The sequence below is a fragment of the Aquimarina sp. KJ22-3 genome (genome assembly GCF_055808215.1).
Genome location: NZ_CM147859.1, coordinates 4,570,515 through 4,628,185, shown reverse-complemented (window position 1 = coordinate 4,628,185; position 57,671 = coordinate 4,570,515). Strand labels below are relative to the sequence as shown.

At 37.1% G+C, this 57,671-nt stretch carries 45 protein-coding genes (2 of these 45 cut by a window edge); 44 read left to right on the top strand and 1 reads right to left on the bottom strand.

The window, feature by feature from the left end:
* The 30 genes from AC0L3Q_RS21185 to AC0L3Q_RS21040 all read left to right on the top strand — a co-directional run.
* Nucleotides 1–2,054: the 3' portion of a helix-turn-helix and ligand-binding sensor domain-containing protein gene (locus tag AC0L3Q_RS21185; RefSeq protein ID WP_473282688.1), read on the top strand. 724 nt of this gene lie to the left of the window's left edge; only the last 2,054 of its 2,778 coding nucleotides appear in the window; its start codon lies beyond the left edge, outside the window; it ends in the stop codon at nt 2,052–2,054.
* 356 nt (nt 2,055–2,410) lie between these two features.
* Nucleotides 2,411–5,596: a glycoside hydrolase family 2 TIM barrel-domain containing protein gene (locus AC0L3Q_RS21180; RefSeq protein WP_473282686.1), complete on the top strand. Its 3,186-nt coding sequence runs from the start codon at nt 2,411–2,413 to the stop codon at nt 5,594–5,596.
* A 34-nt stretch (nt 5,597–5,630) separates the two neighbouring features.
* Nucleotides 5,631–7,061 carry a glycosyl hydrolase family 16 gene (locus AC0L3Q_RS21175; RefSeq protein WP_473282684.1) on the top strand — a complete coding sequence of 477 codons (1,431 nt, stop codon included), beginning with the start codon at nt 5,631–5,633 and terminating at the stop codon, nt 7,059–7,061.
* An 11-nt stretch (nt 7,062–7,072) separates the two neighbouring features.
* Nucleotides 7,073–7,930, top strand: coding sequence for a glycoside hydrolase family 16 protein (locus AC0L3Q_RS21170; RefSeq protein ID WP_473282682.1), 858 nt, complete (start codon nt 7,073–7,075; stop codon nt 7,928–7,930).
* A 107-nt stretch (nt 7,931–8,037) separates the two neighbouring features.
* Nucleotides 8,038–10,317 (top strand): PKD domain-containing protein, encoded by a 2,280-nt coding sequence (locus tag AC0L3Q_RS21165; RefSeq protein WP_473282680.1) that lies wholly within the window; start codon nt 8,038–8,040, stop codon nt 10,315–10,317.
* A gap of 89 nt (nt 10,318–10,406) precedes the next feature.
* The gene (locus tag AC0L3Q_RS21160) at nt 10,407–13,868 is read left to right on the top strand and encodes a hypothetical protein (RefSeq protein ID WP_473282679.1); all 3,462 of its coding nucleotides are present in this window, start codon (nt 10,407–10,409) and stop codon (nt 13,866–13,868) included.
* Nucleotides 13,869–13,874: 6 nt separating this feature from the next.
* Nucleotides 13,875–15,161, top strand: a complete 1,287-nt coding sequence (locus AC0L3Q_RS21155) for a glycosyl hydrolase family 17 protein (RefSeq protein WP_473282677.1) — start codon at nt 13,875–13,877, stop codon at nt 15,159–15,161.
* Nucleotides 15,162–15,206: 45 nt separating this feature from the next.
* Nucleotides 15,207–16,646, top strand: coding sequence for a glycoside hydrolase family 30 protein (locus AC0L3Q_RS21150; RefSeq protein ID WP_473286994.1), 1,440 nt, complete (start codon nt 15,207–15,209; stop codon nt 16,644–16,646).
* Between the two features lie 4 nt (nt 16,647–16,650).
* Nucleotides 16,651–17,526: an MFS transporter gene (locus tag AC0L3Q_RS21145; RefSeq protein ID WP_473282676.1), complete on the top strand. Its 876-nt coding sequence runs from the start codon at nt 16,651–16,653 to the stop codon at nt 17,524–17,526.
* Nucleotides 17,502–18,086, top strand: coding sequence for an MFS transporter (locus AC0L3Q_RS21140; RefSeq protein ID WP_473282674.1), 585 nt, complete (start codon nt 17,502–17,504; stop codon nt 18,084–18,086). The genes AC0L3Q_RS21145 and AC0L3Q_RS21140 overlap by 25 nt, the downstream gene beginning before the upstream one ends.
* A gap of 24 nt (nt 18,087–18,110) precedes the next feature.
* The gene (locus tag AC0L3Q_RS21135) at nt 18,111–18,995 is read left to right on the top strand and encodes a glycoside hydrolase family 17 protein (protein WP_473282672.1); all 885 of its coding nucleotides are present in this window, start codon (nt 18,111–18,113) and stop codon (nt 18,993–18,995) included.
* A 153-nt stretch (nt 18,996–19,148) separates the two neighbouring features.
* Nucleotides 19,149–19,559 (top strand): Rrf2 family transcriptional regulator, encoded by a 411-nt coding sequence (locus AC0L3Q_RS21130; RefSeq protein WP_473282670.1) that lies wholly within the window; start codon nt 19,149–19,151, stop codon nt 19,557–19,559.
* Between the two features lie 41 nt (nt 19,560–19,600).
* Nucleotides 19,601–20,452 carry an alpha/beta fold hydrolase gene (locus AC0L3Q_RS21125; protein WP_473282669.1) on the top strand — a complete coding sequence of 284 codons (852 nt, stop codon included), beginning with the start codon at nt 19,601–19,603 and terminating at the stop codon, nt 20,450–20,452.
* 25 nt (nt 20,453–20,477) lie between these two features.
* Nucleotides 20,478–21,119 carry an NAD(P)-dependent oxidoreductase gene (locus AC0L3Q_RS21120; protein WP_473282667.1) on the top strand — a complete coding sequence of 214 codons (642 nt, stop codon included), beginning with the start codon at nt 20,478–20,480 and terminating at the stop codon, nt 21,117–21,119.
* An 81-nt stretch (nt 21,120–21,200) separates the two neighbouring features.
* The gene (locus AC0L3Q_RS21115; RefSeq protein ID WP_473282665.1) at nt 21,201–21,956 is read left to right on the top strand and encodes an MOSC domain-containing protein; all 756 of its coding nucleotides are present in this window, start codon (nt 21,201–21,203) and stop codon (nt 21,954–21,956) included.
* 284 nt (nt 21,957–22,240) lie between these two features.
* Entirely contained in the window at nt 22,241–23,494 is a 1,254-nt protein-coding gene (locus tag AC0L3Q_RS21110; RefSeq protein ID WP_473282663.1) for a hypothetical protein, read from the top strand.
* Nucleotides 23,495–23,703: 209 nt separating this feature from the next.
* Entirely contained in the window at nt 23,704–25,446 is a 1,743-nt protein-coding gene (locus tag AC0L3Q_RS21105) for a tetratricopeptide repeat protein (RefSeq protein ID WP_473282661.1), read from the top strand.
* Nucleotides 25,447–25,635: 189 nt separating this feature from the next.
* A complete protein-coding gene (locus AC0L3Q_RS21100) occupies nt 25,636–25,815 on the top strand; it encodes a hypothetical protein (protein WP_473282659.1) in 180 nt (59 codons plus the stop codon).
* Entirely contained in the window at nt 25,764–27,293 is a 1,530-nt protein-coding gene (locus AC0L3Q_RS21095) for an alpha/beta fold hydrolase (protein WP_473282657.1), read from the top strand. Before AC0L3Q_RS21100 ends, AC0L3Q_RS21095 begins: the two co-directional genes overlap by 52 nt.
* A gap of 548 nt (nt 27,294–27,841) precedes the next feature.
* Nucleotides 27,842–29,818 (top strand): beta strand repeat-containing protein, encoded by a 1,977-nt coding sequence (locus tag AC0L3Q_RS21090; protein ID WP_473282655.1) that lies wholly within the window; start codon nt 27,842–27,844, stop codon nt 29,816–29,818.
* A 116-nt stretch (nt 29,819–29,934) separates the two neighbouring features.
* Entirely contained in the window at nt 29,935–30,861 is a 927-nt protein-coding gene (locus AC0L3Q_RS21085; RefSeq protein ID WP_473282653.1) for a T9SS type A sorting domain-containing protein, read from the top strand.
* A gap of 207 nt (nt 30,862–31,068) precedes the next feature.
* On the top strand, nt 31,069–32,739 hold the full coding sequence (locus AC0L3Q_RS21080) for a 7TM diverse intracellular signaling domain-containing protein (protein ID WP_473282651.1): 1,671 nt from the start codon (nt 31,069–31,071) through the stop codon (nt 32,737–32,739).
* 163 nt (nt 32,740–32,902) lie between these two features.
* On the top strand, nt 32,903–33,151 hold the full coding sequence (locus AC0L3Q_RS21075; protein ID WP_073319185.1) for a hypothetical protein: 249 nt from the start codon (nt 32,903–32,905) through the stop codon (nt 33,149–33,151).
* A 244-nt stretch (nt 33,152–33,395) separates the two neighbouring features.
* On the top strand, nt 33,396–34,571 hold the full coding sequence (locus AC0L3Q_RS21070; protein ID WP_473282649.1) for a cytochrome-c peroxidase: 1,176 nt from the start codon (nt 33,396–33,398) through the stop codon (nt 34,569–34,571).
* Nucleotides 34,572–34,824: 253 nt separating this feature from the next.
* Nucleotides 34,825–36,318 carry a pyridoxal phosphate-dependent decarboxylase family protein gene (locus AC0L3Q_RS21065; protein ID WP_473282647.1) on the top strand — a complete coding sequence of 498 codons (1,494 nt, stop codon included), beginning with the start codon at nt 34,825–34,827 and terminating at the stop codon, nt 36,316–36,318.
* 1 nt (nt 36,319) lies between these two features.
* The gene (locus AC0L3Q_RS21060) at nt 36,320–37,660 is read left to right on the top strand and encodes a lysine N(6)-hydroxylase/L-ornithine N(5)-oxygenase family protein (protein ID WP_473282645.1); all 1,341 of its coding nucleotides are present in this window, start codon (nt 36,320–36,322) and stop codon (nt 37,658–37,660) included.
* Nucleotides 37,657–38,409 carry an MFS transporter gene (locus tag AC0L3Q_RS21055; RefSeq protein ID WP_473282643.1) on the top strand — a complete coding sequence of 251 codons (753 nt, stop codon included), beginning with the start codon at nt 37,657–37,659 and terminating at the stop codon, nt 38,407–38,409. The genes AC0L3Q_RS21060 and AC0L3Q_RS21055 overlap by 4 nt, the downstream gene beginning before the upstream one ends.
* Before the next feature lie 19 nt (nt 38,410–38,428).
* Nucleotides 38,429–38,824, top strand: a complete 396-nt coding sequence (locus AC0L3Q_RS21050; protein WP_473282641.1) for a hypothetical protein — start codon at nt 38,429–38,431, stop codon at nt 38,822–38,824.
* 1 nt (nt 38,825) lies between these two features.
* Nucleotides 38,826–41,255: a GNAT family N-acetyltransferase gene (locus AC0L3Q_RS21045; protein ID WP_473282639.1), complete on the top strand. Its 2,430-nt coding sequence runs from the start codon at nt 38,826–38,828 to the stop codon at nt 41,253–41,255.
* On the top strand, nt 41,248–42,342 hold the full coding sequence (locus AC0L3Q_RS21040) for a heparan-alpha-glucosaminide N-acetyltransferase domain-containing protein (protein ID WP_473282637.1): 1,095 nt from the start codon (nt 41,248–41,250) through the stop codon (nt 42,340–42,342). The genes AC0L3Q_RS21045 and AC0L3Q_RS21040 overlap by 8 nt, the downstream gene beginning before the upstream one ends.
* 5 nt (nt 42,343–42,347) lie before the next feature.
* Here the strand turns inward: AC0L3Q_RS21040 and AC0L3Q_RS21035 are convergent, their stop codons facing one another.
* Complete coding sequence (locus AC0L3Q_RS21035) at nt 42,348–43,361, bottom strand: helix-turn-helix transcriptional regulator (protein ID WP_473282635.1); 1,014 nt, start codon at nt 43,359–43,361, stop codon at nt 42,348–42,350.
* A gap of 113 nt (nt 43,362–43,474) precedes the next feature.
* On the opposite strand from AC0L3Q_RS21035, the gene AC0L3Q_RS21030 reads away from it, so the two are divergent.
* The 14 genes from AC0L3Q_RS21030 to pdeM form a co-directional block, all read left to right on the top strand.
* Nucleotides 43,475–45,571, top strand: coding sequence for a TonB-dependent receptor (locus AC0L3Q_RS21030; RefSeq protein ID WP_473282633.1), 2,097 nt, complete (start codon nt 43,475–43,477; stop codon nt 45,569–45,571).
* Complete coding sequence (locus tag AC0L3Q_RS21025; RefSeq protein WP_473282631.1) at nt 45,568–45,846, top strand: hypothetical protein; 279 nt, start codon at nt 45,568–45,570, stop codon at nt 45,844–45,846. The genes AC0L3Q_RS21030 and AC0L3Q_RS21025 overlap by 4 nt, the downstream gene beginning before the upstream one ends.
* A gap of 32 nt (nt 45,847–45,878) precedes the next feature.
* Nucleotides 45,879–47,153, top strand: coding sequence for a DUF4374 domain-containing protein (locus AC0L3Q_RS21020; protein ID WP_473282629.1), 1,275 nt, complete (start codon nt 45,879–45,881; stop codon nt 47,151–47,153).
* A 70-nt stretch (nt 47,154–47,223) separates the two neighbouring features.
* Nucleotides 47,224–48,387: a PepSY-associated TM helix domain-containing protein gene (locus AC0L3Q_RS21015; RefSeq protein ID WP_473282627.1), complete on the top strand. Its 1,164-nt coding sequence runs from the start codon at nt 47,224–47,226 to the stop codon at nt 48,385–48,387.
* Between the two features lie 326 nt (nt 48,388–48,713).
* Entirely contained in the window at nt 48,714–49,136 is a 423-nt protein-coding gene (locus tag AC0L3Q_RS21010; protein ID WP_073319154.1) for a response regulator, read from the top strand.
* Between the two features lie 29 nt (nt 49,137–49,165).
* Complete coding sequence (locus AC0L3Q_RS21005) at nt 49,166–49,606, top strand: response regulator (RefSeq protein ID WP_473282625.1); 441 nt, start codon at nt 49,166–49,168, stop codon at nt 49,604–49,606.
* 279 nt (nt 49,607–49,885) lie between these two features.
* The gene (gene folE / locus AC0L3Q_RS21000) at nt 49,886–50,584 is read left to right on the top strand and encodes a GTP cyclohydrolase I FolE (RefSeq protein ID WP_473282623.1); all 699 of its coding nucleotides are present in this window, start codon (nt 49,886–49,888) and stop codon (nt 50,582–50,584) included.
* A 28-nt stretch (nt 50,585–50,612) separates the two neighbouring features.
* Entirely contained in the window at nt 50,613–50,792 is a 180-nt protein-coding gene (locus AC0L3Q_RS20995) for a Lacal_2735 family protein (protein ID WP_473282621.1), read from the top strand.
* Between the two features lie 13 nt (nt 50,793–50,805).
* Nucleotides 50,806–51,603, top strand: coding sequence for an SGNH/GDSL hydrolase family protein (locus AC0L3Q_RS20990; protein ID WP_473282619.1), 798 nt, complete (start codon nt 50,806–50,808; stop codon nt 51,601–51,603).
* A 1-nt stretch (nt 51,604) separates the two neighbouring features.
* Nucleotides 51,605–52,018 carry a hypothetical protein gene (locus AC0L3Q_RS20985; protein WP_473282617.1) on the top strand — a complete coding sequence of 138 codons (414 nt, stop codon included), beginning with the start codon at nt 51,605–51,607 and terminating at the stop codon, nt 52,016–52,018.
* A gap of 39 nt (nt 52,019–52,057) precedes the next feature.
* Nucleotides 52,058–53,083, top strand: a complete 1,026-nt coding sequence (locus tag AC0L3Q_RS20980) for a ligase-associated DNA damage response exonuclease (RefSeq protein WP_473282615.1) — start codon at nt 52,058–52,060, stop codon at nt 53,081–53,083.
* The gene (locus tag AC0L3Q_RS20975; protein WP_473282613.1) at nt 53,080–54,696 is read left to right on the top strand and encodes an ATP-dependent DNA ligase; all 1,617 of its coding nucleotides are present in this window, start codon (nt 53,080–53,082) and stop codon (nt 54,694–54,696) included. Before AC0L3Q_RS20980 ends, AC0L3Q_RS20975 begins: the two co-directional genes overlap by 4 nt.
* A gap of 3 nt (nt 54,697–54,699) precedes the next feature.
* The gene (locus AC0L3Q_RS20970) at nt 54,700–57,159 is read left to right on the top strand and encodes a ligase-associated DNA damage response DEXH box helicase (RefSeq protein ID WP_473282611.1); all 2,460 of its coding nucleotides are present in this window, start codon (nt 54,700–54,702) and stop codon (nt 57,157–57,159) included.
* Between the two features lie 16 nt (nt 57,160–57,175).
* Nucleotides 57,176–57,671 carry the 5' portion of a ligase-associated DNA damage response endonuclease PdeM gene (gene pdeM / locus AC0L3Q_RS20965; protein ID WP_473282609.1) on the top strand. It continues 143 nt past the right edge of the window, so the window shows 496 of its 639 coding nt (coding positions 1–496); its start codon is at nt 57,176–57,178; its stop codon lies beyond the right edge, outside the window.

Here is a 57,671-nt window from a genome sequence, read left to right as displayed (position 1 = left end):
GATTATCGGATAAAAGTTTTGTTTTAGGAACGATTTCTCATGGGCTTATTTATCTAGATAGTAAAGGAGAGCTAGTATATCAAATCGATCAGAATAAAGGCTTGATAAATAATACCGTCTTATCTGTTTTTGAGGATACGGATAACAATATTTGGTTGGGACTCGACAGCGGTATCAGTTATATCAATATCAATTCACCTTTTAGAATTTATAGCAATAAAAGGGGTATCTTGGGAAGTGTTTATGCAGCCGCTATACAGAACAATAACTTATATCTAGGTACCAATCAAGGATTGTTTTATAAAAGCCTTGAAAGCAAGGAGGATTTTGAATTTGTAAAAGGAACTCAAGGACAAGTCTGGTGTTTGCAAAAGATTAATGATGTGCTTTTTTGTGGGCATAATGCGGGAACATTTTTGGTTGAAAATGATGAGGTAACCAAAGTATCTAATGTGCCAGGAACATGGAAAATCAGCGCTCTCGAAAAATATCCCAATACAATCTTGCAAGGAAATTATGACGGTTTGTATGTTTTGGAAAACGTGAATGGAAATTGGCAGTTTAAGAACAAAATTGAAGGTTTTAATAACTCTTCACGGTATTTTGAAGTTGTTGAAAAGGATATTTATGTGAATCACGAATATAAAGGAGTATTTAGGATCGCCGTGAATCCGGACTTTTCAGAAATAGAGAACATCACAATTGATACCACTATAATAGGATCTAATTCTGGACTGGTAAATTACAAGGGAGATCTGCTGTATGCTTACAAGGATGGAATCTTTAAATATGATTCCCAAAATACAAGATTTGATAGAGATAGCCTTTTAAGTTCTATATATACAGAGCAAGACTATACTTCTGGGAAGTTGGTTCTGGATCAACAAGATAATCTATGGGTTTTTACCAAATCCAATATTAGTTTTGTTACTCAGGGGACTTTGAGCAAAACCCCAAAGATTGGTAATATCCCTTTTACCACAGAAGAAAGAAATAGTGTTACCGGATACGAAAGTGCGATGAGTTTGGGTGACAAAAACACTTATTTGTTTGGTACCAGTTCTGGGTATATAACTGTTGATATCGATAAATTAAGTGTTAGAGATTTTAAGGTCTATTTAGAAAGTGTTATTCAAACATCCAACAAAAAACAGCAGGAAGGGATAACTAGGGTGGATCATACTTTAGAAGGAGATTTCAAGAGTTCAGAGAATAACTTCAGGATTTCCTTTTATGCTCCAGAGTACAATCGATATTTGAAACCGAGATATCAGTTTCAATTACAGGGGATTTATGATGATTGGAGCGAATGGTCAGAAACCTCCTCGGTATCTTTTCAAAACTTACCACCTGGTGGATATACATTTAATGTGAGGTCCAGAATAGGGAATAAAGTATCTGCCAATGTAGATAGTTATTCGTTTACAATAGCTAAACCCTGGTATGTTACAAATCTTGTGTTAGGTTTTTATGTGTTAGCAGTTCTTTTGTTTTCTGTGTTTATGCATATCATGTACAAGCGATACTATAAAAGAAAACAAACCGAATTAATTGAAAACAACCAGCGAGAAATAGAGCTAACCAATATCCAAAACGAAAAGGAAATCATTCGCATCAAGAATGAACAACTCAAAAAAGAGTTTGAGGGTAAGAGCAAAGAACTAGCGGCGTCCACTATCGATGTAGCCAAAAAGAATGAACTACTTACCCAAATTAAGAATCATCTCGTTGCGATTTCAGATCAGAGATCAGTGAAACCTGTTGTAGATATTATTGATGAAAATCTAAATCATCACGATAATTGGGAATTTTTCAAAGAGGCATTTAACAATGTAGATCGAAAGTTTTTGAAAAAACTCAAAAAAAACCATCCAGACCTAACCCCAAACGATCTCAAACTTTGTGCGTATTTACGTCTTAATCTTTCTTCAAAGGAAATCGCACCCCTATTTAATATCTCTGCGCGAAGTGTAGAAATTAAACGCTACAGGCTTCGGAAAAAACTAAATCTTCAGCATGAAGAAAACCTGGTTAACTACATTCTAGGGTTGTAGACCACCTATACAGATCAAATAATCACCTATACATTACCTATACAACAAGAGTTGAGAGATAATTTTTAACGCTTGTTTAATCACCGTTGCGAGATCCTTTAAACAATAGCCTTAAGAATGAGAATAACGCAATGAAATGCCTTTTTTATTGCGGTGTATGTTTTTTGTTGAGGTAGATTTTGTGGGTCTTCTATCTTTTTAGGATAAATTTACTCTATCGGGGAAATTTTTAACAAAAAAACAAATAATAACGAAATTGATATGCTGAACATCACTTGAAGCATGATTTGAGTTACCATCACTAAACAAAATTTCTTCACATTTTTTTAAAGTCATTCTTAAAGTCAATAAACTCTATGAGAACTAATTTTCTACAAATCATACTGTTTTTGGGTACCATAATTGTAAGCGCACAAGCTGATCGGGTATCAGTGGTTACCGATAATAGTGGGATCAAGTTGGTAGTCAACGGAAAGGATTTCATGGTCAACGGGGTAAACTGGGATTATGTTCCCATTGGTACCACCATTACTGATCCAGGAATATGGGCAAAATCCGACGACATTATTAAAGCTGCGATCGATGGCGAAATGACCCTTTTGAAGAATATGGGGGTTAATGCTATACGTACGTACAATCTTAAGCCCAAATGGATCAAGTATATCTATGAAAATTATGGGATTTATACCATGCTCAATATCACCTTTGGAGCGTATGGACTTACCATAAACGGTGCTTGGGTACCACAAACAGACTATGCCGATCCCGATACAAGAAAGGTGTTAATGGAAGAAGCCAGAACTATGGCGAATACTTACAAAAACACGCCAGGGTTGTTACTCTATATGATAGGAAACGAAAATAATTATCACTTATCTTGGACTGGGGCAGAAACCGAAGACATACCTATCAATGATACGAGTGCAGGAATCAAATTGGCGGCTCGCGCATTATACAAAGCATTTAATGATGCAGCAAAAGAAGTAAAAGCAATAGACCAATCACATCCCATCGCAATTTGTAATGGAGATCTATTATACGCGGATATTGTAAAAGAAGAATGCACCGATATTGATATTTATGGTACGAATATGTACCGTGGGATATCTTTTGGAGATGCTTTTCAACGGGTAAAAGACGAACTTGGATTACCTATTCTTTTTGCAGAGTTTGGAGGAGATGCTTTCAATGCTAGGGATAACCAAGAAGATCAATACTCTCAGGCATACTATAATCTAGGAAATTGGAAAGAAATTTATGAAAACGCCGCCGGACTCGGAAGAGCTGAAAACTCCATAGGAGGGTTCACCTTTCAATTTAGTGATGGATGGTGGAAATATAAGCAAACCGAAAATTTGGATGTGCATGACAATGCCGCTTCTTGGTCTAATGGGGGATATAGCAGAGACCAGGAAAAAAGCGATGATAATAATATGAATGAAGAATGGTTTGGGATCTGTGCCAAAGGACCAACCAACGAAAGAGGACTTTACGAATTATATCCGCGTGCAGCATATTACGCACTAAAAGAGGCGCATCGATTGAATCCATACGATGATGGAATGACATTGGATTTTGTAATTAATTATTTCAATAATATTCAAATTACTGATGCTGTGCTTAGGGCTCGTGGCGATAAAGCCGCCCTCGAATCCAAAAGAGGTGGGAAAATAAGGTTGAGCCAGCTTCGAGCCGAATTCACAACGTTTAATACCGGGGGATCATTAATCACAACTCCAGAAAATGAAGATCCAAATGCAAATGTATTTCCAAATCAATTGGGTTTTGATCATATGGAATCCTATTACATAGGTGTAGAAGGAAGACCTTCTCCTAGTATGCGAGCCAATGTTAATTTTAATATCCTGGGGAATGTTGCCGAGAACCCTATCAATGAATTGTTTTATGAAAGTGTAGGTAGACCAGTTGTCGTACAAGGTGTAGAAGGAGGGAATGACCTGGATGTTGAAATAGAAGATTTTAACAGGCTACGAGTGTATAATGCGGAATACGAATGGAACACAAAAATTGCCGATATAAAGGGATTCTACAGAACAGGGCATTATCATTGGGGATATGAAGGTGATTTTTTTGGCTTATATCCCGAGGCTAACTATGGTCCTAATCTAGATATCTATAATGGTGAAATTTTGGGAATGGAGATCGATGGTAAAGGAGATCTAAACGGGTTAAAAGCCGCATTTGGACCTCAAATATGGTGGGGGGCTAATCCTACAGCACTACTTAAGTATACTACCAAGATCAAAGACTTCGATATTACAGGTATTTACCACAGAGATTTTGAAACGGATGTAGAATTAGATGAAAATGGTCGCCGTATCCTTGATGCTAATCAGGTACGAAGTGGTGTAATTCCGCCTTGGCCTACAGAGAGAGCTACATTAGTGGTAGAGAAAGACTTTGGTGCATTTGGAGTGACACTGGGAGGAATATGGGCAGGTAGCCCACTAAATGATATTACATATCAAGATGTAAGAGGCGAACCAGGGAATTATGTAGTATATCAGGATAAGGTAAATAGTGACGACAATTGGGGAGCTAAAGCGAGAGTCACCTATTCAAAAGGAAAATTTAATTGGTACGCGCTAGGAGGTGTCACAGGATTGGTCGCCAATGGGGGAGTCGATCAAACACAATCATTTGCCGGATGGAAACTGAAAGATAATGGGAGCGGAAATCAAAATAGTTTTTTAACAGGGTTTACCTATACCATTGGAGACTGGCAAATAGCGCCTAACTTTTTATGGCAAGAACCATTAGTAGATGCTATACCCAATGATGTTGGCGGAGCAGGAAGATTAAGAAACATACTTGTCGATCCTTTCGTAGTTAGAGCCAACAGAAAAACAACAGCGGGAGAAATATTATTTACCTACGACCCAACCCCTGGTTCATGGTTTTATCAATGGGATAGTGATAGGTCCGAAGATGCCAAACTAGCATTTAATTTAGGATTTGTGTACTGGCATCTGCCAACAACAATGGATGCACATATCGGTTTTTTAGCAGATCGTACCATATTTGCGTTTCCTAATTCTGTGCCTGCTAAGGATTTATGGGAAGTAAATTCCTGTATTGTCTCTAAAATGAATCCAGACTTGGCGTTAGTAGCCAACTTGTTTGCTGGTAAGGGGCAATCTAACGGAAGTGATCCAAGAGCCATTGATAGAATTGGGGGAGATATTCGAGTGATCTACAAAAAATGGAAGTTTCAACATACGTTTCAAATAAACGATTGGGGACCTTATGATTATCATCGTGATTTCAATTTAACGTATCCTGTGCAATTAATGTTGGATATATCTACATCTATAGGAAAGCCGGACTGGTTTATTTTACCAAACACCAGAATAGGAGTTCGAGGTACATGGCGTTCATTAGATGAATTTTCTCCTAGATATTCACCAACAGCGGTTCCACCAGGCACTTTTCCACCAGTACCCGTATTAAGTCCAGTCGGATTTGATGATGGTAATGAATGGGAGATAAGAACGTATTTACACATTAACATAGGAAAATAATACAATGAAAATGAAGAATAGAAAACATATAAACGTGAAAACCATATTCTCTTTGACATTGGTTTTAATACTACTATCGAGCTGCGAGAGGGGACTCTCAGACGAAGCAGTCTTTGCGACTTTTCCAAATACCGCCGAAATTTACACAGATAGCCCAGTAGGTTTAACAGACGAATTTTTTAGATCATTTGATCCCGCACTTGGCGCTAATCCTGAAGCCTTTGGTACAGATGATGATGTGGCCTTTGAAGGGAATTCTTCTATAAGAATTGATGTACCAGCTCCAAATGATCCTAATGGGAATTTTGTGGGAGGCATATTCCTGGATAGAGGAGAAGGAAGGAATTTAACAGAATACACGGCCTTAACCTTTTGGGCTCGGGCTTCTATCACCGCTAGTATAGGTTTGGTAGGCTTTGGGACAGATTTTGAAGAAAACAAATTTGCAGTCGAACGACGAAACATTCCACTATCAACAGATTGGCGAAAATACATTGTACCAATTCCAGATCCTTCAAAATTGGTGCAAGAGAAAGGAATGTTTGTTTTTTCTGCAGGAGGCTTAGATATCATCGATTCAGAACCTAACGGGAATGAGATTGGTTTTACCTTTTGGATGGATGAATTGCGGTTTGAAAACTTAAGTACGATAGCCCAATTAAGGCCTGCTATATTTTCTGGAGAAGATTTGACAGAGCAGGGCTTTACGGGAACCATCTTACCAGTCGTTGGTTTAGAAGCCACATTTAATGCACCTAGTGGTGAAAATATTACCGTTATACCAGCACCTCGTTACTTTGATTTTTCGTCATCCAATACAAACGTAGCGTTTGTGAATGAACTCGGGTTGATTGAAATTGTTGGCGAAGGTACCACAACCATCACAGGACAACTCGACGGGGTTTTGGCCCAAGGATCTTTGAACTTAGAAGTACTTGGTAGTTTTGTAGGTGCAGAAACACCTCCGGTTAGGGATCCGGGAGATGTAATATCCATATTTAGTGATGCCTACACTAGTGTTACTAATTTGAACTTCGCAATATTCAATGATCCAAATGTACAGGTCCAAACCCAAAGCTTAAATGGAGATCAGATTGTCAATTATGACAATTTAACTTTTGTAGGATTAGGTTGGGATGGTACAAATGATGTATCAGGGATGACACATCTTCATGTAGATGTACAACTTAGCAGTTCGACAAATCCAGCCCTTACAGTTCAACTAATTGACTTTGGAGCAGATAACGCTGATGGCGGTGGAGATGACACCGGAGGTGGGTTTACTATACCTAGTTCTGAATTGGTAGAAGGTACTTGGATTGGTATAGACATACCTATAAATGACTTTACGGAAGCAACGGCAGTTTTTCCTGGTTCTCCTAATTTAAATAACATAGCAAGAGTTGCCTTTGTATCCAATGGGAGTTCTTTTATAATCGATAATATATACTTCTATAGAGAATAAAAAATTGAAAAATGAATAAGAGTTTAAATAAAATAATTGGATTTCTATTTGTTTCCAGTCTTTGTATTACAGGCTGTGGGACCGATGATACTCAAACAGTTGCTACATTCACTAGTTTGGTAGCAGAAGATAATTTTGATGTAGATGGGCAAATCGATACTTCTTTTTGGAATTTTGACATTGGCGATGGCTCAGAACAAGGAATTCCAGGATGGGGAAATAATGAGTTACAATTCTATACAGATAGAACCGAAAACGTCACTGTAGAGAATGGTTTTTTATTAATCACTGCTCGCCAGGAAGATTTTAATGGAGCGCAATACACTTCTGCAAGATTACAGACCCAAGGAAAAATTCAACAGCAGTATGGTCGTTTTGAGGCGCGGATACGCCTGCCTTTTGGTAAAGGCATGTGGCCAGCTTTTTGGTTGTTAGGTGATGATAGTGATGGCAACATCTGGCCTCAGATAGGCGAGATAGATATCATGGAAAATACGGGGGATGCCCCGACAGAAATATTCGGTACTGTTCACGGACCCGGGTACTCTGGCGCAAGTTCTATATCTAAGACGTATACCTTCCAGGATAGCCGAGTGGATACCGACTTTCATATTTATGGGATAGAATGGGGACCAGACTATATCAATTATTATGTAGATGATGTGTTGTATTACCAAATGACTCCCGAAGTTTTGGCAGAAGAGACTAATGGGGAAGGAGAATGGGTATTCAACGATAGACCGTTTTACATCATTTTAAACCTGGCTGTTGGGGGCAACTTGCCAGGTCCACCCAATGCAGAAACTGTATTCCCTCAAACCATGGTCGTAGACTATGTTCGCGTATATGAAAATATAGAAACTAATTAAACCAATTAAGAAGAAATGATGAAGCGAGCCGTAGCGTATCGTGTTGACTCACAAAGAAATGAGTATGCGGTAAGTTTCATATAACCTCTAAAACAATAATATCACTCATGAAACAATTAATAACAAGAACCGGGATAATTTGTCTTTTGGTAATAACAGTTGCCTTTTTAGGGTGTGAAGATGATGATGATAACAATTTACCGCAAGTTGTAGCAAGCTTTGCGCAAACTATAAATGGAGATACAGGAAGAGTATCTTTTATCAACCTCTCAGAAAATGCAGATAGTTATACTTGGGATTTTGGAGATGGTACGACTTCTACAGAGATCAATCCCGTAAAAACATATCCTACGGGGAATTACACCGTAATATTAACTGCAAAAAATGGAGCAGGAGCAGAAGGTACTTTTGAAGATGAAATTCGTATTAACATTCCTCTTCCAATTACGTTTCCGGTTAATTTTGATGATGCTAATGTAAATTATGAAGTAAGTGTATTTAATGGAGCTACATTTGCGATTGTAGAAAACCCGGATCCTACGGGAGCTAATGCCAGTACTTCAAATGTGGGGCAAATCACGAATAACGGAGCTGCTTTTGAAGGTTTCTTCTTTAATTTGGGTGATCCGTTAGACCTGGCAGAACAAAAATCGGTACGGGTGCTTTTTTGGTCAGATACTCCTGTAGATATTTTACTAAAACTAGAGGAAGGTACTGGAGCAGATGTAGAGGTTACTGCTAGTCACGGAGGAACAGGTTGGGAAGTAATCTACTTTACTTTCGATTCTCCAGATGCTTTTTCAAGATTCACCTTATTTGTGGATGGTCCGGGTACCACAGCAGGCACGTTTTATATAGATGATATTTCACAAATTAATACCGCAGATATCCCTTGTACAGACACTTTATTAGAAATACCAATAGATTTTGATTGTGAAGGGATTGATTATGCAACCAAGATCATAGGTAATGTATCATTTACAGTAGTAGACAATCCACAGTTATCAGGAATAAACAGCGATCCTACTATGGTAGGGCAAATTACAAATGCAGGAGTAAACTGGGAGAATGCTTTCTTTAATTTGGATACGGCTATCGACTTTACCATGGATAAAGGGGTAAGACTGAAATTATACTCAGATCAGGCCTTACCTATTTTATTGAAATTTGAAGATGGTACCGAGGCTCCCGTTGAAAATGTACAAAACCATAGTGGTTCTGGATGGGAAGAATTGACTTTTACTCTTAATTCTTCGGGATCGTATAATGACATGGTGATTTTTGTAGATGGTCCGGGTACGGCAGCAGGAACATTCTTTGTAGACGATATCGAGCAGGTTTCGGTAATGGTTCCAGATCCATGTACTCCAGAGACCACTCAATCTTTGGATGCTGCAGATTTTAATTTAACCTTCCAAACAGATCCAACAGCTAGCATAGCTTCTTTTGATGCAGGTCTGTCCTTTGTCGATAATCCAGATTTTGACAATGCAGTGAATACTTCTTGTAAAGTAGGGCAAATCGATAGATCGGGAGCAGCACTATTTGCCAACAATCAAATTGATTTTGATGCCAAGTTTGATTTTAATGCGAATGGAGGATTTAAGATGAAAGTATGGTCTCCCAATGCAGGAACCAATGTACTGGTCAAACTAGAGGATAAAACCAATGCTGCAATAAATGTAGAGGTAGCAGCTGCCACGAGTGTAGCTAGTGCCTGGGAGGAGTTGACTTTTAATTTTGATAGTGGAGAAAGCGGTAAATACGATAAAATCATATTGTTCTTTGAGTTGAATACCAACACCGAGGAAACCTATTTTATAGATGATTTCAGACTCTTTAACGCTGGCGGAACAGGAGTTGGATGCACAGGAGGACCAACAATGGACGTGACTTCTTTCCCTGTTGATTTTGAGAACTGCGAAGGGTTTAATGTTTCTTTTGGGTCTAATCAATCCAGAGAAATTGTAGATAATCCAGTTTCGGAAGGGATCAATACTTCTGATAAGGTGTATCAGTTTATTAAATTAACAGGTGCAGATGGGTTTGGAGGTTTTCAAAATATTTTCAACACTGGGAGTTTTACAAACAATTCGACGATTACCTTCAAGATTTATTCTACACAACCTAATCAAGAAGTACGTTTAGAGATTGTGGCTATTCCTAATCCTGGAGGTATCGGTAATCCGGCACCTTATACTCAGACGCTAGCAACGGCAAATGATTGGGTAGAAATGTCTTTTGATTTGTCTGCTAATCCCTTTCCTAACTCATCAGACGAAACGGTATATACGATGTTGGTCGTAAAACCAGGAAACGTTGATCCCGGTACCACACCGGCAGATGTTACCTTTTATTTAGACGATTTCAATATCACACCAAACTAATATTCTAACCAATCAAATCTACGGGGTCGAGGATTAGGTTACTTGGCCCTGTTTGAACCAAAATAACAACCTTCTAACTTTAATTAAAAATGGTAAAAGATTCCGTATTAACACCGGGAACAAGGCAAGATAAAGAGATAAAGCTCGAATCGGTCACTATACAAAACGAACAATTTTATAGAATTTCGAATAGTGATCTTATGCGCCCCTTTTTTATGAGTATCGTTAGTGATGCCAATCACTGGATGTTTATATCCAGCAATGGGGGATTATCTGCGGGGAGAAAAAATTCAGACCATGCTATTTTTCCATACTATACTGATGATAAGATTACCGAGTCGTATGATATGACAGGTAGTAAAAGCATTTTTAGAATTAAAAAAGAAGGGAAATTATCAATATGGGAACCATTTTCTGAGCGCTATTCAGGGACCTATCAATATTCTAGAAATATCTATAAAAATACCTATGGAAACAAGATTCTATTCGAAGAAATAAATCACGATTTAAAACTGACTTATAGGTATATGTGGAATTCTAGTAATACCTATGGATTTGTTAGAAAAAGCAGCATCATCAACAATTCGGATTCTGAAATTCAAATAGAAATATTAGATGGCTTGCAAAATATTATGCCACATGGTGTGAATACCGATATACAGGCGATACGAAGTAATTTGGTAGATGCTTACAAAAGGCATCAACTCTTAGATCAAAGCGGATTAGGAATTTATACGCTTAGTGCAATCATTGTAGATCGTGCTGAACCTAGCGAAGCTTTAAAAGCAAATATCGTCTGGTCAAAAGGTCTTGAGAATTGCAAATATCTACTTTCGTCACTTCAGCTCGATCGCTATAGAAATGGATTGAACATAGATCAAGAGGTCGATATTAAAGCTGAAAAAGGAGCTTATTTTGTAAACGCTGAAATTACCACAGCGTCTGGAGGTAGCAAAGATTGGATGGTAGTTGCTAATGTAAATCAAGGGCCATCACAGGTCGTCGAAATTTCGGAAACTATTGCCGCTGATAGTGAGATCATCCAAAAAGTAAATGATGATATAGCATTGGGCACATCGCGATTAATACAACTTACCTCGGCTTCAGATGGATTTCAATTAACTGCAGATAAAAAAGGAAATGCCAGGCACTATGCTAATACCTTATTTAATATTATGAGGGGTGGCATTTTTGATGCGAATTATGTCATCGAAAAATGGGATTTTACCAATTATCTCACTCAAGCAAACAAAAAGGCTTATCAAAACAATGAGGACCTGTTGAAAAATTTCCCGGATACGTTTACACTTTTTGATCTCAGGGAAGCTGCTTATCAGAATGAAGATAAAAATTTCAGAAGACTTGCTTTAGAGTATATGCCACTTAAGTTTAGTAGGCGACATGGAGACCCAAGCCGGCCTTGGAACAAGTTTTCAATAAATACCCAAAGCGAGATAGATGGATCCAAAATTTTGGATTACGAAGGGAATTGGAGAGATATTTTCCAAAACTGGGAAGCCTTGGCGCACTCCTATCCAGAATTTGTAGAAAGTATGATTCACAAATTTCTAAACGCTAGCACGTTTGATGGCTATAATCCTTATAGAATTACCAAAGGAGGGATCGATTGGGAGGTGATCGAAGAGCATGATCCGTGGTCGTATATCGGATATTGGGGAGATCATCAAATCATCTATTTACTGAAGTTTTTAGAATTTTTTCAGGACCATTATCCAGAACGATTACAACCGTTTCTCAACAAGGATAGATTTGTGTATGCCAACGTACCTTATAAAATTAAACCGTACGATGACCTCTTAGTACATCCAAAGGATACTATTGTTTTTGACTATGATCTTGATAAAAAAATACGCGAGGAAAGAGACCTGCTAGGAGCCGATGGAGCGTTGTTAAAAGATCAAAGTGGTACAATTTATCAGGTGAATTTTGTAGAAAAACTATTGGCTACTATTTTGGCTAAGCTGTCTAATTTTATTCCGGAGGCAGGAATCTGGTTAAATACACAACGACCAGAATGGAATGATGCTAATAATGCTTTGGTAGGAAATGGAGTTTCGATGGTTACACTGTGTTATTTACGACGTTTCCTGGTCTTTTTCAAAAAGCTATTATCCAATTCAAAAATTGAGGGGACAGCCGTTTCTGAAGAGCTGATGATTTTCTTTGTTCAGGTTACTCGAACATTAGAAGATCACCAACATGTGCTTTCAGGAAAAATAAGTGACAAAGACCGAAAACTCATTTTAGATGGTCTTGGCGTAGCTGCAAGTGATTACAGATTGTGTATTTATGAGCAATCATTTTCAGGTCGAAAAGAGAATATTTTACGGGATGATTTAGAGGGTTTTGTCAATATAAGTCTTTTGTATATAGAGCATTCTATCGTGGCAAACAAGAGAGACGATAATATGTATCATGCTTACAATTTGATGACCGTAAAAAATAATGAAGAAATATCCATTTCTTATTTGAGCGAAATGTTAGAAGGGCAGGTAGCAGTATTAAGTTCGGGATATTTATCTTCAGTAGAAGCACTTCAACTATTGGACGGTTTAAAGCATAGTCAATTGTTTAGATCAGACCAGTACAGTTATTTGTTATATCCTGATAAAGAACTACCAACATTTACCGAAAAGAATATCATTCCAAAAGAGAAAGCAGAAAGCTCGTCTTTACTTCAGCGTTTGCTTGCTGACGGTAATACGCAAATTATTGAACAAGATATGCTGGGGAACTATCACTTCAATGGAAATTTTAATAATGCAGATAGTTTAAAAAATGAATTGAATAGTCTTTCAACAACATATAAAGAGCTGGCTCAAAACGATCGAGAATTAGTTCTGGAGATTTTTGAAGAAGTGTTTAATCACAAAGCGTTTACAGGTCGATCCGGAACTTTTTATGGATATGAAGGATTAGGATCAATTTATTGGCATATGGTTTCGAAACTGTTATTAGCAGTACAAGAATGTTGCTTAAAAGCGATACGTAATCAAGAATCTGATGAAGTTATCGGGAGATTACTAGAGCATTATTACGAAATTAATGAAGGGATTGGTGTTCATAAATCCCCAGAGTTGTATGGAGCTTTTCCAACAGATCCATACTCACATACCCCTGCAGGCAAAGGAGCACAACAACCGGGAATGACTGGCCAGGTAAAAGAGGATATTTTAAGTCGTTTAGGAGAACTAGGTGTGTTTGTTGAAAACGGGAGGCTACGATTTAATCCATGTTTGTTACGAGCAGAAGAATTTCTAAAACACCCAAAATCATTTCATTATGTCGATGTAACCCAAAAAGAAAAAACATTGCAATTGTATCGGCATGAACTGGTATTCACTTATTGTCAGGTACCGATTGTGTATTCGTTAGCTGCAGAAAATTGCTTGGATATCACCTATCGCGATGGTTCCATCTCTTCTACTCCGGGTCTAAAATTGGACACCACAACAACACAAAAATTGTTTAAGAGAACCGGAGAAATTGAAAGCGTAAAAGTAAATCTTGAGAAAACGATTTTAAAATAATAATACATGATACAAAGACATTACATAGTACAATCACTGGTATTGCTGTTACTGATGTTGTCTTGTAACCAAGAACAAAAAACAAAACAATCTATGCATTCCCCAAAAGGCATTACCGCAAAAGACATTTTAGGCAATCCAGATTACCTGGCAATATCCTATGGAGGGTATCGCAAATCATCGAGAGCTTTTCAACCCACCATACTGCAGTTGAAAGAAGATTTGAGGATCCTACATGCGATGAATATAAAAGTATTAAGAACCTATAATGTGCAATTGGCGCAGGCTTCAAATTTGTTGAAAGCAATACAGCAGTTAAAGCAAGAAGACAAAACTTTTGAAATGTATGTGATGCTAGGAGCATGGATCGATTGCAAAAATGCCTGGACAGATCAAAAACCTAATCATACTGTAGAGAGCATACATAACGAAGGTGAAATACAAAGAGCAGTAGCCTTGGCTAATCAATATCCAGATATTGTAAAGGTAATTGCTGTGGGTAATGAGGCTATGATTAGATGGGCGACCAGCTACTATGTGCCACCAAAAGTGATTTTAAAATGGGTAAACTATTTACAAAACTTGAAAAAGGAAGGTAAGCTACATAGAGACCTTTGGATTACCTCTTCAGATGATTTTGCCTCCTGGGGAGGAGGTGAAGAAAGCTATCATGTAAAAGATTTAGAAGACCTGATCAAAGCCGTGGATTATATATCCATGCATACATATCCTTATCATAATACACATTATAACCCAGATTTTTGGGGAGTTGATGTAGCGGAGGAAGGCCTTTCTTCTGAAGAAAAATTAGAAGCTAGCATGCAAAGAGCCTTAAAATTTGCGCAAAAGCAATATCAAGCAGTTTCAGATTACGTAGCTAGTCTAGGAGTAGAAAAACCGATCCACATTGGAGAGACCGGATGGGCAACAGTGTCTAACGGTCACTACGGGCCCAATGGTTCCAAAGCCACCGACGAGTTTAAAGAAGCCTTGTACTATAGGTATATGAGAGAATGGACTAATAAAGCAGGAATCTCATGTTTTTACTTCGAAGCTTTTGATGAACCCTGGAAAGATGCTCAAAATCATAAAGGTTCTGAAAATCATTTCGGATTAATTACTGTAGATGGCAAAGCAAAATACGCCCTTTGGGAACAGGTAGACAAGGGCGTTTTTGATGGGTTAACTAGAGGCGGAAACCCAATCACTAAAACCTATGATGGAGATATTGAAGAAATGATGAAAGATGTAGAATTACCTGCGGTAAAAGAGATAATGACTGTTGGTTTTTAAAAAATGAGAAAAGAGATTTATAGCATACTAGCAATTGTTTTGATCATGAGTGCATGTACAGATAAAGACATTCTTGAGGTAGCAGTGTACGAAACTTCTGCAAGCGGTAATCAACTGAAGAAAATAGAGGAGTTTCCATCTTCTGTATCCAAAGACCGTATCCTATTAAATCCTGAAAAAAGTTATCAGACGATTACAGGGTTTGGAGGTGCTTTTACAGAAGCTTCGGCATATTTACTCAATAAGTTAAGTAAAGAAAACAGGACCAAAATTATTGAAGCATATTTTGGAAAGGAGGGAGCAAACTATTCGCTTACGCGAACACATATGAACTCTTGTGATTTTTCGCTTAGCCAATATTCATATGCGCCAACAGAAGATAAAGAACTCAAAGATTTTTCGGTAGATGAAGATTTGGAAGATTTGATTCCCATGATAAAAGAGGCAATGACCGTTTCTGAAGAGGGTTTCAAAATTTTTGCCTCACCCTGGACAGCACCTCCCTGGATGAAAGACAACAAACATTGGGTAGGAGGAAAATTATTACCAGAATACTATGATACTTGGGCATTGTTTTTTTCAAAATATATAGATGCGTATCACCAACAAGGAATTCCTATTTGGGGACTTACCGTAGAAAATGAACCTCATGGTAATGGAGACAATTGGGAAAGCATGCATTTTACTCCGGAAGAGATGACGGATTTTGTACAAAATCACTTAGGACCAAAATTAGAAAAAGAAGGTAAAGGGGAAATCAAAATCCTGGGATATGATCAAAATAGAGAAGGGTTAAAAGAATGGGTTGATGTAATGTATAAGAACCAAGCCTCCTCTAAATACTATCATGGGACTGCGATTCATTGGTACGAAAGCACCTATGATTATTTCCCAGAAGCGCTGCAATATGCACATAAAAAAGCACCAAATAAATATTTGATCCAAACCGAGGCTTGTGTAGATGCCGAAGTGCCCCACTGGCGAGATGATGCATGGTACTGGTCCAAAGAAGCTACCGATTGGGGTTGGGATTGGGCTCCCGAAGATAAGAAGCATCTGCACCCCAAATATGTACCCGTATATCGGTATGCAAGAGACATTATTGGCTGTTTAAACAATTGGGTAGATGGATGGGTAGATTGGAATATGGTTCTGGACCGACAAGGGGGTCCTAATTGGTTCAAAAATTGGTGTGTTGCTCCGGTAATTGTAGACCCGGATACCGACGAGGTATACTTTACGCCTTTGTACTATACGATGGTGCATTTTAGCAAATACATTCGCCCTGAAGCCAAAATCATTGAAGTGAACCACTCAGACTCAGAAATCATGGTAACCGCTGCCAAGAATCTTAATGGATCTATTACTGTAATAGTGTTCAATCCTACAGCAAAATCAAAACAGTTTTCATTGATTCTCGATGAAAAATCAAAAGATATTTCTATTAACGCACAGGCTATTCAAACAATAGTAATTAAAACTTAGAACGATGTCAAATATTAAAACTGCCGCAAAAGATAAAGTACCTGTAGGTCAAAAAGCCGCTTTTGGCGCGGGCCATCTCATCAATAATTTAATTCCAGGAATACTTGGGGTTTTTGTCGTTATTCTCAAATCTCCCGAGGGTTTTGCAATGAACACGATTTTGGCGGGTTTAATTGTAGGAATTCCTCGTTTGTTTGATGCGATTACCGATCCGGTGATGGGGTATATTTCGGATAATACCAGTTCAAAATATGGTAGAAGAAGGCCCTATATTTTCTTGGGGGCGATATTTACAGGTTTAATTTTTGCGGTTTTGTGGCAAGTACATGATGTAAATCCTGAAATGTACAACTTTTGGTATTTACTGTGTTTTTCTATCCTTTTGATTTTTGGAAATACTATTTTCTCCACTCCATTGATAGCATTAGGATATGAAATGACATCAGATTACAATGAGCGAACCCGACTCATGAGTTTTGCCAATACTATTGGTCAAATTGCCTGGATGTTGGTTCCCTTTTTGTATGTGTTGATTCCCGATAAAAACCTGTTCGATTCGCAACCAGAAGGGGTACGAAAAATAGCATTGATATCTGGAATTGTTATCGTGGCTCTTGGGATTTTGCCAGCGCTGTTTTGTAGAGGAATTGATGCCAGCAAAATGAAGGGACGAGAAGAAATAACACTAAAAAGTATATGGAGCAGTATGGGGAAAATATTTAAAGGGATCAAACTGGTATTCAAAAATGCTCCTTTTGTAAAATTGTGTTTGGCTACCTTTTTAGTGTTTAATGGTTTTCAAATTGTAGCAGAGTTTGGAGTGTTTATTATCAATTTCTACATGTTTGACGGAGATTGGGGGCTTCAAAATGGTGGGTAGCACTTTTCCCGGCGGTAACTGCAGCATATACTGCCTTTATTGCCATCCCTATAATTAATTGGATGGCAAATAAATATGGTAAGCGCAAAGCATTTATAATTGCTACAACCATTTCCATTATTGGATACCTATTAAAATGGTGGGGCTTCAACCCCGAAAACCCTTATATGATTTTCTTACCGATCCCATTGATGGCATTTGGGATGGGGTGCTTGTTTACGTTAATGATGTCCATGACAGCTGATGTTTGTGATTTGGATGAGTTAGAAAATGGAATGCCGAGAAAAGAGGGAACCTTTGGAGCTATCTACTGGTGGATGATAAAAGTTGGACAAGGACTGGCATTGGTATTTTCAGGGATTATCCTTAGTCTATTAGGATATGATCCAACGGCATCTACACAAACTGCGGAAGCGTTAACAGGAATGCGAATTACAGATATCGCATTACCCGCCATTACTGCAGGGTTAGCGATTTGGGTAATGTGGAAATATAGTTTGACCGAAGATAGAGCAAGAGCAATTAAGGCAGAATTGGTAGAGCGTAGAGGAGAGTTATAATTTTTAAATAGAAAATGTACAATCATGTCAATTAGAACTGAGAAATTTTTAGCATTAGCATCGATAGATTATGCAGGGAAGAGTGTAGAAGACCTGCAAGAGATGTTCAGAGAGTTTTTGGCAGAAGGCATGTATGGATTGTGTTTTAGTCCTTATGTAGAAGGCCAGCAACCAGGAGATCAGTTGTCTGAAGCACAGATAAGACGACGTATGGAAATCATTGCTCCACATACCAAATGGGTACGATCTTTTTCTACTACAGAAGGAAATGAGCTGATTCCAAAAATTGCGAAAGAATATGGAATTAAAACCCTGGTGGGAGCATGGTTAGGAGACGATGATGCTATCAACCAAAAAGAAGTAGCCAATCTTATTGCATTGCATGAAGAAGGATGTATTGATATAGCCGCAGTGGGAAATGAAGTATTATATCGAGGGGATTTAACAGAACAGCAGTTATTGGACTTTATTCATCAGGCCAAATCAAAAATAAAAGATATCCCGGTTGGGTATGTGGATGCCTATTATGAGTTTGTAGATCATCCTAGAATTAGTGAAGCTTGTGATGTTATTTTGGCCAATTGTTACCCATTTTGGGAAGGCTGTGATCTGGATTATTCATTATTGTATATGAAAGATATGTACCAAAGAGCGCTACGAGCAGGAAATGGAAAAAAAGTAATCATTTCTGAAACAGGTTGGCCAAGTAAAGGAACAAATCTGGAGGGAGCCTTCCCATCATACGAAAATGCAATTAAGTATTTTATCAATACCCAAAAATGGGCGAATGAAGAAGGAATCGAATTGTTTTATTTTTCATCTTTTGACGAGTCCTGGAAAGTAGGTGCAGAAGGCGATGTAGGCGCGTACTGGGGGATTTGGGATAAAAATGAAAAGATGAAGTTTTAAGCTTAAACCGAGTAATAAATCAAGATTTCCACTGGAGCAAGTGTATATTTTACTCATTAAGTTGTCTGTACCATAATTCTACTTTTTTTAAAAAAACTTGTAAGGTTTACTTTTTTTACCTACTTTTATACTGTAATTAAAAAAATTACAGTAATGATTAAAACCAAATTTTCCATAGCAGTACATATCATGACCCTATTAGCCATGTATAAGGAAGATTGGATGAACTCTACATTGATTGCTGAAAGTTTGAATATTAATCCAGTGTTAGTGCGAAAAGAAATAGCATCTCTAAAAGCAGGTGGATTGGTAGAAAGTAAAGAAGGAAAGAACGGAGGAGTTAAATTGTTGATCGATGCCAATAAGATACGACTATCTGATATTTTCAAAATCGCTAAAGGTACCGATACGGTATTATCCCCTTTAAAAAATAAACCGAACCCAAACTGTAGAGTAGGAAAACAGATTAATTCGAAAATGGATACGATCTTGGAAGATATCGATACGGCAATTAGTAAAGAACTAGAGAAGCAAACTTTGGAAGAGTTTATGAATCAATTCTAAAAAAATTTACTTTAAACTGTAATAAAAAAAGTTACAATATAATGAAAACAAGAAACAACACCATCATTATTGACGGGATAGCACTGTTTTACCGAGAAGCAGGTAATCCAAATAACGAAACCATTCTGTTATTGCATGGTTTTCCTTCTTCTTCACATATGTATAGAGAAGTTATAGATTTACTAACAGAAGATTATCATCTGATTGCTCCTGACTATCCAGGGTTTGGGTTAAGTGAAGCTCCATCCATAAAGAATTATGAGTATACTTTTGATAATATCACTAGTACGATGGAGCGGTTTATTGAAGCACTTGAGCTATCTTCTTTTTATCTAATGATGCAAGATTATGGTGGGCCTATAGGCTTACGGATCGCTTCAAAAAGACCTGATCGGATCAAAGGATTGATCATTCAAAACGCAAATGCCTATCTGGAAGGTTTGGGAGAATGGGCCCAGAAGATTGGGAAATTTCAGCAGGAAAATGACCTAGTGGGACTTACCAACTTCAAAGATTATTTGATGTCACCAGAAGGTATAAAAGAACAATACCTTCACGAACATATCGAAGAGGATAAGATAGATCCAACGTCTTATCTTACAGATATTGCCTTTATGCAACGTAGCGGGATTCATGAAAAACAAACGGCATTGTTTACCAATTATGGAACCAACTTTCCAAAATATGCAGATTGGCAATCGTATTTCAAGACACATCAACCCAAAACACTGATCGTTTGGGGAATCTATGACAAATTTTTTAGTAAAGAAGGTGCAGAAGCATATACCAAAGATCTGGAAAATGCTCAGATCCATCTTTTCGAAGGAGGGCATTTTATGCTGGAAGAATACCCGCAAGAAGTAGCAAAGCTTATCAAGAATTTTATCAAATAATATATAAACTTAAAATTATTTTACAATGAAAATTACAATCGTTGGAGCCGGAGGGAACATCGGCCAAAGAATCACCAGAGAAGCAGCAAATAGAGCACACGAGTTGAATTTGATCACATCAAAACAAGTATCGGATTTTCAACTAGAGAATACCAAAAACGTACAAACAAGTCGAGTAGATATTTTTAATACAGACGATTTGGCACAAGCCTTTAGTGGTAGTGATGTTGTGATTAGTTCCTACGCACCTCCGCATGATAATAATGATCAACTTATCGAGGCCTCAAAATCTCTGGTTCAAGCTGCAAAGAAAGCAGGAACACGATTGATTGTCGTAGGAGGAGCGGGAAGCTTGAATGTGGCGGATGATCTATTGCTGATCGATGCTCCCAATTTTCCATCAGAATATAAATCAATAGCGCAGGCACATCTTACTACTTTGCAAGAAGTTTATCGACCAGAAACTGAGCTGAATTGGACCAATGTATCTCCATCTGCATATATTTTTGAAGGAGAGCGTACGGGAAACTTTAGAATAGCCGAAGATACTTTGATTAGTAATGAAAAAGGGGAAAGCGCCATTTCGATGGAGGATTTTGCCGTGGCAATATTGGATGAGGTGAATGCGTCTAAATTTCTAAAGAAAAGATTCACAGTCGGATATTAAGAACATATTAATGTAAAATAAACGCTTACGACTAATCTGGTCAAGCGTTGATGTCTTTCAAATAAACATAATCTAGATGGTATGAATCAACCAATTATTTCAAAACTAAGGATATATCCTATCAAGTCTTTGGGGTTTTTAGAAGTAGAAGAAGCCGAAATCGGTATGCATTCGTTAAAAAATGATAGAATTTTTGCCATGGTTGACGAAGATGGGCGATATGTTAACGGCAAAAGAACCAGCCTTGTGAATCAGCTAAAAACTACCTACGACCTTGAAGAAGGAATGGTGTATTTTACCGAAAAAACAGCTAAAGATCCTATTGGATTCGAGCTAAGAGAAGAGAATACCGATTTGAACAACTATCTAAGCGATTTCTTTGATATCAAGCTTCGATTGATACAAGACGAGCAAGGGAGGTTGATGGACATTCCTTTTGAGAGTAGCGTAACAGTAGTAAGCGAAGCTTCGTTACAGTATTTGCAAGAGGATTTGGATCGATACTCTCTGGAAAATATGCGTCTTAGATTTCGTTCTAATATCGAACTCTCAGGAGTCGAAGCATTTTGGGAAGAACAGCTGTATGTACAACCAGGAGTTGGGGTTAGATTTCAGATGGGAGACGTAGAAATGATTGGGATCAGTCCAAGAGCGAGATGTAATGTACCTCCTCAATCTCCTGTCGATGGAGAAATGGATTTCCGATTTGCCAAAAACATGATGGAGAGCCGAAATAAACATGTGGACTCTCTTGGTAATGTACTTCAATATGGTAAAAGTCCTTACTTTTTAACGATCAACGTGTTTGTTCCAAAAACAGAGCAAGGAAAAAAATAAACCTTAACGATCCGATTAAAAACCTGGAATCGGTGCAATTGAGAGCTTGATTTCGTTTTTTACTTATAGTGCTATCGAACCCATAGCATCATAACAAGAACCCGACAGAGATGTCGGGTTTTTTATAGTTGTAAAAAGGAATAGTAAAAGAGCCCTAAAGAGAAAGAATTGTGGTCGTAAATCTTTATGGATTTGTCGGTTTTGTAGTAGTAGAATAGCGGGTGTTGATCTAATTTTATAGATAAGTATAACATACTACAACCAACAGCAGAAAGAGATTACACATGAAACATCTTTATAACAGTATTATTCTGGTTTTTGCCATAGTTTTCATACACAGTTGTGCGAGTTATGCCCCAAAAACCAATGATCTAACGCTAATTTTAGCAAAGACAAATGAAGCGATTACTCAACTAGAAGAGAAGATATCAACTTCAACAGACCAGGAATTGATCAACGCCTATAATCAATTAAATGAAAAACATCGGGAATTATTTCCATTATTAGAAAAATGCAATGAAAAATATGCGCTTACTACAGAATACCTATCCACACTACGAGAAACACAAAAGATTTTGGCGAATATGGATCAAAATTTTGATCAGATAACTGACAAAATATTTATGCTGAATGCTATTTTTCAGGATTATGAAGCCAAACTGCAAACCATTAAGAATACTGCCCAGAATGACGCAACTACCAAAATTAAGGTAGTGATCAACTCAGGACAAGAAGAAGGTTTTTTTGTATTTGGAAAGTTATCTTTTGAAAAAGAACAGGAAATTAAGCGTTTTCGGTTTAATCAACCCACTCAGAATGCATCCCAGGATTTTGTTCCCGGATATTATTTGTTTTGGTTAGAGAAAGAGAACCGTGTTAGTGAACCAGAATTACATTTAATCATGAGTAATAATGGTGAAGAAGAAAAAACATTAGTCTTAGCAATCCCAAAAAATAAGTTGATGTTAGTTTCAAAATTAAAAGAGGTTTGGAAAGAAATTACTTTACTTAGTACCTGGATAGTTTCGATAACAGGAGCTTTTATCATACCATTACCCTCTTGGTATGCGGCCGACGAGAATACTTCGTTTTTTGTGAAGTTTGGAGTGTTCATTGCTACAGTTCTTGCAGGATTTTTGATTTTATATTCCTTAAGAAATAAGGTGATAAGAACCTGGATGCGCCTTTCTATAGAGTTTATAGTTCTTTTTGTTGGTGTATATGCAACCTATCATTATGCTAGAGAGACCAAAACACTGCCATATCTGGAGAAAGATATTGTTATAGGGAATGAGTTTGTAAATAATAATCCTTTTGATGCATTTGAAGTAGCTCATGGATTTTTACCCGCCAGAAACGAACGAATGATGATTGTTTTGGGGGATCCCGAAAAAGCCTGGACCAAAGAAAGTATCACATCCAATAGGTTACAACTTGTTATTCTTTTATTTCTGTGTTATCTGTTTTCTGCAGGTTTTATCATTTCCTTCTGCAATCTGATCATCTTGTACAAGGAAAAATACCAAACAGAAGAATGAAATTATTAGCGGTTGACTTCCTATGAAAAGTGATAACATTCTGTTGAATTTTTAATAAATAAATCGAGTCTTTGTTATAAGGTGTTTAAAATGATACAACTTCTCTCGGATTTAACATTTATTACAGATTGGATTAAAAAAATGATAAGTAGTTTTATGGGAATTTAAAAAAACCTAAAGCCACTAATTCCTGTAACCGTCATTTTTGGATGAATTTTTGTCTATTTGAAAAACTGATACCTGCAAAAAAAACTAGTATTTACCTAGTTCTTGGATTCCTTTTTGGTTTGTGGTCTACATCATCTTTTGCAAAACTTCAAAAAATAGATAGTCTTTTGCATCAATTAAATGTGCATGAAAAAGAAGATATCCCAAAAGTAGATTTATTAAATACAATTGGCTACGAGTATTGGATTATGGATGCTAATGAGTCCATCAATTTTGGTACAAAAGCATTACAATTATCTCAGCAACTCAAGTATAGAAACGGCGAAGCCCGAGCGAATCGGGTTGTAGGTGTTGCCTTTTGGGCGCAAGGAGATCTCAACATGGCGCTACAATATTTGAATGCATCTCACAAGATATATCAGGAAATTGAGGATAAGACAGGTCTTGCCAATACAAGACTCAATATAGGGATGGTATACGCAGATCTCAAAGAGTATAAAAAAGCTAAGTATTATTACAAGCAAGCGATTAATGAGTTTACGGCGTTGGGATTAAAAAGCAGAATTGCAACTACGTTTACAAAAATCGGAACGATGCTCATAGAGCAAGGACAAGATACAGAGGCCTTACGATATCTTACCGATGCGCTGCAAATGCATACCGATTCTAATTTTACCTATGGTATTGCAGAAGCACATAGTAAATTAGGGATGTTGTATCTTCATAAAAATGAAATTGAACAGGCGTACTATCATGTAAAAAGATCAATGGAGTTGGGAAGCATAGTGAGTGATATTGATGGTTTGACCAATAACCTGATTCTTCATGGCAAAATTTTGAGGTTATCTGGTCGATTAGAAGAATCGGCGATAGAATTAAACAAAGGACTACAACTGGCCAAAGAAAATGGTTTAAAAAAGTATGAACTATTGGCTTACGAAGAACTAAAAGAACTTAAAAAACAACAAGGCAATCCCGAAGAAGTCTATGAATTTTATGAACAATATATCATTCTTAGGGATTCTCTCTTTAATTTGGAGAAATCGAAACAAATAGCCTATATGGAGTTCGAAAATGAACTGGAGAAAAGAGATAAAGCTCTGGAAAGTTTGAAGGCACAAGAAAAGAAAGATCGGTTGATTCAATATTTATTGTTAATGGGGACCATTATATTAGCAATAGGAGGGAGTTTTATTTTTGTAATCTATAAACAACGGGCTCAAAAAAGTAAACAACTTGTTGCAAAAAATCAGGAACTTCTGGAATCTGCTTTTGAATTGAGTCAGAAAAAACTGGAAAATGCAGAGTTAAAACAGCAAGAGCTCAAACAACAACTGGATTTCAAAAACAAAGAATTGAGTTCGTATACGCTTAACTTCATCAAAAAGAATGAAATTGTACAGCAAATTCAAAAGACTATACAGCAAATTCAAAAAACGTCTTCGGTAGAAAAAAACAAGTTAATTGCAGATCTTAATAAGATCGTTAGGAAGAATATGAGTATCGATAAGGATTGGGAAGATTTTAGCCGATTTTTTGAAGATGCACATCAAGGATTTTACACCCAGTTAAAATCAACCCACCCTGACTTAAGTACCAATGATTTAAAAATTTGTTCGCTGATACGATTAAACCTTAATGTAAAGGAAATGGCTAGTATTTTGGGGATCTCTCCAGACAGTGCACGAACTGCAAGATATCGACTTCGGAAGAAGATGAAACTGACTCCAGAACAAGAAATCCTATCGTATTTGATTCAATTAGAAAACGAAAAAGCAGTATAATCACAAACTTTTGAGGTATGTATTTTGATTTAAAAAACTGATTTGCAGTGTTTTATTTTTTTGATGTCTACATAATGTACCCCACTTTTTAACAACTTTTAGGAGTACGTATACATATTGTGCATACCACTAATCAGGTTCCAGGGGTTACTTTCTCTAGTTTTACGATGCATGAATTAACGATATACGATGATGAAACCTAAAACAGCATATGCCAAGAGTGGAGATATTAATATAGCCTATCAGGTTTTTGGTTCCGGATCGGTGGATCTGGTTTATATTCCTGGATGGGTATCCAATATCGATTTGATGTGGTCTTGTCCAGAATTGGTGAATTTTTTGAAGAACTCGGCAAGTTTGCAAGAGTAATCTTGTTTGACAAAAGAGGAACTGGGCTTTCGGATAGAGTGGTAGATTTTGCAACACTCGAAGAACGAATGGAGGATGTCACAGTGGTAATGGATGCTGTAGGATCAGAACAAGCGATACTTTTTGGTCATTCTGAAGGAGGTAGCGTCTCGGCATTGTTTAGTGCGACTTATCCAGAACGTGTGATTTCGTTGATCACTTTCGGGATTTTTGCAAAACGGAGATATGCTGAGGATTATCCCTGGGCGCCTACAGATCAAGAACGGCAGCAGGTTTATGATATGATCGAGAGCAATTGGGGAAGCGGAGAAATGAATCTGGAGTCTCTAGCGCCTTCAAAAACCGATGACCCCGTTTTTATGGAGTGGCTAGCAAATTATTTTCGTTCGGGGGCAAGTCCTAGAGCAGCCATGGTGTTGACAAAAATGAATACTCAGGTAGATATTGTAGATATTTTAAGTTCTATAAAAGTACCTACTTTGTTATTACAAAGAACCGATGATATTGATGTAAAAATTGAAGAAGGAGCGTTTATTTCAAAACACATTCCAGGGGCAAAGTTTGTGGAACTCGAAGGAAATGATCATTTGTTTTGGGTAGGAAACACAGATATTGTTTTGGCAGAGATGAAGAGCTTTATCCTGAATATCGAACCAGAACCAGTATATGAAAAAAAGTTGTATACCGTGATGATTGGTCATCTGGAGGTTTCTGAAGATAATAAGTTACATCAGCAACTCATCCGTAAATGTGTTAATCAACACCAGGGACAAATAGCTTCCTACACATCACAAACATTTACCGCTACTTTTGAAGGCCCGAGCAAAGCAGTGCATTGTAGTACCGATCTGGTACATCTAATGCAAGAACACAATGCAAAGCTATCGTTAGGTATTGATATCAAAGAATGCTATATCAGGCGTTGTATCTGTGAAGAAACCGAAGGTTTTGCCGCGACGATATTCAAAGATCCTATGCCTAGCCAGATCATAGTAACACAAACGGTAAAAAATCTGTTGATCGGTACCAATGTGAGTTTCACTCCATATAAGTCTGTCTTCAAAACCGAATCTGGTCAATCGCTATTACTATTTACAATTACCGAAAAACCAAAATCTAACACCTCACAATATAAGGTAGATCAGGATAAGATCCATGCAAACGATTCTTTTTTGGGTAAAGTACTTCAAAACATTGATCATCATATGAGCAATGAAAATTTTGGGGTAGAAATGCTTTGTCAAGAGATTGGGATTAGTGAACGACAGTTACAGCGAAAACTAAAATCCATTACCAATAAATCACCGAATAAACTCATTAGTTCTGTGCGTCTCAATCGGGCCAAGGAACTACTGCTTAAGCAACAACATAGTATTGCCGAAATTGCTTTTCAGGCTGGTTTTACAAACCCTTCCTATTTTTCAAAATGTTTTAAAAAAGAATTCGCGATCAAACCTTCGGACCTTATTCGACCGTGATCTATTTTCCTTCTTTTACTAGCGATTCAGAGGTATGGTGTATTTTAGAATTCAATAGCTTATAGAAGTCTTTTCGGTGTGCTTTAGTTGTTGGTAATCAGATTTATAGCGTGGTGTCGGGAGAGTTAAATTCTTTATTTGATGATGTCGGAAAAAAGATAGTTTTTGGCCGATTTGTACTAGTCTAGATAGGAGTTAATTACGAAATTTGATCTCATGCAAATCAATAAAGAAATCTAACACATACTATGAGCAATATGTAGTAGGTTGTCTTTTGAAAGTGTAAAGAAAAATGTAGATATATCTTGGATGATGTGGATAATCTTACATAACACATTCGAAAAAAGAGAGGTATTACCAAGGGATGATACCTACATGATTTAAATTGGTCACGGCTGTTATTGGGGGATAACAGCCGTTTTTTATTATTTCTGACTAAATATTGTATGGCTAGAACAGTTGTCCCCCCATTTGTCCCCCCTATTCATTGGGTGTAAAGAAGTATGTGGGTTTATTTTGTGCCAACCAAATTTTAACCCCTTAATACTATGGATAAACAATTACTATGGATAATTGCTCTTTTTTGTGGTGCAATTTTAACTACGCAAGCACAGACTTTAAATGAACTATCGGGTACCGCGTCAGGAGAAAGTATTACTTCCGGAAGTTATAATGCGATGTATGGAGATAGTACAGGAACGAAGGTAACTACGGGCTCTCAAAATACATTAGTTGGATTTGGAGCAGGAAAAAATAATACAGCTTCAGAAAATGTTTTTGTTGGATATTTATCTGGGTATACTAATACTACTGGGATAGACAATACATTTGTAGGTGGGTATTCAGGAACATTAAATACAACAGGTGCTGATAATACTTTTATGGGTACAGATTCTGGAGCAAAAAATACGACGGGATATGATAATACCTTTATTGGCGAAGAGTCCGGTGCATCCAATACTACTGGATATGAAAATACTTATATTGGGGAAGATGCAGGAGCAAATATTCAAACAGGTAATGATAATACCTTTATCGGTAATCAATCAGGAGGTCAGAATACAGGTCACACGGGATCTGGTAATGGTTCTGGGTATAGAAATACCGGAATAGGATCCAATTCTCTGGCAGATGTTAAAGAAGGTCATCATAATACTGCGGTTGGAGATTCTACAGGAACAGATATCGATAGTGGTATTTATAATACGATGATAGGTGCAGCAGCGGGTGCTTCTACTGAATATTCTAGCTACAATACTTTTGTAGGTGCTGAAGCTGGTTTTGATAACAATAGAACTAACGTTACCACTAGTTCAAATAATAATACGTATTTAGGGTATAAAACAGGGTATACCAATCGACAGGGTAGTGATAATGTCATGATAGGGGCGTATGCAGATTTTTCCAACACTGCTGCTTCAGGTTTTAATGGTAGTGGGCAATTGTATAATGCAAGAAATACAATAATAGGAGCCTACTCTGAGCTAGATGGTGGAGGTTCTAATGATGGAGGTAATGATGCTGCTGTTTTGGGATATAGTTTTTTTATAGACGCGCATCAAGTAGTAGGAATGGGATCCGAAGGAGATATTAGGGGAGTCGGAGCCATTGGATTAGGATATACAACCAATATGAGTGCAAATGCAGATTATTCTATTGGGATTGGATATCAAAATACTATAGATCAGTCTAATGCTGTTGGTATTGGAACTGCTGTAGACGTAGATAATACCGAAGCTATTGCCATTGGTGCTAATGCGATAGCACAAACCGATGGAGGAATTGCTATTGGATATCAAGCCAAAGTTGATGATTCAGGGACAGGATCCGGTGCTAACTATAATATTGCACTAGGTTATCAGGCGCAGGCTACAGATTCGTTGTCGGTAGCTTTGGGTAAAGGAGCAAGAGCGTCTGCAAAGTATTCGTATGCTATTGGAAACGAAGCAAACGCAGCTTCTGCAAATACCATGGTATTAGGAGGAGCAACCTATCCTCTAAGTGTAGGGATTGGTACCGATGCTCCAAGTAGTAAAGCTTCTTTAGAATTAGCGGATACCAATAAAGGGTTGTTATTAAATAGATTGACCAACTCGCAGAGGTCATCATTAAATCTAGACACGACCAATGCAGGTATGATCGTATATGATACCGAAGACAATGCGGTTTATATGTGGGATGGTAGTGATTGGACATCTTTGCTTTCGGATAATTTGGGAAATCATACCGCTACTACAGCTTTAGATTTGAACGGGAAAAATATTAATAATGTCGGAAATTTAAATATCGAAGATAACAAGATACTAACGTTTCAAGGAGGAGTGGCCAGTATAAATAGGTATCAAATAAAAGAGGTGTATACTACAGAAATAGAAAATGCCTATGGCCCTATTACTACTAGTGGGGGTAGCTTGCGATTTACAGCTCCTGATTTTTCATCTCTGGGTTTTACCTGGGGTCCCGAAGGAGAGGCTCCAACTGCAGCTTTAAGTTCTGGGGGAACTTCCAAATTGCAGGTTATTTAAATATTGGAGGAAATTATCAATTTCCAACTACAGATGGTACGGTATCACAAGTATTAACTACAGACGGGGCCGGTACATTAACCTGGACTTCACAAACCGATAATCAAGAGTTATCATTGTCAACCAATAGCTTGAGTATTTCCGGAGGAACTACTGCTATTGATCTTTCAGGGTATTTGGACAATACCGATGCACAAGCAATATCCTTGTCCACAAATACATTGAGTATTACAGGTAATGCTAGCACTGTAGATCTATCTGGGTATTTGGATAATACTGACACCCAAGATTTAGAGCTTTCAGGAAATACCTTGAGCTTAACAAATGATGCTACTTCAGTAGATTTATCCAATTATTTAGATAATACTGATAATCAGGAGTTGTCATTAAGTGGTACCACCTTAAGTATCTCAGGTGGAATTAATACAGTGGATCTTTCTGCGTTTCAGGATGGAACAGGCACAGATAGTCAAACCTTGGGATTGACGAATAATCTGCTAAGCATTAGTAATGGAAATACAATCGATCTTTCTGCTTACGTGAACACCGATACTCAAAACCTTACCGCTGCCACATTAACAAATACAGATCTTACGATCGATATCGAAAACGGAACTTCAGTATCCGTAGATCTAGCGCCACTATTATCAGATATGCAATCAGAAATGGCAGCATTACAGAATGAGAATGCCGTTCAGCAGGAGTTGATTGACGATTTAATTAATCGTCTCGAAACCATAGAACAACGCATTGATGCTGTAGACAACAATACTAATAAAGGGCAAACGGCAATACTATATCAAAACATTCCAAATCCTTTTAATAATACTTCATCAATTCGATATTACCTGCCGCAATCGGTTAATTCGGCCTCTATAGTATTTAGCAATAGTAATGGGCAAGTAGTTTCTACTGTTGAATTAAAAGATCGAGGAGAAGGTGAGTTGAATATCACAAGTCAGGGACTGGCATCGGGAACCTATTTTTATACATTATATGTTGATGGACAAAAGATTGATACTAAACGTATGGTTATAGAATAATTAGGCAAACGAAAGTTATAAAAAAAGCTTCATCTATAGTGAAGCTTTTTTCTTTTTACAGAATTCGTAAGGATACGTAATTGTGAAATGCACTTTTAAAAATGTGAGGCTTCCTAATATTTTGGGTTATCTTTGATATTGCATTATCCCAATACATCAATGAAGCGATTAAGATCCTTAAAAATATCATTAAGTAAAAAGATACTCTTGATATTTACGATGGGCATTCTTTCCATATTTCTTGTTAGCTGTACCTCAAAATTTGAGGAAACCCGAATAATACAAAATGCTACAATTGACATTTCGGATTGGGATTTTGATCAATATCCCGAGATTATTTTAAGAGGAGAGAGTCTTTTTTATTGGAAACAATGGCCAATAGACCAGGACAAAAACTATGATCCATCATTATTAACATTAGTGGATACGATTAGTTGGCCAACCGCGCTCTGGAAACAAAAAATTGATGAAGCAAAAGGATATGGGACATTTCGGATTTTTGTAAAAAGACCAAATACTCAAAATTCGTTACTACTTACATTGCCCAGATGCTTTGCTGCTGCTCAGGTATGGATTAATGGTAAAAAGATTGTAGAGCATGGGAAAATTTCTCAAAAAGCGGATCAGGAACACATCGATGGACGTCCGCTAAGGGTGGAATTACCCAATGAAAATAACTTGGATATTATGCTGTTGGTCTCTAACCATAAACATCGATCAGGAGGAGGTTTTGCACTGAGGAGCAAGATTCAGGAAGCTGAATATTTCATCAATAAAAATCAAACCAAACTACTTATTGAAGGAGTGATTACCTTTTTGATTCTAATTTTTGGGATATACCAGCTACTGTATTATGTAAGCTTCCCAAAATATTCTTACTTCTTGTATTTTGGATTGTTCTGCTTGTTTGGAGCCTCGAGGCAACTCTTTGTGGGAGAAGCTTTGATCTATTACTTCTTCCCTGATATTTCGTTCGAAATTGTGCAAAAGATGAGGTACATAGGGTACTACGGAGCTTTAGGAGCTGTGTTGATGTATCATTTTTCTCTGTTTCCTGGATATTTTTCTTCAAAGTGGGTCCGTTTAAGTATCTGGATTCCTGCATTTGGGATTTTATATGTAATTGTAGCACCTGTTTTTTATAGTACATACAGTGCTCCGTTTTTTCAGGTGTTTGGATTGATTGTCATTTTAATTGGTTTTTATCAAATGATCAGAGCTATAAAAGATAAAAGACCATATGCCAGAGGAATGTTTATAAGCCTGGCGATTACATCAGTGATATTGATAAATGATTTACTTAATGCTGTTTTGGTGATCCAAACCCAATATTTGATCAATTATGGATTGTTATTGTATGTAGGATTTCAGATTGTTTTGAATAATAGAATGCAAAAGGAAGCGCAAAGGCAGTTGATCAAATTATCAACGGATATGGCAACCATGTCTGATCGTATGGTAGAAAAAGAAGAAGAGATTTTGGAATTGCGCTCAGAGACGTTTCAGCAGTTAAAATCAAAAGAGAAACTAGTTGAAAACCTTAAAAAGGTAGCTTCCAAAGACGACTCCATTTCTATTCAAAACCTTATTGCGGAGTTAAAATCAGAACTAATAGAAGACTCGCAACTCAACTTGATCAAAAGTGATATCGAAACCTTGAATTATGAATTTGCCAGGCGAATGGCAAAAGTGCATCCTAATTTAACCAAAACGGATCTTGAAATTTGTACCTATTTACGAATGTCTCTGGGTAGAAAAGAAATTGCAAGACTGAGATTTACATCTTTGGATGCTGTAAAAAAATCGAGAAGTCGTTTGCGTAAGAAGATGAACCTTACCGAAGATGTAAATTTGGAAGAGTATATAAAGTCTATCTAAATTATCTTAATAAGTAAGATATACTTCACTAGACTTAAGGGAAAAGAAAAAAGGACACCTAATTTTTAATCAATCTAACTATAAATCAATGAAATACACTTGTTTATATTGTTTCTATATACGAGTATTCCTAATTTTATAAGAAACTTAAAACCCTTTAAAAATGGCTATTCGATTAGGAAATACGTGCGCAAATTGTGAAAATTTGTTAGACAAAAATGTATGTGCCATCCATAAAGTTATGGTAAGCAGAATTTATACTTGTGATAGTTTCAAGATGCAGGAAGCTTTAAAGGATAATAGAAATTGTGTGACATGTGTTCGTTATGAAGAAAGTGGTTGCGCAAATCCAGAAAAAGCAGCTCCAGGAATGCTTTGTTCGCACTGGGCTCCGCAAAACGCACAGGCGTAAAATTGAATTATCAAGGTAATTTGTAGTTGGTTTTGTTTGTATGTTCTTTTACAGAGAATTTACAAACAAAACTGATTACAAGAATTCTTGTATATTTATATTCTACTTGTAATTAGGATAGTTCAAGATACACCTTGAATCAAAAACTTAGATTTTCCACATTCATCAAATATTTTGGGTACAGCTTAAACCTTTTCTAGGTTTAGTAGTCTTACATCTACGGACAACCACAAAAACCCAAAATATGACTATAAACAGACTACTTGGTATTACTGGATTTTTAATGTTAATCTCCTGTTCTGGGGATGATAATGATGTAGATGTTCCGGATGACGGAACAGAATCTTCTGTGCTTCAACAAATCTTTGGAGACAATATCGATTTAAGCAATCTATATAATTATGCCAATCAAGACATTCCTGTTTATATTACAAAGGACAATACAGATACCAATGTGATTACAGATGCAAAGGCTACTTTGGGTAGAGTTTTATTCTATGATAAAAATTTATCTGTAGATAATACTATTGCTTGTGCTAGTTGTCATCAACAAGCTTTTGCTTTTGGCGACAATGCTAATGTTAGTACAGGAGTGAATGGAGTAACGGGCAGACATAGTATGCGTTTAATCAACTCTCGATTTGCAAGAGAAACCCGTTTCTTTTGGGATGAAAGAGCAAATACCCTGGAAGAGCAAACTACACAACCTATACAGGATCATGCCGAAATGGGATTTAGTGGGCAAGATGGGGCACCGGATTTGTCTGATTTATTAGTAAAGTTAGCCGATTTGGAGTATTATCAAGAACTGTTTGAGTTTGCCTACGGAAATACAACGATTACCGAAGAACGTCTGCAAGAAAGTTTAGCACAATTTATACGTAGCATCCAATCATTTGATGCCAAATATGATATTGGAAGAGCACAAGTGCAAAACGATAATCAACCCTTTCCTAATTTTACAGATCAAGAAAATCTAGGGAAGACCTTGTTTTTTACACCACCCAATCAAAACGGTGCAGGTTGTATTACTTGTCATGGAGCTCCTGAGTTCGATATTGATCCTATGAGTTTAAATAATGGGGTTATCGGGGTATTTGGAGATCCTACTGCCACCGATCTTATAGTTACCAGAGCTCCAACCTTGAGAGATATTTTTAACTATCAAGGAATCTTGAATGGAGCCTTAATGCATGATGCCAGTTCAGCAACTATGGTGAATGTTATAGAACATTACAATGAAATAGATGCTACAGGCAATACAAATTTAGATAATCGATTAAGAGGTGGACCAGGAGCCAATGGTCAAAACCTGAATCTAACCGAAACAGATATTCTGGCGTTAGAAGCTTTTATAAAAACCTTATCAGGAACCAATGTATATACGGACACAAAATGGAGTGATCCTTTTGTAAGTTGATGATACCTTTTACTTCTTGTTAACAACATAATAGTATAAAAAAAGCCGCCTAAATTTTTAGGCGGCTTTTTTTATACTAGTGACATTCAAAACGATAGTTTATTGATAATCAAGTGTTAATGTGGTGAGTTTTTTTTCATTTCGATGATGTTTTGAATAATCCACGTCTTTTTTTATCCAAAATTCGTCATCAATCTTTGATGAGGTGCATGTAGTTTTGTAAAGCTTATTTAGATTAAATAAAATTAAAGAAATGCTCCTCGACACACAAACAACAGTTACAACCAAGGGTGGTATCGATCAATTATTTGATTCGAAATCCAAGTATACCTACGAAGAATACATTCATAAAGCTACGCAACACATCAAATCCTTTTTGGATAGAGATCAATTTTATAGTGGTGATTTTCAAAGTGATTTTGATTCAAAATCTGGCCTAGTAGCTATAGACGAAAACACGAATTTATCTATAGACGAAGCGTTACAGGAGATTAAAACACTTTTTCTGGATCATACCATTGCTTTTCATCATCCCAATTATGTAGCTCATCTCAATTGCCCCGTATTATTGCCAGCATTGGTAGGAGATTTGATAGCCTCGTCGGTAAACACGGCAGTAGAAACCTGGGATCAGAGCACTTCAGCTACTTTTATTGAACAGGAAATGATTCGATGGATTTGTGATGCAATGAAACTTCCCAAGACCGCAGATGGAGTTTTCACCAGCGGCGGAACACAATCCAATTTTATGGGGCTACTGCTTGCCAGAGATGATTATGCGTTCAAACACTTTGGACTTAACCTCAAAGAAAATGGATGGTCAAGTGAGGTATCTAAATTTCGATTCTTTTGTTCAGAAAAAGCACATTTCAGTATTCAGAAGAACGCAGCATTGTTAGGGATGGGGTATCATTCTGTCATTCCAGTGGCAACAGATGATACCATGAAAATGAAGCCCGACGCTTTGGTGCAGGCGATAGAAAAGGAGAAACAATTAGGGAATCTTCCCATCGGGATAGTAGCAACCGCAGGGACAACAGATTTTGGGAGTTTTGATCCTATACAAACCATATCCAAAATTGCCAAGGAGTACGGTATCTGGTTTCATGTCGATGGAGCCTATGGTGGTAGTTATGTCCTAACCGAAACGCATCAACATCTTCTTAAAGGTATCGAACAAGCAGATTCTGTGACCATTGATTTCCATAAAACCATGTTTCAACCGGTTTGTTCCAGTGCTTTTTTGGTAAAGGATACCAAAAACTTCAAATATGTCTCTTATTATGCGGATTATCTTAATCCGCTGGAGCATAGAAATGAAGATTACCCAAATCTTATTGAAAAATCCATACAAACAACCCGCAGGTTTGATGCCTTAAAATTATGGTTCACGTTAAAAATGACGGGGGCAAAGACCATTGGTTCTTTCTTGGAGAAAGTACATTATCTAGCATTAGATCTGTACCATAGCCTTAAGGATGACCCATGTTTCGAATTGGTGCATAAACCAGAACTGAGCACCTTGGTATTTCGTCATGTTGCTAGCCAAGAAGATATTGATGCAGTAAACCTGTACATAAAAAATACGCTTTTTAAGTCGGGTCAAGCCTCTGTGGCAAGTACAAAATTTAATGGAAATACCTACCTGAAATTTACCTTACTCAATCCCAAAAGTACCATTGATGATTTGTTACATATCATCGAAATGATTAAAGAAACCGCGAAAACCTATAAAAATTACAATTAAAATGGATACCACAATACAGCAAGAAAATATATATGACTTTGTAGCCGTAGGTGTAGGTCCTATGAATTTGGGACTAGCCTGTTTAACCGCACCTATAGCAGAGCTAGAAGGCGTCTTTTTGGATAAAAGAGCATCTTTTGATTGGCATCGTGGAATGATGCTGGAGGGAACTACCCTTCAGATTCCTTTTATGGCAGATTTGGTCACTCTTGCAGATCCAACAAGTCCTTTTAGTTTTCTAAACTATTTAAAGGAAAAAGGACGTATTTACTCCTTTTACATTAGGGAAAACTTTTTGGTATTACGAGAAGAGTATAACAGATATTGCCAATGGGTAATACAACAATTATCCAATATTCATTTTCAAACTGAAGTCACTAACGTTAGCTACGATCCGGAAAAAGAATATTATACCGTTTTTACCTATTGTGGCAAAACTGCAGAACATAAGGTTTATAAAACCAAAAAACTGGTTTTAGGAACAGGAACTAGCCCTTATATTCCGGATACTTGTAAAGGATTACAGGACCATGCAGCTCATTCTTCGACTTATCTTTCAGTAAAAGAAGAATTACAATCCAAAAAATCAATCACCGTTGTTGGAAGCGGACAGAGTGCTGCAGAGATTTTTTATGATTTGTTACAAGAAGTAGATAACAAAGGTTATGCATTGAATTGGATAACACGATCCAACCGATTTTTTCCATTAGAGTATTCCAAACTAACTTTAGAAATGACCTCTCCCGAGTATGTAGATTATTTTTACAACCTTCCTTCGGCAAAGCGAGATCACTTGATTAAAAATCAAAAACACTTATACAAAGGGATTAATCAAGATCTGATTGGAGATATTTTTGATCTTATTTATACCAAACAACTGTCTAATGCCGTAAAGATTAACCTCCGAACAAATTCTGAGCTTAAACAAGCCACCTACGATGATGCTTTAGATAGATTTTACATAGAATTTCATCAAATGGAAGAGGGCAAGCACTATCAGCATCAAACCGATGGATTGATATTGGCTACGGGTTACGGTTATAGAAAACCAGAATTTGTAGAAGGGATCAAAGATCGAATTCGATGGGATGAAAAAGGGAGATATCAAGTACATCGTAATTATGCTATAGATCATCTGGGCAAGGATATTTTTGTACAAAATGCAGAACTACATACCCATGGATTTGTGACTCCGGATCTGGGGATGGCGTGCTATCGTAATTCATATATCATCAAGGAACTTACAGGAACAGATTATTACCCTATCGAAAAACGAATTGCTTTTCAGCAGTTTGGGGTGAGTGCAGAAGAAGAGGTCCAGAACAAAGAATGGGTAGAATGAAGAGATTCCTAATCGTAATGACTTTGGTAGCCGTGGTAAGCGATTATCTATTGCATCCTTTTTATCCTCAGTTTTTTGAAGCTCGCTTCGGAATTACGGATCCCGATAAAGTAGGATATTATTTTGCAGCCATTTGTTTTATGGTGATGTTGTCTTTTCCTTTTTGGGCATACATCGCTAAAAAAGTCGCAGAGCTTCATATTTTGGTATATACGCAATGCATTGCTGGAATATTAGCTCTATGCTGCTATAGTACAACTTCGTATATCAATTTTTGGATCATCTCATTAATCATGATCTTGTTTAAAGGGAGTTATTTGTTGGTATATCCGTATATCCTAAAAATTAGCACCAAAAAAGAACACCCCAAAACCATAGCGCTACTTTCTGTAGTGGTGCATTTGGGAGGTGTTTTAGGCGCAGTAATCGGTGGAGTAACCGTAGATTTTATTGATGCTAGTTATATTTTTATCATTATGGCTCTTGGTGATTTTGTACAAATGGTGATGAGTGCTTATTTGTTGAAAACTAAGAAGTATGTGACTTCCAGGAATATTGAGGAACCAAAGGAAAACAACATCCCTGATAAACTCTTTCCAAAAGGATTTGTGCTTAAAATAGGCGTTACCACATTAGTACTCTATGCCAGTGGATTTATTACAAGACCTTTTTTTCGTCGTATTGGGAGTATGTATCCATTTATGACAGTAAGCTTATATCGGGTAGTATCTATGCCATACCTGCCATAGTAGCGCTTCTAGTGCTTTGGTGGGATGCAACCAAAAAGAAAAAGCCAATAGCGGAATCATAATCCCTTTATGCATCGGGATTGTTGGTTTATGGATACAAGGAGTTCCTGTGTCTGGAATCATAATACTAGGAAGGATACTATATGGGTGGGCAGTCTTTCGGGCTATTGTACGATTTGATGTATTACTTTTTGAATACAGTACCCCAGAAAGTTATGCTCTGGATTATAGTAAAGTCCATTTTTTTCAAAATCTGGGTGTCTTGATGGCTTCTTTTTTTGTAGGGATTTTGGTAGATCATTATGGATTGCAAATACCCTTTACCATTGCCTGGATTGGTTTTGCAGTCACCTTAGGCTTGTTCCTAATCTTTTTCAAAACAACAATCAAAAAATTAATTCTGAAAACTACCTGATATGGATATGATAAAGAAACAAGAGGAGGTGTTATTCACCAAAAATGTAGAAGGTTTAGGTGAAATTCAACTCCGATCTTTTGATCTCAAGAAAGATACAAAAACGATTTACGATTGGGTGACTCGCCCATATTCCAAATACTGGGGTATGCAGGAGTACAGTATCGATCAGGTAGCAAAGGAATACGAAGAAATAGTAGGGCATACGTCTCATCATGCTTGTATGGGAATGCTAAATGACACTCCTATTTTTTTGATGGAATATTATGATCCAAGCAATGATGTAGTTGGAGCGTATTATCCGGTACTAGATGGAGATGTAGGGATGCACATTTTGGTAGCACCAGTAGAGCAAAAAATCTCAAATTTTACCTGGAATGTATTTACCACCGTTATGGATTTTTTGTTTTCCAAATCAGATACCAAGAGAATCGTAGTAGAACCAGATATCGAAAATAATAAGATTCATGTTTTGAATACCAAAGCAGGATTTCAATACCTCAAGACTATTCAGTTACCTCATAAAAAAGCGGGATTGGCAGTATGTACACGACAGGATTACAAAAATGCCATCACAAAAAATAAAACAATGAACACAACACCAAATACTTCAGTATTAACAGAGCAAATCGACCATCTCGATCCAGAAATTTGGGCTATCGTAAACCGAAATTTAATTCGGAAAGCGATAAGCGAGTTTGCGCATGAACTAATTTTAGATCTTGAAATTATAGGACAGGAAGAGCCTTGGACTATCTATAAATTAACCACGGATTTTCCTGAAACAGCATATTTTTTTAAAGCCCAAAAGCAGGTTTTAGATCACTTACATATAGATCTCTTATCCATTACCAAAACAAGAGAAGGGAAAGAAGTAGAATTAGATGCATTGGATTTTATTTTGGAACTAAAAGACACCTTACAGATACCGGATGCGATGTTGCCTACTTATATGGAAGAGATTACCAGTACTCTTTTTGGAGCTGCTTATAAGTATGCCGATCAAAAATTTGATTCGGTAGCTTTAATCGAAGCCGATTTTCAGCAGGTAGAAAAAGCGATGACCGAGGGGCACCCGTGTTTTGTAGCCAATAATGGTCGCATAGGTTTTAATAATTCACAGTATCATCATTTCGCCCCAGAAGTATCGACCACATTTTCGTTAGTTTGGATCGCAGCCCACAAAACCAAAGCAGATTTTCATAGCATAGCATTATATCCATATGGGACTTTAATAGAAAAAGAATTAGGCCCTGATCTATTACAGACTTTTAATCAAAAGTTAAGTAAAAAAGGACTAGACACCCAGGATTACATTTTTATGCCTGTGCACCCATGGCAATGGGAAAATAAGATCAGTACCATTTTTGCCCAGGACATAGCCCAACGGTTCATTGTTTTGCTTGGTGAAGGCACAGACCAATATGCAGCACAACAATCCATTCGAACTTTGTTTAATACTACCAATCCCGAAAAACTGTATACCAAAACAGCATTGTCTATTCTCAATATGGGCTTTATGAGAGGATTATCTCCTTATTATATGGGAAGTACTCCGGTAATTACCGAATGGATTTCGGATCTATTGGAAAATGATGATTTTTTGCGCGAAACAGGTTTTACTATGTTAGGAGAAATAGCTACCGTAGGGTACAGAAATCGCTACTATGAGACCTTGGGAAAAACCAAACCCCATAACAAAATGTTGTCAGCTTTATGGAGGGAAAGTCCATATCTAAAGATTAACAAGAAACAAAGATTGATCACCATGGCTGCTCTATTGCATCTGGACAATAATGGACAATCTTTGGTTGTAGAAACCATTAAGAAATCAGGGGTGTCTGTAGCGATTTGGTTAGAACGCTACCTTAACGCCTACCTTACCCCACTTTTACATTGTTTATATCAATATGAATTGGTGTTTATGCCTCATGGGGAGAATCTAATTTTGGTTTTAGAAGATGATATTCCCGTAAAGGCAATTATGAAAGATATTACCGAAGAGATTGCCATTTTTGATCATACGATTGATTTGCCTGAAAAAGCAAAACGCTTATATGTAGAAGCTGATGATGAAATAAAAGCACTTGCCATTTTTACGGATGTCTTTGATTGTTTCTTCAGGTTCTTATCAAACATTTTAGTACAGGAAGGAGGGTATGACGAGGCTATTTTTTGGAAAAAGGTCGCTGAGTGTGTTTTGAAATATCAGGCGGCAAACCCCCAACTTTTAGAAAAATTCAAGCAAATAGATCTATTCGCTCCTGAGTTTAAAAGATGTTGCCTTAACCGATTACAGCTAAAAAACACCAAACACATGTTGGATTTGGCAGATCCAGTCGAGAGTCTACAGTTTAAGGGTACACTCACTAATCCCATAGCCATATACAAAGTAACTAATGAATTAAAAATTGAAAGCAATCATGAGTAGTCAAAATAGAATTTTAGCAATAGACCTTGCCCGAGGATTGGCGGTGATCATGGTTGTGTTGGTACATACTTTATGGATTTATGGCAACTCCATTACCCAATCCGAAACTTGGTTAGGGACAGTAATTCATTTTGTTGGTAAAGGAACACCAATCTTTTTGATTGCGATGGGAGTATCATTTACCTTATCACGTAATCAAAGTATTATGTTGTCTATCAAAAGAGCTTTATACATTTTAGCTGTAGGTTATTTGATGAACTTTTTGAAGTTTATCTTTCCCATTTGGTTAGGTTTTATGCCGGATAATTTTATCGAAGCCTATGGATGGACCGCTCCGGCAACGGTAGATAATATGATTTATATGTTTGGAACCGGAGATATTTTACAATTGGCAGGAGTTTCATTGTTATTTATGGGGGTGATTAATCATTTTTCAAAAAGTAAATATGTGCCTTTGTTGATTGCCGGATGTATTGTTGTGTTGACCAGGGAGGTACATGGTTTTCAGATCGAGGTTCCAGGTGTGAGTTATCTGTTGGATCTTCTCTGGGGAGCTGGATGGAACGTTTATTTTGCTGTATTTCCTTGGTCTTCTTTTATCCTGATTGGGATGTTTTTTGGGATGTGGTACAAGGAAGAGAATAGAAGTGAGAATCATCTTTTTTCTAGAATGGGGATCTCAGGGGTTCTTTTGATGCTCTTAGGTGGAGGATTATGTTTTTATAATTTTGAGTATCACTTTGGAGACTATTTTCATTTGGGTCCGGGAGGAGTCTGTTATCTTGCAGGGTTTAATTTGGTAGGATTATGGATAATGCATCAGATCGTTACTAGAGTCAAAGAAAACGGAGTGATTCGGTTTTTATATTATTGTAGCAAACGAGTTACTACCATATACGTCATTCAATGGGTTCTGATTTGCTGGGGTATGGGCATTTTGGGATATCAACAATTAGGTGTAATAGGTGTGCTTTGTTTGATTCCTATCTACCTATTATTGACTTTAGGATTCCAAAAATTCATTTTAGATAAATTATCTCAACAAAAGACGGAAAAAAATAAACTAAAACAGGTTCCGATAAGATAATATGGTTATACATTTTTTTTGGTATTGTTTCGATACACCTTAGGTGTTATACTCTCTATTTTCTTAAAAGCTGCGGTAAAATGGGTAGAATTCTTGTAGCCTACTAATTCTGAGATTTCGTAGATAGGTTTTGTGCTATGTTGAAGCAATTGCTTTGCTTTTTTCATCCTAAGTTCTGTGGCATACTCAAAAATAGTTTTGCCAAACAACTGTTTAAATTCTTTTTTAAGAACAAAATCGTTTAACCCTACCTTTTTAGATAATTGCTGTATAGAATATTGAATCGAAAGGTCAGAAGAGATGATGTGTTGAGTTTGGTATAGCTTTTTTATCAGATGATCCGATTGGGTTGCTGTTTTGGTTTTTGATGTGTTAGGGGTTTCCAGCTTCAAAGCGATTAATTCTAGGGTTTTAGATTCTAGAAATAGTCGTTTTAGTAATCCTTTTCGTTGATCGGTTAGAATTTCTGAAAGGATATCCTGAGTTTTAGGGCATAAGGGTCTCAAAAAGTCATCTTTCACTTTTAACAATGAATAGTTTTCAAGGATATTGTAGGCGGCATCGAGTCGATGTCTTTTGATGAAATCCATGGTCATTCTAATTTTCACCTCTTTAAAAGACTTTCGTTTACGATAAGATATTGTCCCTTTGATAGCAGATAGATATAGGAAATAGCATTCTTGCCCTTCATAAATCAAATCTTGTGGCAACCCTTCTATTTTGATGATTTGTTCTCCTTCGATCAAAAAAGAAAGTTCTAGAAATTGATCGGGAATATATCCTTCAATTACTATATCTCTTTTAAAAACTGCATCAAACATCATAATAGATAACCCGTCAAATTGATGAATTTCAAAAGTACCAGAACCGTAGGTTTCCAAAAAAGTATGTTTTTTGGAGGTAATTCCACACTGCTCTGATACTTGGTTTAAGGTAGTAATAGAATAGAGACTGTTAATCGGTTTCTCAAGTATTTTGTTGGTTGTAGGCGACGTCTTTTTACGTCTTTTTTTATCCATAATGCGTCATTTTTCTTCTTAGAGAGCTATTAATTTTGCAACTAAGTTTATTTAGACCAATTATAAATAGTTTTTCTCAGGTCGCTAAAGTAAACAAAAATTAGTTATCGTCAGTGAAGATTTTAAAAAGAAAAAACAGCATTTTTTTCCTGCTTTTCGCTACGCTTTTGTGTAGCGGTCAAGAAGTCGTACAAGGAGTCGTTTTGGATCAAAGTTCAAAACCGATACCCGGAGCATCTATACGTATAGATGAACTACAAAATACAGGAGCCAGTAGTGATTTTGATGGGCAATTTAGCTTTTCGGTCCCAGAGGGAAATTATACGTTGATCGTAAGCTATATAGGTTTTAAGACCGAATATCTTACTATTACTGTACCCTTGACCCAAGAACGGCTACAAGTAGTTCTAAAGGAAGATATAGAAGAGCTAAATGACGTACTCGTAAAAGGTAAAAACCAAGCGCAAAAGACTCGAGAAGAAGCTTTCGAAGTTGAAGTAGTACAAACCAAAGGATTAAAAAATGTGAGTGTTGATATCAATTCGGTATTGGCAACCATTCCAGGGGTTAATGTACGACAACGCGGTGGACTGGGATCTTCTTTTGATTTTTCACTTAATGGATTATCAGGTAAGCAAGTAAAGTTTTTTATCGATGGGATTCCCTTAGAGAATTTCGGAAGTTCACTATCCCTAAATAACTTTCCGGCGACCTTGGTAGAAAGAGCAGAGGTGTATAAAGGAGTAGTACCCATAAACCTGGGTGCCGATGCATTAGGAGGAGCGGTAAATATCATCACCAATAGAAGTAAAAATGATTTTTTGGATGTGTCTTATGATGTGGGCTCTTTTAATACCCATCGTGCCACAGTAAATGGGCAGTATTATGGCAAGAAAGGATGGATGATTCAACTCTCATCCTTCTATAACTACTCAGATAACAACTATACCATAGATGGGATTGAAGTGCGAGATGCGCTGGGTAATGATACAGGTATTCGTAGAGATGATGTAGAACGATTTCATGATGCGTATAACTCGCAGATGATTACCATAAAAACAGGCTTGGTCGAGCAAACATTTGCAGATCAATTATTGATAGGGTTCACAGTTTCTGCCAACGAAAATGAAATACAACATCCCATAGATCCACAAAACCCTTTTGGAGAAGTGTTTACCGAAAATGACGTGATTTCGGGATCCATTTCTTATGAAAAGAATGACTTGCTGAAGGAGAAATTAAAACTGAAAATTTATGGATCGATTACTCAGAATAATGAGAAAGTAGTGGATACTTCTTCTCGTAAATACGACTGGTTTGGTAATTTTATAGAACGAGGGGATCAAACATTGGGAGAGTTTGAGGCTAGTAAAACATTATTCGAATTTAAGGACAATCTGCACTTGATTAATGCACTGGCAAGCTATACCTTCAATGAGTCCAATGCACTACATGTCAACTATACCAAAAATTACATCCGTAGAAAAGGAGAAGATCCGGCGAGGACAGGAAGAATCGCATTTGAAGACCCTCATATTGTCAATAAAGACATATTTGGATTGTCTTATGATATTAAAGCATTTGATGCCCGATGGAACACCTCTTTATTTACCAAAGGATATCTGCTCAATTCTGAAGGGATTCTAGAAGATTTGTTTACTGGTGTTGAAGAAGATCGTTTTACTCGATTCGAAAATACCTTTGAAGAATTGGGCTATGGGTTTGCTACTACTTATAAGATTTTAGAAAATCTGCAGATCAAAGGATCTTTTGAGAGAACATTCAGAATTCCTGAAGGATATGAAGTTTTTGGAGATGGATTCCTTCTAAAATCAAACCCAGAGCTGTTACCCGAAATGAGCTACAATGCCAATCTGGGAGCACTGTTTAATAAAGATTTTTCTAATGTTAAACTTCAGGTAGATACCAATGTCTTTTTACGAGAATCCGAGAATTTTATTGCCATTCGATCCGAAGGTATTTTTTCTCGATACTACAACACAGCAGATGCCAGAAGTACAGGTGTAGAAGGTGAGATTAGAACGTTGTTCCACGACCGATACTTTTTGGATATCAATGCTACTTATCAGAATATCATCGATCAAAACGCAGGAGAAAATGCTGGGGTAGACTTCTTAAAGAACCAGCGTATTGCCAATATCCCTTATCTGTTTGGAAATGCAAGAATAGGGGGAGATTTAATAGTGTGATCGCACCAGACGATCAATTTACAATTTCCTGGGGTAGCTATTATGTACATGAATACCCGCTTACCTCTTTTGTAGAAGGGAATCCCGAAGATAGAGATATCATCCCAGAGCAGTTTTCTCATAATCTACAACTGGGATATTCTTTTGATAAAGGAAAATACAACCTATCTCTTTTGGCAAGAAATATTACAGATGCCAGGATCTACGACAATTTTGAGATACAGCAACCTGGTAGAGCTTTTTATATCAAACTGAGATACTTTATATCAAATTAACATAAACACTAATATTTAAAATCATATCAAGAATGAAAACAATACAATGGATAAAAAATGTAATGGTACTCCTTGCAACAGCACTGTTTGCTATTTCATGTGGAAGCGACGATGATGGAAGTCCGGTAGAACCCGAACCAACTGCTGTTGCTAAATACGTAGTAGGATTTGAGGCCTTTCCTGTAGGAGACGCAAGTCCTGTAGACTATATTTTAGAGTTGCCATCATTAGAATCATTAACCACTGGAGAAATCTCTGTAGAAGGTCAGGGAACACCACTTCGAGGATGGCGCTTTTTTCACGGAGCAGGAAACACGGTGTTTACTGCGGGTTATGCCGATGATGATAAATGTATCGCCTACCAATTGGATGAAAATGGAGCGCTAAATGAAATAGCCAACTTCGCCTTTCAATCCACATTAGATAACTATGCGGCAGTAGATGATCAAACCTTAATTGCGGTAGAGTTAACCTACGGAGGGCTTTCTGATAAACGTTTCCACTTTATCAATGCCGAAACCGGATTGTTAGAAAGAATTGTAGAGCATCCTATTGATATCGATATGGGTAATGGTACTGCCGAAAATCCGGGATCTATTCCTTGGGTAACCGGGATGGTGCTTAGAGATGGTAAATTGTTTGTGTCTTATCACAAATGGTTGGCCGATGGATCTTTTGTAACTCCAGATGTGGATCGTGCTTATTTGGCAGTTTTCAATTATCCAGGGATGGAGCTAGAAAAAATTATTGAAGATACTCGAACTAGTCCAATTGGAGTAAACGGACATAGCACAGGTATAGAAAAGACAGAGAATGGTGATATTTATTCATTCTCTACTTCGGCACTAAGTGCTGGATTTACAGCAGCAACCAAACCTTCAGGAATTTTAAGAATTAGAAATGGAGCCACAGAATTTGATACCGATTATTTCTTTAATATCGAAGAAGCAACCAATGGCGGTAAGTTGTTCTGGATGGATTATGTGGGTAATGGTAAAGCGATTGGAAGAATCATTGTAGATGATACTAATGGTGCCTTAGAGTGGGGAGCTTTCTTCAAAAAAGATGTATTCAAATTAGTGGTAATTGATCTTGAGGCAAAAACAGTGACAGATGTAACCGGAATCCCAGTGCACGGGCATCGATACACCTCGCCTATGTTTGTAGAGGATGGTAAAGCATATATCAGTAGTTCAACAGATACAGAAACCCATGTATATATTGTAGATCCCGAAACAGCTACAGCTACACAAGGAGCAAAAGTTTTAGGATTAGGACTTAAAGGAATTTTCAAAGTAACTAACTAACTCAATTATATCCCCAACACTCTCTGAAGCCGTTGCGCAGAGGAGAGTGTCTTTTTTATATCTGCTTATCATGCCAAAGAAGAAAAATACACGTAAAACCATTCTTAAAATCCATAGAATATTGGGTTTGGTAACAGGTTTGGTAGTGTTCGTAGTATCTATAACAGGTTGTTTATGGGTTTTTAAGGAAGAAATTGAAAGTTTCTATGATGATTATAAGTACGTAACTCCTCAAGAACAGGCATTTCTTCCCGCTTCAACAATCAAAAATTTGGCAGAGCAGGTTATTCCCAATAGAACTATTCATGGAGTGATCTATGGTAAGTCTAACGAAGCTATAGAAGTAGTTTTTTACGAAGCTGAACCCGAAGTTTTTTACCACAGCGTATATTTAAATCCATATAATGGAGCATTCATAAAGCAGATCGATAATGATGCTGGTTTTTTTGGCTTTGTGCTGAAAGGACACTTACGTATATGGCTACCTGATGCTATAGGATCCAGAATTGTCTCTTATTCAGTCCTATTATTTTTATTCATTTTGATAAGCGGGTTATTTCTATGGTGGCCCAGAAATAATAAAAACTGGAAACAACGCCTGAAGTTAGATTGGAATGCAAAAACCCGTTGGAAACGTAAGAATTTTGACTTGCACACCGTAGTAGGTTTTTATGTTTCGACTTTTGGTTTGATTTTCGCTTTTACCGGATGTGTGATGGCCTTTAATTGGTTTTACTTTATTGCTTACAAGGCAACTGGAGGTAGTAATGATCCGAGATTTGTAATTCCAGAAAGCGAAACAAGACTTGTTGTGGAAAAGGATGCAGCTCCAAAATACGACCAGTTAATCCCAATGTTGTACGATGTTTATAAAGAAGCAAAGAGTTTTGAATTACACTATCCAGAAAATGATTCTACTTCGGTTCTGGTAGAAGTAAGTAACTCCAAAGGGCTGTATTACAATATGGATTACCTCTTTTTTGATCAAAATACGCTTGCCGAAATTGAAACCCCAAGTATTTATGGGAAGTATAAAAATGCCAGCTTTGCAGATAAAGTAATACGAATGAATTATGATATTCATATAGGAGCTATTGGTGGTATTGTCGGAAAAATCATTGCTTTTTTAGCCAGTTTGATTTGTGCTTCGCTTCCAGTAAGTGGGATTTTACTCTGGTACGGTAGAAAATATAAAAAAGCAAAGGTCAAAAACTATAACCTCGAAATGGTATAAAATGGAATAGTCTCATTTTACAACTATATTTTATGGTAAAAATACTGTTGGATTATGGCATTTATGTAAGATTGAAAATACTAATTAACTTGTTGGGAATAAAAACATTACAAAAAATGCTTTTCGTCGATTTTTATTGAATTTCATCGATAAAAACACTCTAATTTCTTTTTGATAACATCAGCTTGTTCGCACAGTGTTCTAATTTCGTGCTCGAATTGATAAGGCAAATGATTAAAACATCATTTTCTCAAATTCAATGTAATGCCACCCCCATTACATCACATACCCAGAACATTTATTTTTTATTAAAACCTGTTACACTAATGAACAATATTATTAATGCATCTTTATTAATTGATGACGATAGGGCGACCACTTTTTTTAATAGATATTTACTGTTAAAACACGGGGCTTTTAAAAATGTGAAAACCTTACAAGGTGGGATGGAAGCTTTGGATTACTTAAAAAATCTGGACCAAAAACTAAATATAAAGCCAGACCTTATTTTTTTGGATATCAATATGCCGTTTATGAGTGGTTGGGATTTTTTAAGAGAATTCGCAAGATTAGGAAATGAAATAAAAGAAAATATAAAAATCATAATGCTGTCTACTTCTAGTGATCCTCGAGATTTAGAGAGAGCAGGAGAAAACAAGTATGTAAATGATTTCATTAATAAGCCATTAACACAATTTGATATTAATAGAATGTTACAAAAACATTTTTCGTATCGAATAGCAACATGAGTATGAGTACTATTTAAATTCTGTAACATATGGCGCCACAACTTAGAAACAATCTAAAATTCTTACTTATTGATGATAGTAAGGCAACGAACTTTTTCAATAAAGTAATGATAGAAAAAGTGGCGACACCCAAAGATTTAAAAATAGCAGTAAATGGTTTAGATGCATTGAATATCTTGAATCTACCTTATATTCCAGATTTGATTTTTTTGGATATTAATATGCCAGTTATGGATGGATGGGAGTTTTTGAAAGAATTTCAAAAGCTAGATACCAGATTCAAAAATGTTTCTATAATGATCATGCTAGGGGTAGAACTACCGTTAGAAAAGAAAGCGCTAATTCATACAATTCCCAATGTAAAAGGCTGTACAGGTAAAATGTTAACTAGGGATATTATCCAAAATGTGATTGCCCGTTTAAACGATAGTACTTTGACAGGACTAGATAATGCAACATCAGGTTGTTGAAATATAGTTCAATAGACCGTTTTCCTTCTTATAAGAGTATTAATCTCTTCTACAAATCACTTTTCTCAATCCACAAAGATGTAAGGCATCATCAATAAATCTTATAGTACTATGTTAATTATTGTTTAATGTTTTAGATTAGTAGTTAAACAATTTTGTAATTTTGAGTAGTACACAAATCGACGATTTGTTGATTAATGACTTAACTTAGAGAATGGCTACAAAAAAATGTAAGTATTTCTTGTAGCTCCCCTCTAACCATAAACATTAAAAATTGCTATGAAATTTGAAGATACCACGCTAGATCCCACCAATGGTTATGTGTTAAATGGCTTTACTCATGAAGAGATAGGAGACGACCATTTATATACAGGTATTAAAACTCCAATGAAACCAGATGCTTTTGAGATTTCGGATGAAGAAAAGAAAGAACGCATTGCATCCTTATTTGGAGAAATTATGGATGTTATGGGGTTAGATCTTACCGATGATTCACTCAAAGGAACTCCAAAACGAGTTGCCAAAATGTATATTGATGAGATCTTTTCTGGTTTAGATCCCAAAAATAAACCCAAGATTGCACTTTTTGATAATAAGTATCGATATAACCAGATGCTAGTAGAAAAGAATATTTCTTTTTATTCCAACTGTGAGCATCATTTTGTTCCTATTATAGGGAAAGCGCATGTGGCTTATATTTCTTCGGGAAAGGTGATCGGTCTGTCCAAACTAAACCGGATTGTACAATATTATGCCAAACGTCCACAAGTGCAAGAAAGGTTAACCAATCAGATCGCTTTGGATTTGAAAGAAATTTTAAATACCGAGGATATAGCTGTCATTATAGATGCCAAGCACTTATGTGTGTCTTCCAGAGGTATTAAAGATGATACGTCTGCTACAGTTACTTCGTATTATGGAGGGGTATTCAACACACCCGCTAAAATTGCGGAATTGCAAAATTATTTGAAGGATTAATCACGCTGTAACATCTAAAATAAGAGACATGTTTGGATTATTTAAGAAGAAGTCAGAAATAGATGTGCTTCAGAAGAAGTATGAGAAATTGATGAGTCAATGGCATGAGTTATCTAGCATTAATAGAGCAGAAAGCGATAAAAAATATGCAGAGGCAGAAGAAATTCTGAAAAAAATAGATGTACTCAAAAACAGTCAATCGGCATAAGAAAATTGAGTAGATGAATTTTAAATACCTATTAGGAGTCATCTTATCAATCCCCCTTTTACCGATCATGTATTTTCAAGGGAAACGTATAAGAAGAGAAGTTCCTTCATTACCTGAAGCAAAAGGAAATCACGGTAAAGTTACCTTACCTACAAGTAAACATCTAGATATTCTTATTATCGGAGAAAGTACAATGGCCGGAGTTGGAGTCGCAACCCATGAGGAAGGTTTTTCTGGAGCCTTGGCAAGTGAATTAGCCTCCCATTTGAACGCAAATATCACCTGGAAAGTATATGCCAAAAGCGGATACACAGCCAAAATGGTTTCCCAAAGACTTATCCGTAAAATCAAAGAGCAGCATGCAGACGTAATCATTATAGGATTAGGAGGAAATGATGCATTTACCCTTAACCGTCCGAATAAATGGAAACGTCACATTCAGGAATTAATTCATATCTTACAAACTAGATATAAAGATAGTATCATTGTCTTTACTAATATGCCTCCTATCAAAGAGTTTCCAGCGTTTACCCCTGCAATAAAATTTACGATAGGAAATCTTGTAGAAATATTAGGAAAAGAATTGGCAGTATTAGTATCAAAGTTCGATAATGTGTATTATCAGGAACAGATCGTCACTATTGATAGCTGGAAGCAAAAAATGAATATTAATGAGGACGCTAAAGATTTTTTTAGCGATGGAGTTCATCCTTCAAAGTTAACCTATCAAACATGGGCTAAAGATTTTTCGAACTTCATAGTAAGTCATGAACCGATAAGAGCACGACTTGATTCCTTAATGCAAGAATAATATGAATACAGAAATTGCAGGATTAGTTTTTGATTTCGGGATGCTAGTCTTAATCTGGATTGTTCAGCTGGTAATTTACCCCGGTCTTACATTTTATCAAAGGCCTGATTTAATGCGATGGCATAAACAATATGTAAATAGAATTGCATATATCGTAATGCCGCTTATGATTGGCCAGTTAAGTTTGGCAATTGTAAAAGTAATTACTCATTTTGATATCATACACCTATTTCTCTTAATACTCATTATTGTGGTCTGGATGCAGACGTTCTTTCAATTTGTTCCGATGCATAACAGGATTTCTTTTGATGAAGTAGATGAGTATTCGGTGGCAAGAATAATACAGAAAAACTGGTGGCGCACTATACTTTTAACTGTAGTGTTTTTTGTGCATTTATCAAAAATCGTATTTTGAAATGAAACCACCGTATCAAAGTAATCTTTGCTAAAACAAATGAAAACACCGCTGCTTATATTTAATGAAAATGGTATTTATTGCGAAGCAGCAGACGTGTATATTGATCCTTGGCGAAAAGTAGATAAAGCGATTATTACTCATGGCCATGCGGATCATAGCCGTTGGGGACATAAACAGTACATTACGCATCATGATAATGTTCCTATTATCAAACATCGGTTAGGAAATATTTCGGTTACCGGGATCGGATATGAAGAGTCTTTTATGATCAACAATGTGAAATTCTCTCTCCACCCAGCGGGCCATATTATTGGGAGTTCGCAGGTACGAGTAGAACACCAAGGAGAAGTATGGGTGTTTACCGGGGATTATAAAATTGAAGACGATGGTATTTCCACTCCTTTTGAGCCTGTACAATGTCATACCTTCATTACAGAATGTACCTTTGGATTACCTGCATTTCGATGGGTCCCGCAAAAGGAAGTTTTCTCAGATATCAATAGTTGGTGGGCATCCAATCAATCTGAAGGGAAAACCTCAGTATTGTTTGGGTACACTTTGGGTAAGGCACAACGACTACTCAAACATCTCGATACTTCGATTGGTAAAATATATACTCATGGAGCAGTCGAAAATATGACTAAGGTAATACGACCTATGGCCAAATTATCGGAAACCACATTAATTACAGCAGCAGTTTCCAAAGAAGAATTGAAAGGCAATATTGTAGTTGCTCCGCCAAGTGCCCATGGGAGCACCTGGATCCGAAAAATGGTGCCTTATGAAACCGCTTCGGCAAGTGGCTGGATGACCTTTAGGGGAGCACGTCGCAGAAGAGCTATTGATAAAGGCTTTGTACTTTCTGATCATTGCGATTGGCAGGGATTGTTAGATGCTGTAAAGGCCACAGGTGCACAAAAAATAATAAGCACCCATGGGTATACCGATATTTTTTCAAGGTATTTGAGAGAGCTGGGATACGATGCCAGAACCGAAAGAACGCAATATGAAGGAGAACTCAATGAACTGGAAACAAAAAAAGAAAGTGAGGTGGACGGATGAAACGTTTTGCCGAATTGATCAAAAAACTGGATAGTACCAATAAAACTAACGTAAAAGTGGATGCGCTAGCTTCTTATTTCAAAGAAGCAGAAGGTCCAGATAAGGTGTGGACGATTGCTATCCTCTCTCATAGGCGCCCGCCGAGACCTGTAAACACTACTTTACTACGTTCCTGGGCTTCAGAATTATCAAGTATTCCACTTTGGTTGTTTGAAGAATCTTATCATATCGTGGGAGATTTGGCAGAAACCATAGCACTGGTCGTTCCTTCTTCAGAACAACATACAGAGAAAAGCCTGACCCAGTTTTTACAAGAAATTTTAGCGCTTAAAAAGAAAGAGGAACCTGAGAAAAAAGAGTATTTACAAGATAACCTTAGAGAACTCAATTATTACGAACGTTTCGTGTTCACCAAATTGATCACTGGTGGTTTTAGGATAGGAGTTAGTCAAAAGTTGATGACCAGAGCATTATCCAAAGCTACTCAGATCGACGAAGATATTTTGGCGTATAAATTAATGGGGAATTGGGATCCTAATACCATTTCTTTCCATGATTTGGTGGTAGCAGAACGGGCTCAGGACTATTTGTCAAAACCCTATCCATTTTACCTAGCTTATGCAGTAGAAAATGAAGTTTCAGAATTGGGCGATGTACAAGATTGGAGTGCAGAGCACAAATGGGATGGGATTAGAGCACAGCTTATCATTCGAGATGGGCACCTATTTGTATGGAGTCGAGGAGAAGAACTCGTTACCGACAAATATCCCGAGTTTCATCAATTTATAGATCAGATTCCTGATGGAACGGTAATAGATGGAGAAATTTTGCCATTCCCAAATGGTCAGATAGGAAGTTTTAATGACCTACAAACCCGAATTGGGAGAAAAACAGTATCCAAAGCACTGTTGACCAAAACTCCGGTGGTCTTGAGAGCATATGATCTATTAGAATGGGATGGAAAGGATATCCGACAACAACCTTATGATCAACGTAGAGAGATATTAGAAACGCTGCACAAGGAGTATACCTCCAATTACAGTAATGCCGACAATCTTACCTTTCAACTTTCAGAAAAAATGTATTTCGATTCCTGGTCAGCAGTAGAAAAGGAAAGAGCCAAATCCAGAGAGAAACATAGTGAAGGGCTGATGTTAAAACGAAAAGATTCTCCCTATCAAGTAGGTCGTAAAAAAGGAGATTGGTGGAAATGGAAAGTAGATCCTTTAACCATAGATGCAGTGCTTACTTACGCCATGAGAGGTCATGGACGAAGATCTAATCTATTTACCGATTACACCTTTGCCCTTTGGGATCAGGAACAGAAAGAGTTGGTCACTTTTGCAAAGGCCTATTCTGGATTGACCGATGCAGAATTCAGGCAAGTAGATGCATGGATCAAAAAAAATACAGTAGAGCGTTTTGGCCCAGTACGTAGTGTTACTCCAGAATTGGTTTTTGAAATTGCTTTTGAAGGCATTGCACTATCCAAAAGACATAAAAGCGGTATTGCAACTCGGTTTCCACGTATTCTACGATGGAGGCAAGACAAAAAGATAGAAGAAGCCAATAGCCTAGAGGACTTAAAAGCAATGATCCCATCCAGGGAGTAGACCATGAATAGAAAAGAATTACAACACATAGCAGTAGATTGGTTTGAGACGCAAGGTTGGACTCCTTTTGCGTTTCAAAAACAAACATGGACTGCTTTTCTGCAAGGAAAACATGGATTACTCAATGCGCCTACGGGTAGTGGTAAAACCTATGCACTTTGGGTAGGTATTGTATTGGATTATATAAAGAGAAATCCAAATTACGCTTCCAAACATAAAAAAGGCCTGAAAGCGATCTGGATTACCCCATTAAAAGCATTGTCTATAGAAATCAAACAGGCTGCAGAACGTTTTGTAGAAGGGATTGATGTCCCATTAACTGTAGGAATCCGCACAGGGGATACTGAACAAAAAGTGAGAGCCGCCCAGAAAAGGTCCATGCCGGATTTATTGATTACTACTCCAGAAAGTTTACATCTTTTGCTAGCCTCGAAAGACTATGATAAAATGTTTAAAGAGGTAACCGCCATTGTGGTGGATGAGTGGCATGAGTTATTGGGCAGCAAACGAGGAGTACAAATGGAATTGGGGATTTCTCGCTTAAAGACTGTTGCACCAAAACTTCGTATCTGGGGAATTTCGGCAACCATTGGTAATTTGGATCAGGCCAAAGAAGTGCTCTTGGGGCCTCAATCTGAAGCGTTTAAGAATTCGGTGTTGATCAAGGCAAATATTGCCAAAAAAATCAAGGTAAAATCCATCATTCCCAAAGAGATGGAAACTTTTCCGTGGCGAGGGCATTTGGGGTTACATCTTCTGGATGAGGTGGTTCCGATTATTAAGAATAGCAGAACGACCTTGCTTTTTACCAACACCAGAGCCCAGTGTGAGATTTGGTTTCAAAAAATCCTAGAACGGTATCCCGAATTTGCAGGCGAGATCGCGATGCACCATGGGAGTATCAACAAAGAAACTCGAATTTGGGTAGAGCATGCGATTCGAGATGAAGTATTGAAGGCAGTGGTATGCACTTCAAGTCTGGATTTGGGAGTAGATTTTGCTCCGGTAGAAACCATTATCCAGATCGGAGGACCGAAAGGAGTAGCAAGATTTATGCAAAGAGCTGGGCGTAGTGGACATCAACCAGGTAAAGAAAGTGTGATTTATTTTTTGCCTACTCATGCGATCGAACTTATTGAAGCCTCTGCCTTACAAAAAGCAGTGGTGAAAAAAGAGATTGAAGATCGTATTCCATATCTCAATTGTTTTGATGTTTTAGTACAGTATCTTACGACCTTGGCCGTATCCAACGGCTTTTACCCAAAAGATATATTTCCAGAAATAAAGAGTACTTTTTGTTTCCAAACCTTAACCGAAGAAGAATATCAATGGGTGCTCAATTTTATTACAATAGGTGCTCAGAGCCTACAGGCCTATGACGAATACAAGAAAGTAGAGATCGAAGCTGATGGGAAATTTAAGGTAAATAGCAGAGGAGTTGCGATGAGACATCGTCTGCAGATAGGCACCATTGTAAGCGATACGATTATGACAGTAAAATATTTAAAAGGAGGCTATCTGGGATCCATCGAGGAATGGTTTATCTCAAAACTAAAACCGGGAGATGTATTTACTTTTGCAGGTCGTAATTTGGAACTCTTTAAGGTGAAAAACATGCAGGTTTTAGTAAAAAAATCTACCCAAAAGACCGCCAAAGTGCCTAGTTGGATGGGGGGACGAATGAGTTTTTCTTCAGAGATGAGTGAATTGTTGAGAGAAGAGCTGTACCTGGCCAACGCAAGTTCAGGGAAATCAAAAGAGCTAAGAGCCTTATCCCATATTTTTGAAAGGCAACAAAGAGAAAGTATTATTCCTGGCCCTGATCAGTTTTTGATCGAAACCTTTAAAACCAGAGAAGGTTACCATGCGATTTTCTATCCTTTTGAGGGGCGTTTTGTACATGAAGCGCTGGGGAGTTTGTTGGCCTATCGTATCAGTTTATTATCCCCAATTAGTTTTTCTATTGCATTTAATGATTATGGCTTCGAGTTATTATCTGATCAGCAAATAGACATGCAACAAGTGTTGGATAATGATCTTTTTACTACCCGTTTTTTGCATAGCGATTTGCGAAAGAGTTTGAATTCGACAGAGATGGCTAGAAGAAAATTCAGAGATATAGCGGTGATTTCGGGATTGGTATTTACAGGTTATCCTGATAAAATGCTGAAAAGCAAGCACCTTCAGTCCAGTTCACAGTTGTTTTTTAATGTATTTAGAGATTATGAGTCGGATAATTTGTTGTTTCAACAGGCTTTTACAGAAACTTTTGCCCATCAATTAGAAGAAGGACGATTACAGCAAGCCATGGAACGGATTGCAACTCAAAATATCATTTGGAAAGATTGTAAGAAGCCAACTCCCTTTTCGTTTCCGATTATTACTGATCGTCTGCGTGAGAAATTGTCTTCAGAGAAGTTAGCGGATCGTATCAAAAAAATGCGAGTACAACTCGAAAAATAGTAGTTTTGGATGTGTAATGGAAACCGCAAACCTACATATTGATACCCAGAATTTTGAACTTCACCCCAGTGGTGCTATGTATTGGCGTGAGCAAAACTTGCTTTTAATTGCTGACGTGCATTTAGGAAAGGTCACTCATTTCAGAAAACATGGTAGTGCAGTACCTCAATCTGTGATTGCCGAGAATTTTGACCAATTAAATGAGGTCAACGCCTATTTTCAACCCAAAACAATCTGCTTTTTAGGGGATTTGTTTCATAGTTATTTGAATAATGAATGGGTATTGTTTTCAGAATGGGTAAAGTCCATGTCGGCAAAAATCATACTGATTGAAGGGAATCACGATGTAATATCGCCTTTGAAATATGAAGAATTACAGATCGAGGTCGTCGATGAATTAATGGTAAATACCCTATTTCTTACACATCATCCCGAAACTCGTGATGGGTTATTTAATATCGCAGGGCATATCCATCCTGGAATTCGTTTAAGAGGTGTTGCAAAACAATCCC

What these genes read in the sequence shown, in the direction of transcription:
- AC0L3Q_RS21180 (WP_473282686.1), top strand. Translation starts at nt 2,411, where the DNA reads ATGAGAACTAATTTTCTACAAATCATACTGTTTTTGGGTACCATAATT.
- AC0L3Q_RS21170 (WP_473282682.1), top strand. Translation starts at nt 7,073, where the DNA reads ATGAATAAGAGTTTAAATAAAATAATTGGATTTCTATTTGTTTCCAGT.
- AC0L3Q_RS21165 (WP_473282680.1), top strand. Translation starts at nt 8,038, where the DNA reads ATGAAACAATTAATAACAAGAACCGGGATAATTTGTCTTTTGGTAATA.
- AC0L3Q_RS21160 (WP_473282679.1), top strand. Translation starts at nt 10,407, where the DNA reads ATGGTAAAAGATTCCGTATTAACACCGGGAACAAGGCAAGATAAAGAG.
- AC0L3Q_RS21155 (WP_473282677.1), top strand. Translation starts at nt 13,875, where the DNA reads ATGATACAAAGACATTACATAGTACAATCACTGGTATTGCTGTTACTG.
- AC0L3Q_RS21150 (WP_473286994.1), top strand. Translation starts at nt 15,207, where the DNA reads ATGAGTGCATGTACAGATAAAGACATTCTTGAGGTAGCAGTGTACGAA.
- AC0L3Q_RS21145 (WP_473282676.1), top strand. Translation starts at nt 16,651, where the DNA reads ATGTCAAATATTAAAACTGCCGCAAAAGATAAAGTACCTGTAGGTCAA.
- AC0L3Q_RS21135 (WP_473282672.1), top strand. Translation starts at nt 18,111, where the DNA reads ATGTCAATTAGAACTGAGAAATTTTTAGCATTAGCATCGATAGATTAT.
- AC0L3Q_RS21130 (WP_473282670.1), top strand. Translation starts at nt 19,149, where the DNA reads ATGATTAAAACCAAATTTTCCATAGCAGTACATATCATGACCCTATTA.
- AC0L3Q_RS21125 (WP_473282669.1), top strand. Translation starts at nt 19,601, where the DNA reads ATGAAAACAAGAAACAACACCATCATTATTGACGGGATAGCACTGTTT.
- AC0L3Q_RS21120 (WP_473282667.1), top strand. Translation starts at nt 20,478, where the DNA reads ATGAAAATTACAATCGTTGGAGCCGGAGGGAACATCGGCCAAAGAATC.
- AC0L3Q_RS21115 (WP_473282665.1), top strand. Translation starts at nt 21,201, where the DNA reads ATGAATCAACCAATTATTTCAAAACTAAGGATATATCCTATCAAGTCT.
- AC0L3Q_RS21110 (WP_473282663.1), top strand. Translation starts at nt 22,241, where the DNA reads ATGAAACATCTTTATAACAGTATTATTCTGGTTTTTGCCATAGTTTTC.
- AC0L3Q_RS21105 (WP_473282661.1), top strand. Translation starts at nt 23,704, where the DNA reads ATGAATTTTTGTCTATTTGAAAAACTGATACCTGCAAAAAAAACTAGT.
- AC0L3Q_RS21100 (WP_473282659.1), top strand. Translation starts at nt 25,636, where the DNA reads ATGATGAAACCTAAAACAGCATATGCCAAGAGTGGAGATATTAATATA.
- AC0L3Q_RS21090 (WP_473282655.1), top strand. Translation starts at nt 27,842, where the DNA reads ATGGATAAACAATTACTATGGATAATTGCTCTTTTTTGTGGTGCAATT.
- AC0L3Q_RS21075 (WP_073319185.1), top strand. Translation starts at nt 32,903, where the DNA reads ATGGCTATTCGATTAGGAAATACGTGCGCAAATTGTGAAAATTTGTTA.
- AC0L3Q_RS21070 (WP_473282649.1), top strand. Translation starts at nt 33,396, where the DNA reads ATGACTATAAACAGACTACTTGGTATTACTGGATTTTTAATGTTAATC.
- AC0L3Q_RS21065 (WP_473282647.1), top strand. Translation starts at nt 34,825, where the DNA reads ATGCTCCTCGACACACAAACAACAGTTACAACCAAGGGTGGTATCGAT.
- AC0L3Q_RS21060 (WP_473282645.1), top strand. Translation starts at nt 36,320, where the DNA reads ATGGATACCACAATACAGCAAGAAAATATATATGACTTTGTAGCCGTA.
- AC0L3Q_RS21055 (WP_473282643.1), top strand. Translation starts at nt 37,657, where the DNA reads ATGAAGAGATTCCTAATCGTAATGACTTTGGTAGCCGTGGTAAGCGAT.
- AC0L3Q_RS21045 (WP_473282639.1), top strand. Translation starts at nt 38,826, where the DNA reads ATGGATATGATAAAGAAACAAGAGGAGGTGTTATTCACCAAAAATGTA.
- AC0L3Q_RS21040 (WP_473282637.1), top strand. Translation starts at nt 41,248, where the DNA reads ATGAGTAGTCAAAATAGAATTTTAGCAATAGACCTTGCCCGAGGATTG.
- AC0L3Q_RS21035 (WP_473282635.1), bottom strand. Translation starts at nt 43,361, where the DNA reads ATGGATAAAAAAAGACGTAAAAAGACGTCGCCTACAACCAACAAAATA.
- AC0L3Q_RS21020 (WP_473282629.1), top strand. Translation starts at nt 45,879, where the DNA reads ATGAAAACAATACAATGGATAAAAAATGTAATGGTACTCCTTGCAACA.
- AC0L3Q_RS21015 (WP_473282627.1), top strand. Translation starts at nt 47,224, where the DNA reads ATGCCAAAGAAGAAAAATACACGTAAAACCATTCTTAAAATCCATAGA.
- AC0L3Q_RS21010 (WP_073319154.1), top strand. Translation starts at nt 48,714, where the DNA reads ATGAACAATATTATTAATGCATCTTTATTAATTGATGACGATAGGGCG.
- AC0L3Q_RS21005 (WP_473282625.1), top strand. Translation starts at nt 49,166, where the DNA reads ATGGCGCCACAACTTAGAAACAATCTAAAATTCTTACTTATTGATGAT.
- folE (WP_473282623.1), top strand. Translation starts at nt 49,886, where the DNA reads ATGAAATTTGAAGATACCACGCTAGATCCCACCAATGGTTATGTGTTA.
- AC0L3Q_RS20995 (WP_473282621.1), top strand. Translation starts at nt 50,613, where the DNA reads ATGTTTGGATTATTTAAGAAGAAGTCAGAAATAGATGTGCTTCAGAAG.
- AC0L3Q_RS20990 (WP_473282619.1), top strand. Translation starts at nt 50,806, where the DNA reads ATGAATTTTAAATACCTATTAGGAGTCATCTTATCAATCCCCCTTTTA.
- AC0L3Q_RS20985 (WP_473282617.1), top strand. Translation starts at nt 51,605, where the DNA reads ATGAATACAGAAATTGCAGGATTAGTTTTTGATTTCGGGATGCTAGTC.
- AC0L3Q_RS20980 (WP_473282615.1), top strand. Translation starts at nt 52,058, where the DNA reads ATGAAAACACCGCTGCTTATATTTAATGAAAATGGTATTTATTGCGAA.
- AC0L3Q_RS20975 (WP_473282613.1), top strand. Translation starts at nt 53,080, where the DNA reads ATGAAACGTTTTGCCGAATTGATCAAAAAACTGGATAGTACCAATAAA.
- AC0L3Q_RS20970 (WP_473282611.1), top strand. Translation starts at nt 54,700, where the DNA reads ATGAATAGAAAAGAATTACAACACATAGCAGTAGATTGGTTTGAGACG.